General features: G+C 70.4%; 40 protein-coding genes. 26 read left to right on the plus strand and 14 right to left on the minus strand.

Going from position 1 to position 45370, the window contains the following annotated elements; translation table 11 throughout:
* The coding region (locus VFZ70_01615; GenBank protein HEX6254484.1) for a SulP family inorganic anion transporter at positions 1 to 372 on the minus strand (372 nt) is incomplete at its 3' end.
* Between the two features lie 42 nt (positions 373 to 414).
* Between VFZ70_01615 and VFZ70_01620 the strand changes: the two genes are divergently transcribed.
* Positions 415 to 2199, plus strand: coding sequence for a SulP family inorganic anion transporter (locus tag VFZ70_01620; GenBank protein HEX6254485.1), 1785 nt, complete (start codon positions 415 to 417; stop codon positions 2197 to 2199).
* A gap of 37 nt (positions 2200 to 2236) precedes the next feature.
* Here the strand turns inward: VFZ70_01620 and VFZ70_01625 are convergent, their stop codons facing one another.
* Positions 2237 to 3286 carry a S66 peptidase family protein gene (locus tag VFZ70_01625; GenBank protein HEX6254486.1) on the minus strand — a complete coding sequence of 350 codons (1050 nt, stop codon included), beginning with the start codon at positions 3284 to 3286 and terminating at the stop codon, positions 2237 to 2239.
* 175 nt (positions 3287 to 3461) lie between these two features.
* Between VFZ70_01625 and VFZ70_01630 the strand changes: the two genes are divergently transcribed.
* Positions 3462 to 4997 carry a sialidase family protein gene (locus VFZ70_01630; protein HEX6254487.1) on the plus strand — a complete coding sequence of 512 codons (1536 nt, stop codon included), beginning with the start codon at positions 3462 to 3464 and terminating at the stop codon, positions 4995 to 4997.
* A 71-nt stretch (positions 4998 to 5068) separates the two neighbouring features.
* Here VFZ70_01630 and VFZ70_01635 read toward each other — a convergent pair whose 3' ends face one another.
* The 3 genes from VFZ70_01635 to VFZ70_01645 form a co-directional block, all read right to left on the minus strand.
* Complete coding sequence (locus VFZ70_01635; protein HEX6254488.1) at positions 5069 to 5470, minus strand: VOC family protein; 402 nt, start codon at positions 5468 to 5470, stop codon at positions 5069 to 5071.
* Complete coding sequence (locus VFZ70_01640) at positions 5467 to 6234, minus strand: ArsR family transcriptional regulator (GenBank protein ID HEX6254489.1); 768 nt, start codon at positions 6232 to 6234, stop codon at positions 5467 to 5469. The genes VFZ70_01635 and VFZ70_01640 overlap by 4 nt, the downstream gene beginning before the upstream one ends.
* Positions 6235 to 6425: 191 nt before the next feature.
* Positions 6426 to 8609, minus strand: a complete 2184-nt coding sequence (locus tag VFZ70_01645) for an Ig-like domain-containing protein (protein HEX6254490.1) — start codon at positions 8607 to 8609, stop codon at positions 6426 to 6428.
* Between the two features lie 149 nt (positions 8610 to 8758).
* Between VFZ70_01645 and VFZ70_01650 the strand changes: the two genes are divergently transcribed.
* Positions 8759 to 9223, plus strand: a complete 465-nt coding sequence (locus tag VFZ70_01650) for a GNAT family N-acetyltransferase (protein ID HEX6254491.1) — start codon at positions 8759 to 8761, stop codon at positions 9221 to 9223.
* A 95-nt stretch (positions 9224 to 9318) separates the two neighbouring features.
* Here the strand turns inward: VFZ70_01650 and VFZ70_01655 are convergent, their stop codons facing one another.
* From VFZ70_01655 to VFZ70_01675, 5 genes are all read right to left on the minus strand, one after another.
* Positions 9319 to 9687 (minus strand): TfoX/Sxy family protein, encoded by a 369-nt coding sequence (locus tag VFZ70_01655; protein ID HEX6254492.1) that lies wholly within the window; start codon positions 9685 to 9687, stop codon positions 9319 to 9321.
* A 275-nt stretch (positions 9688 to 9962) separates the two neighbouring features.
* Positions 9963 to 10781: a hypothetical protein gene (locus VFZ70_01660; GenBank protein HEX6254493.1), complete on the minus strand. Its 819-nt coding sequence runs from the start codon at positions 10779 to 10781 to the stop codon at positions 9963 to 9965.
* A complete protein-coding gene (locus tag VFZ70_01665; protein ID HEX6254494.1) occupies positions 10778 to 11155 on the minus strand; it encodes an STAS domain-containing protein in 378 nt (125 codons plus the stop codon). The genes VFZ70_01660 and VFZ70_01665 overlap by 4 nt, the downstream gene beginning before the upstream one ends.
* A complete protein-coding gene (locus VFZ70_01670) occupies positions 11152 to 11577 on the minus strand; it encodes an STAS domain-containing protein (protein HEX6254495.1) in 426 nt (141 codons plus the stop codon). The genes VFZ70_01665 and VFZ70_01670 overlap by 4 nt, the downstream gene beginning before the upstream one ends.
* The gene (locus tag VFZ70_01675) at positions 11561 to 13183 is read right to left on the minus strand and encodes a SpoIIE family protein phosphatase (GenBank protein HEX6254496.1); all 1623 of its coding nucleotides are present in this window, start codon (positions 13181 to 13183) and stop codon (positions 11561 to 11563) included. Before VFZ70_01675 ends, VFZ70_01670 begins: the two co-directional genes overlap by 17 nt.
* 188 nt (positions 13184 to 13371) lie before the next feature.
* Here VFZ70_01675 and VFZ70_01680 point away from each other — a divergent pair, with 188 nt between their 5' ends.
* From VFZ70_01680 to VFZ70_01730, 11 genes are all read left to right on the plus strand, one after another.
* On the plus strand, positions 13372 to 14652 hold the full coding sequence (locus tag VFZ70_01680) for a hypothetical protein (protein HEX6254497.1): 1281 nt from the start codon (positions 13372 to 13374) through the stop codon (positions 14650 to 14652).
* Between the two features lie 157 nt (positions 14653 to 14809).
* Positions 14810 to 17689: an AAA family ATPase gene (locus VFZ70_01685; GenBank protein HEX6254498.1), complete on the plus strand. Its 2880-nt coding sequence runs from the start codon at positions 14810 to 14812 to the stop codon at positions 17687 to 17689.
* 307 nt (positions 17690 to 17996) lie between these two features.
* Positions 17997 to 18332, plus strand: coding sequence for a GNAT family N-acetyltransferase (locus tag VFZ70_01690; protein HEX6254499.1), 336 nt, complete (start codon positions 17997 to 17999; stop codon positions 18330 to 18332).
* Positions 18320 to 18583: a GNAT family N-acetyltransferase gene (locus VFZ70_01695; protein ID HEX6254500.1), complete on the plus strand. Its 264-nt coding sequence runs from the start codon at positions 18320 to 18322 to the stop codon at positions 18581 to 18583. Before VFZ70_01690 ends, VFZ70_01695 begins: the two co-directional genes overlap by 13 nt.
* 175 nt (positions 18584 to 18758) lie before the next feature.
* Complete coding sequence (locus VFZ70_01700) at positions 18759 to 19718, plus strand: hypothetical protein (protein HEX6254501.1); 960 nt, start codon at positions 18759 to 18761, stop codon at positions 19716 to 19718.
* Between the two features lie 259 nt (positions 19719 to 19977).
* Entirely contained in the window at positions 19978 to 21579 is a 1602-nt protein-coding gene (locus VFZ70_01705) for a hypothetical protein (GenBank protein HEX6254502.1), read from the plus strand.
* Between the two features lie 107 nt (positions 21580 to 21686).
* Positions 21687 to 22790, plus strand: a complete 1104-nt coding sequence (locus VFZ70_01710) for a hypothetical protein (GenBank protein HEX6254503.1) — start codon at positions 21687 to 21689, stop codon at positions 22788 to 22790.
* Between the two features lie 64 nt (positions 22791 to 22854).
* Positions 22855 to 23877 (plus strand): hypothetical protein, encoded by a 1023-nt coding sequence (locus VFZ70_01715; protein HEX6254504.1) that lies wholly within the window; start codon positions 22855 to 22857, stop codon positions 23875 to 23877.
* Positions 23878 to 24181: 304 nt separating this feature from the next.
* The gene (locus tag VFZ70_01720; protein HEX6254505.1) at positions 24182 to 28369 is read left to right on the plus strand and encodes a hypothetical protein; all 4188 of its coding nucleotides are present in this window, start codon (positions 24182 to 24184) and stop codon (positions 28367 to 28369) included.
* A 132-nt stretch (positions 28370 to 28501) separates the two neighbouring features.
* Positions 28502 to 29977 carry a serine/threonine-protein kinase gene (locus VFZ70_01725; GenBank protein ID HEX6254506.1) on the plus strand — a complete coding sequence of 492 codons (1476 nt, stop codon included), beginning with the start codon at positions 28502 to 28504 and terminating at the stop codon, positions 29975 to 29977.
* Between the two features lie 201 nt (positions 29978 to 30178).
* The gene (locus VFZ70_01730) at positions 30179 to 32170 is read left to right on the plus strand and encodes a LuxR C-terminal-related transcriptional regulator (GenBank protein HEX6254507.1); all 1992 of its coding nucleotides are present in this window, start codon (positions 30179 to 30181) and stop codon (positions 32168 to 32170) included.
* Between the two features lie 14 nt (positions 32171 to 32184).
* On the opposite strand, the gene VFZ70_01735 is transcribed toward VFZ70_01730, so the two are convergent.
* Complete coding sequence (locus VFZ70_01735) at positions 32185 to 32904, minus strand: hypothetical protein (protein HEX6254508.1); 720 nt, start codon at positions 32902 to 32904, stop codon at positions 32185 to 32187.
* 270 nt (positions 32905 to 33174) lie between these two features.
* On the opposite strand from VFZ70_01735, the gene VFZ70_01740 reads away from it, so the two are divergent.
* From VFZ70_01740 to VFZ70_01760, 5 genes are all read left to right on the plus strand, one after another.
* Complete coding sequence (locus VFZ70_01740; protein ID HEX6254509.1) at positions 33175 to 33477, plus strand: hypothetical protein; 303 nt, start codon at positions 33175 to 33177, stop codon at positions 33475 to 33477.
* 216 nt (positions 33478 to 33693) lie between these two features.
* On the plus strand, positions 33694 to 33906 hold the full coding sequence (locus VFZ70_01745) for a DUF1918 domain-containing protein (protein HEX6254510.1): 213 nt from the start codon (positions 33694 to 33696) through the stop codon (positions 33904 to 33906).
* A 140-nt stretch (positions 33907 to 34046) separates the two neighbouring features.
* Entirely contained in the window at positions 34047 to 35027 is a 981-nt protein-coding gene (locus VFZ70_01750) for a universal stress protein (protein ID HEX6254511.1), read from the plus strand.
* Positions 35028 to 35241: 214 nt separating this feature from the next.
* Positions 35242 to 36327, plus strand: coding sequence for a winged helix DNA-binding domain-containing protein (locus tag VFZ70_01755; protein ID HEX6254512.1), 1086 nt, complete (start codon positions 35242 to 35244; stop codon positions 36325 to 36327).
* Complete coding sequence (locus tag VFZ70_01760; GenBank protein ID HEX6254513.1) at positions 36324 to 36527, plus strand: hypothetical protein; 204 nt, start codon at positions 36324 to 36326, stop codon at positions 36525 to 36527. Before VFZ70_01755 ends, VFZ70_01760 begins: the two co-directional genes overlap by 4 nt.
* A gap of 147 nt (positions 36528 to 36674) precedes the next feature.
* On the opposite strand, the gene VFZ70_01765 is transcribed toward VFZ70_01760, so the two are convergent.
* Both VFZ70_01765 and VFZ70_01770 read right to left on the minus strand, forming a co-directional pair.
* Positions 36675 to 37022 carry a type II toxin-antitoxin system PemK/MazF family toxin gene (locus VFZ70_01765; GenBank protein HEX6254514.1) on the minus strand — a complete coding sequence of 116 codons (348 nt, stop codon included), beginning with the start codon at positions 37020 to 37022 and terminating at the stop codon, positions 36675 to 36677.
* A complete protein-coding gene (locus VFZ70_01770) occupies positions 37022 to 37246 on the minus strand; it encodes a ribbon-helix-helix domain-containing protein (protein ID HEX6254515.1) in 225 nt (74 codons plus the stop codon). The genes VFZ70_01765 and VFZ70_01770 overlap by 1 nt, the downstream gene beginning before the upstream one ends.
* Before the next feature lie 146 nt (positions 37247 to 37392).
* On the opposite strand from VFZ70_01770, the gene VFZ70_01775 reads away from it, so the two are divergent.
* The 5 genes from VFZ70_01775 (at position 37393) to VFZ70_01795 (ending at position 40719) form a co-directional block, all read left to right on the plus strand.
* Positions 37393 to 38259 carry an alpha/beta hydrolase gene (locus VFZ70_01775; protein ID HEX6254516.1) on the plus strand — a complete coding sequence of 289 codons (867 nt, stop codon included), beginning with the start codon at positions 37393 to 37395 and terminating at the stop codon, positions 38257 to 38259.
* Positions 38260 to 38433: 174 nt separating this feature from the next.
* The gene (locus tag VFZ70_01780; protein ID HEX6254517.1) at positions 38434 to 38823 is read left to right on the plus strand and encodes a DUF3224 domain-containing protein; all 390 of its coding nucleotides are present in this window, start codon (positions 38434 to 38436) and stop codon (positions 38821 to 38823) included.
* Positions 38807 to 39343 carry a MarR family transcriptional regulator gene (locus VFZ70_01785; protein ID HEX6254518.1) on the plus strand — a complete coding sequence of 179 codons (537 nt, stop codon included), beginning with the start codon at positions 38807 to 38809 and terminating at the stop codon, positions 39341 to 39343. Before VFZ70_01780 ends, VFZ70_01785 begins: the two co-directional genes overlap by 17 nt.
* Before the next feature lie 169 nt (positions 39344 to 39512).
* Positions 39513 to 40493 carry a zinc-binding dehydrogenase gene (locus VFZ70_01790; GenBank protein ID HEX6254519.1) on the plus strand — a complete coding sequence of 327 codons (981 nt, stop codon included), beginning with the start codon at positions 39513 to 39515 and terminating at the stop codon, positions 40491 to 40493.
* Between the two features lie 97 nt (positions 40494 to 40590).
* Entirely contained in the window at positions 40591 to 40719 is a 129-nt protein-coding gene (locus tag VFZ70_01795) for a hypothetical protein (GenBank protein ID HEX6254520.1), read from the plus strand.
* A gap of 15 nt (positions 40720 to 40734) precedes the next feature.
* Here VFZ70_01795 and VFZ70_01800 read toward each other — a convergent pair whose 3' ends face one another.
* Complete coding sequence (locus tag VFZ70_01800) at positions 40735 to 42081, minus strand: wax ester/triacylglycerol synthase domain-containing protein (protein ID HEX6254521.1); 1347 nt, start codon at positions 42079 to 42081, stop codon at positions 40735 to 40737.
* Positions 42082 to 42256: 175 nt separating this feature from the next.
* Between VFZ70_01800 and VFZ70_01805 the strand changes: the two genes are divergently transcribed.
* A complete protein-coding gene (locus VFZ70_01805; protein ID HEX6254522.1) occupies positions 42257 to 43792 on the plus strand; it encodes a serine hydrolase domain-containing protein in 1536 nt (511 codons plus the stop codon).
* Complete coding sequence (locus VFZ70_01810) at positions 43789 to 45198, plus strand: amidase (GenBank protein ID HEX6254523.1); 1410 nt, start codon at positions 43789 to 43791, stop codon at positions 45196 to 45198. Before VFZ70_01805 ends, VFZ70_01810 begins: the two co-directional genes overlap by 4 nt.
* Positions 45199 to 45370 lie beyond the last annotated feature (172 nt).

Raw genomic sequence — 45370 nt, forward strand, 5'->3', positions numbered from 1 at the left:
GAAGATCGTCCACTGCAGCGGGATGAACAACGCCGTCCCGAACGTCGTCAGCATCACCACGAGCGACCCGGTCGAGGTGTGTTCGGTGAGCCGTGCCACGGCCAGGCGGTCGATGATCAGCTCGGCACCGATGACGAACAGCAGGCCGGCGATCACCGACAGCGGGACGGCCTCGGCCAGGTCGCCGAGGAGCAGTACGAGCAGTGCCAGCCACACCGCGGCGAACACCCTGCCCCAGCGGCCGTCCGCACCTCCGCCGACCGAGATCCCCGTCCGCGTCAGCGAGCCCCCGGTCGGCATCGAGGTCGTGCAGCCGCCGGACCCCGACTTCCCGATCCTCACACCCGCCGACCCGTCTTGACGGCCGCCCATCGCACCTGGACGATCTCCGAACGACCGTGCAAGGTCCCGACCGTGAGCGGTGACACGGGGCGGGATCGCGTTCGACGGTGCTGGGCGCAGGTCCGCCCGCCACCCGGCGCACTGGGTCCTGCCTCCACGGCCGGCATCACCGGTGCCATCGGCGGCGTTCCGGATGGCATGGCCGCGGCCACGCTGGTCGGGGTCAACCCGATCCACGGGCTGTTCGCGACCGCGGTGGGCCGCATCGCGGGCGGGCTGACCGCCAGCTCGCAGCTCATGGTGGTCACCACCACCAGCGCTGCGGCGCTGGCGGCCGGTTCTGCGCTCGCGCCAGTCGCAGGCGAGGACCGGGTGCCCGCGCTCTTCCTGCTGACGATGGTGGCCGGCGCCGCGATGGTCGTGGCCGGCGTGTTGGGATTCGGTCGGCTGACCGGATTCGTCTCACACTCGGTGATGATCGGGTTCCTGACCGGCGTGGCGCTCAACATCATCTTCGACCAGATCCCGAAGATCGCCGGCGTCGACGCCACCGCCCCGAACGCGATCGGGCGGGCGGCCCAGGTCCTGGCCGATCCCAGGCAGGCGCAGCTCGCCTCGGTGGTCGTGGCGGCGACGGCCGCGGCGATCGTCATCGGCCTCGGCCGCACGCGCTACGCCGGCCTCGCCGCGCTCGCCGCCCTGGTCGTCACCGCCGCCGGTGTCTGGGCGGCCGACGGCGCGGACGTCCAACTGGTCAGCGACATCGGCGACATCCCGCGTGGCCTGCCTCCGCCGGCCCTGCCCCGGCTGGGTCTGCTGTCGTTCGACCTGCTCGCGGACGCTGCGGCGGTCGCGGTGATCGTGCTGGTGCAGGGCGCTGGGGTGGCCGAGTCGGCACCGAACCCCGATGGCAGGCGCGCGGACGCCGACGCCAACTTCGCCGCACAGGGCATCGCGAACCTCGCCGCTGGGCTCTTCCGTGGCATGCCCGTGGGAGGATCCGTCGGCCAGACGGCCATCAACGTCGGCGCCGGCGCACGCGACCGCTGGGCGACGATCGCATCCGGAGTGTGGGTGCTCGTCGTCCTGGTGGCGTTGTCACCGGCGGTCGGGCTGGTGCCGATGCCGACGCTCGCCACGCTGCTGGTCGTCGCGTCGGCCGCGGCGATCCGTCGACGTCAGATCGCGACCATCTGGCGCGCGGGCCGGCAGTCCCAGATCGCGATGATCACGACGTTCGCCAGCACCCTGCTGCTGCCGGTCGCCGCAGCCGTCGGGATCGGCGTGGCCATCTCGCTGCTGCTGCAGGCCAACCGCGAGTCGATCGACCTGCGGGTCGTCGAACTCGTCGGCCTACCGGACGGCCGCTTCCGAGAGCAGGCGCCGCCCGCCACCCTCCCCGACGACGCCGCGACGGTGCTGGACGTGCACGGCAGCCTGTTCTACGCCGGCGCGCGCGCACTGGAAGCCTCGCTGCCGGACACCGCCGGTGTACACGCCCCCGTCGTCGTCCTGCGAATGCGGGGGCGAGCGACCCTCGGCGCCACCGCGTTCACGGTGCTGGCCGGCTACGCCGCACGGCTGGACGTGCAGGGCGGACGGCTGTACGTCAGCGGCGTCGATCCGCGACTGGTCGCCAGGTTCCACCACGTCGTCGACGCCGACGTCCAGCGGCGCATGGACGTCTACGAGGCGGAATCGGTACTGGGCGACTCCACGCGCCGTGCTCTCCACGACGCCGAGGCCTGGCTGCTCAGGGCGAGCCCCGACGCAGCCGACGAGGGCGACACACCGCCGCGCGCCGCGCCGCTGACCCGCGCATGGCGCTGGGTCCGGGACCGGTCGCTCCGGCGGTGATCCGCGACCGCCACAGCTTCGGCGGCCGCAGACGGCCTCAGTAGGTCACCGTGATGCGTTGCTGCTGCGGATCCACAACGACCCGCCCGCCGTGCGGCATGACGAACTGCGGATCCGTGTGACCGATGTCGACGTCGGTCACGACGACCGCGTCGGGGTTGTACTCCTCGACCGCGCGGAGCACTGCCTCGCGCTGCTGCCGGGCGTACTCGGCCTTCCGCGCCGGTGGGTTCGGCTGCTCGAACGACCACGCCTTGGCACGCCCCCACAGGATCGCCGGGAACATCTGGAGCAGGCCGCGCTCACCCATGGTCATCAGCACGCGGTAGACGTACGTCGCGTCCGGTAGCTCCTCGGATGTCTCCAGGAACAGTACGGATCCTTCGTACTGCCACACGTCCCGCAGGTAGCGCCCGACGCGCAACTGGAAGTCGACGATCTCCAGGCAGCCGCCCCACGCGGGGCCATCCACCGAAGATTCCGATCCGTGCCACGACCAGGGCGAAGCCACCTGTGCCGGCGGCTCCTTCTCGAGGGTGGTGGGGTCGGCCCAGTCGCGGTCCTCGTCGGTGTACGTGGCTGGTGTAGACAGCTCGAAGTCGCCGTGGGTGAACAGCGCACGGCGCAGCGATTCGCTGGTGTCCGGGTGCATCGCGCCCGCCCGACCCCACTGCACCATCACCGCCCCGCCGTGGTAGCCCACGATCCCGATGTCCCAGAGCAGGTGGAGCACGTTGGTGTTGTCGCTGAAGCCGAAGAACGGCTTGGGGTTGTCGCGCAGCACCGCGCGGTCCAGATGACTCAGCAGCTTGATCTCGTCGTCGCCGCCGATGCTGGTGATCACCGCGGCGATGTCCGGATCGGCGAAGGCCGCATGCACGTCGGCCGCGCGGGCCTCCAGCGAGGCGCCCATCTGGCGGGTCGTCGGATACTCCACGGGCTCGAGGCGGAAGTCGTCGCGCATCCGCTGCAGACCGAGGTCGAACGGTGCCGGGAACATGCCGGGCAGCCCTGAGGAGGGTGAGAGGACCGCGACGCGGTCACCCGGGGACGGCTTGGACGGATGGATGAATTCACGGCCGGCCACGCCACTGCCCTCCCAGCGTCCAAACTCGACGTCGATGGATCATAGAGCCGCCACACGGACGTCAGCGCACCGACCAGCGGCACATGGGCGAGGGCCAGCCACCAAGCCCTCGACAGCGACGCCGTCCGGTGCAAGCATGAGCGCACCATCGGGGTCGGTTTCGGGAGGTCGTCCCATGTCGCGCTTCCGTCTGTGGATCCGTTCGGCTCTGCTCGCCGCTGCTGTCACGCTGCTCATGGCCATCGGCGCCGTCGCCGGCGCCGCCGATCCGATCAGTGGTCTGAGCCCCTATCCCGACGGCGGTGAACCCACCGACCCCCAGGCCGTCACGGCGTGCAACGGCGCACCCCAGACCGGCGTGCTGTACCGGAACAGCGAGACCGAGCCGTACATCGCGGTCAACCCGACCGACCCGCTGAACATGATCGCCGCGTGGCATCAGGACCGGTGGAGCAACGGCTCCGCCCAAGGCGTCGGAGCCGCGTACACAACCGACGGCGGCACGACCTGGACCTTCGTCAACATCCCGTTCACCCGCTGCTCGGGCGGCCAGCCGGGATCGGCCGGTGACTTCGAGCGCGCGTCGGATCCGTGGGTCAGCTTCGGACCGGACGGCACCGCCCACTACATGGCGCTTGTGTCCAACAACTCCAACAACGAGAACGGGATGGCGGTCGCCCGCTCGACCAACGGTGGCATGACGTGGACAGCACCGCAGATCATCAAGAAGAACCCTGCGCAGGACCCGGTGGGTGCATCGCTGTTCCACGACAAGAACACCATCACCGCGGACCCACACGACCCCGATCTGGTCTACGCCACATGGACGCTGTTCCGGGGAGGATCGTGGTCACTGGTCGTGGCGCGTTCGACTGACGGCGGCGAGACGTGGGGCCCCGCGCGCCCGGTCAGCACGATCGAGCCCATCGACCCGTCGCAGGTGGCGTTCTTCCGCCAGGGCGCCCAGATCGTGGTCCTGCCCGACGGCACCCTGATCAACGCGTTCTTCCGCATCCTGCTCGACCAGAAGAACGTCATGATCGACTTCGAACAGGCGATCTTCCGGTCATTCGACCAGGGACGGCACTGGGAGCGGATGGACACCGTCGTGAGCGACTTCGTTCCGGCATCCGCGTTCGACCCTGAGTTCGAGATTCCGGTGCGCGACGCCGGCGAGCTCCCCGACATCACGGTCAACCGGGAGTCGGGTGACCTGTATGCGACGTGGCAGACCCAGAGCAGCGAGGGTCTCGTCAATGTCGTCGTGGCACGTTCGACCGATGGCGGCAGCACCTGGTCAGCGCCGGTGCCCGTCAGCATCGACCCGAACGTGCAGGCCTTCCTGCCAGCGGTGTCGGTCAACGACGACGGCACCGTTGGCGTGCTGTTCTACGACTTCCGACGCGACACGCTCGGCGATGACGTGCTCAGCACCGACGTCCACCTGGCGCTGTTCAACGCCGACCTGTCGACACGGGACGAGCAAACGTTGACGTCGATGTCGTTCGACATGCGCCAGATGCTGCTGACCGGTGACCGCGGGTACTTCCCCGGCGACTACGTGGGCCTGGACACGGCGGACGGCGACTTCGTCGCGGCGTTCACGGTGGCCAACAACCTCGGGTTGCCGGTCGACTTCCCGCAGCCGGCCGGGCTGTTCGTCGACATCAACAACCGTCAGGACATCGTGTTCACGCGCGTGACGCCGTGACCTGAACGGGCGATCCTCACCGACGATCGGTGTGGTGGTCGCGACCCGGGTCGCGGCCACCATCCCGGTGGTCAGCGTGAGCTGTGCGGCGCGCGGTCGGCCGGCTGGAACAGCTCGACCAGGTTGCCATCGGGGTCGGTCAGCAGGATCTGGCGACCACCGGGGCCCTCGACCGTCTCGCCGCGGAAGGTCAGGCCCGCGTCGCGCAACCGGCCGATCTCGGCGTCCAAGTCGTCGATGACGAGGTGGATGCGGTTGCGGCCCGCGGTCGCGGCGTCATCGGGCGTGGCGCGGGCGCCGGAGCTCGCGGGACCGGACAGCAGCAGTCGCAATCGGCCGCGGAGCACGTCGGCGAACGCGGGTGCGACGTTGGTGTTGACGCGGAAGCCGAGGTGGGTGGTGTAGAAGTCGACGGCGCGCTGTACGTCGTCGACGACGTACCGAACGCTCGCGTACTGATCTGACGTGGTCATGGTGCAGGCTCCTGACGGTCGTGTGCGGCCATCGCCGCGAGCAGGTATCTGATGCGGGCATCGATGTCTGCTGCGATGCGCTGGAAAGCGGGGTACCCGCCGTCGTCGATCCGCGCCGGGTCGGGGATGCTCCAGTGGGCGCGGCGTGGGCGGTGGGGGAACACCGGACAGACCTCGCGAGCCCTGTCGCACAGGGTGATCACGCGGTCGAACTCGCGATCGGTCAGTGCGTCCAGGCTTCTGGGCCGCTGGCCGGTGATGTCGATGCCGAACGCCTCGCGCAGCACGCGGATGGCGTCGACGTGCAGGCGGTGCCCGGGCCGGCTGCCAGCGCTCGCCGCCCTCACCCGGCCGGCTGTGCGATGGCGCAGCAGCGCCTCGGCGATCGGTGAGCGGGCGGTGTTGCCCGTGCACACGAACAGCACGGTCGTGTCCCGGACCGCGGTGTGGGCGACCGGAGGCGTCGGTGGCGTAGCGATCGGGCCCAGCGCCGGGTGCAGCGCACGACCGCTGTCATTGAGCGCGCCCGCACACCGGTCGAGATCGAGACGGTAGTAGCTCTCCCGACCGTCGAAGCTGCTGCGCGTGGCGGTGACGAGGCCACCGTCACGCAGCAGCCGCAGATGGTAGGACACCAGGTTCTGCGGCTCGTCGATCCGCGCAGCGAGCTCACGGACCCGGTAATCGCTCTCGCCGAGCTCGGCCAGCAGTGACCAGCGCAGCGGGTGCGCCGCCAGCTGGATGAACGCCGGCGGCGTTGACACTCGAGGCGAACGACCCATGTGTCGGACGATACATCAAACGAGACTGATGTATCAACTCTAATTGATGGAATGTCGAGGAACGACCATCGTCCGCAACCCGCTGGGACGAAACTCGCGTCACGCGCGGCATGGGATGCTCGACGAACGCGGCTGACCCGGCGTGCGGGGTGCGGGGTGCGGGGGTGCAGCGCTCACGGTGTGCGGAACTCGACGTGTAGCACGGGAGCTGCCGCCGCGAGTCCGTCGGACGACACGGCGACGCGTTCGCCGGTCCCCTCCACGATGAGCGCCAGCGGGTTGCCGGACGACCATCCGGGGCGCGCCACGACCTCTTCGACGACGGGCGCCAGCTGAGCGGTGCGCTGTGCCAACGTGCGGCTGCCCTTGGTCCACGGCGGTGGTTGCCACGCGACGGACGCGTTCGTCCTCGGTCGCGCCGTGATCGAGTACTTGACCGTCGTGAACTCAGGTGCGTCGTCCGCTGCATCGCCGGTTATCGTCAGGGCCGTCGCCACCGACGTCGTCTTGTCCGCCTGGAACTGCACGTAGGCATCGAGGATCGTCGCGCCCGGAGGAATCGTCACCCCGGCGAAGCGCAGACCGACAGCCCGTTGATCGTCACTACCGGTGGACGTGACGTCTGTCATGAGATCGAGGTTCGACTGCGAGGTCCAGATCCGACCGTTGGACCGTTCCTCGACGTCGCCCATGGATGTGTCGATCGGAATGTCCAGCGTCTGCGGGATCACGGGGTCCGGCGCGTTGTCGACCCCGACGTTCACCGGTGTCGACGTCACGCTCGTGCCGGCAGCGTTCGTCGCGACCGCAGTCAACGTGTGCTCGCCGTTGACCACCGTCCGCGTGTTCCAGTCCACCGACCAGCCGTCGCCGGCGTCCGTGTCCGTTCCGATGCTCGACTGGCCGGCGAGGAACTCGACGCTGACGACGTTCGCTGCCGTGGCGGTCACGGGAACCGTCCCCGCCAGCGTGCTCCCGCCAGCAGGGCCGGAGATCGACACCGTGGGCGCGGCTGGCGGGGGCGGCGCCGAGGCCGCTCGCACGACCTGACGCCACATCCGCTGTGCGACACCGCGGTCGTCGACCATCAGCAGCAGGTCCGCCGCGGCGGAGACGGGATCGCGTGGCAGTGGAAGCCTGGTGTCGTAGATGTCCTCGGCCACCGGATCGCTGACCTGGAACACGCGTAGCTTCGACCACCTCTCGTCGCGGTCCGTCAGCGCATCGATGGGCGCATACCACAGCTCGGCGTGGGTGCGCGCCGTCGTACCGGCCGTCACGACGAGGAGTCGGGAGGCCGCATCGACAGTGATGACGGGCCGCTTCTGGTCGTTCGCTGTCGTGGAGTACCGCTGGATCACGTGCTTGAGCCACCCACCCTGCGCCCGGCGTTCATAGACGATCAGCTGCGGGCGCGCCTTGGACCGGGCGTCGCCGAGAGGTTCGGTCTCGATGACGACGAACACGCGGTTCTCGAAGACGACCGCGGACAGTTCGTCGTCAGCGCGCTCGCCGCCCTCCCACGCCGGGAGGATCCCCGTCTCATCCGTCCAACTCGCCGGCGCGCTCCAGTTGGGTTGGTTCTGGTCCATGTGGAGGAAGTGGACGCGGGCCTGGCCACCGGGCGCCGTGCCGTTCTCCGTCGCGGCGAACCCCACGTGGGTCGCGCCCCCGACGGTGAACAGCACCCAGTGCCCCTCGCCGGCGGCGGCTGTCGTCTTCAGCGCCACGGGGTCGGGCCACGAGTCGCCCCCGTCCGTGGAGCGCGAGACGAGCAACTTGTTGTCGTAGTTGACGCCGGCCCACAGGTGGCCGTTCGGCGACTTGACGATGGTGACGCGTGCGCCGCCACGTAGCATGGTCGGGGCGGCGACCCCGCCCTTGCGGCTGGTCTCCACGTACCGGTCGGTGGCGGCATCGTACGAGAAGCGGCGGAATCGCGATGTTCCGGAGTTGCCACGCGAGAAAAAGGCGTACAGCGTCTTCGATCCGTCGTCCCAGTAGGCGTCCGGCGACGACGCCTTCGAGGTCTCGGCGAGCGCCACTGACTTCGGTGAGCCGCCGAGGTCGTGCCACAGCCACCACTCCGACGAGCTCGCCGCTGGCGGCGACGCGGTCGGCATGAAGCCGTCCCAGCGTCGCCGTGCGGCATTCCACCAGTAGTTGCGCTGGTTGTTGTTCGCGTAATGGCCACCCAGCCCCGCGATATCGGTTCCGACGACCGGTTCGTTGAGGCCGAACGCGTTTTCGAGTGTGGGCTCAGCTGACTGGGCGCGCGCGTTCGGCGGCGCCGAGACGGCGACCGCGAACGGAACGACGAGCAGGAGCGCGACGACAGCGCGCATGGATCGCTGCATGGGAGGTCCCCTTGACGAGCAGCGCGCCCGCCTGCGCGTTGCATTACCGGAACCTATCGGTCGGGCCGTAGCCGCGCCTACCGGAAATCAGTGAACTATTGCCGCCGACGGATGCGCGGACGTCGTCGCCGACCAGAGGAGGATGACCCATGATCCGTCCGTACGTAGCGGCGGACCTCGAGTCACTGCTCGACGTCTGGTACCAGGCGTCACTCATCGCGCACGCGTTCCTGCCTGAGGAGTTCCTCGCCGCCGAACGGGAGGACATCGCGGACGTCTGGATGCCGGTCGCCGAGACGATCGTGTACGAGGACGACGGACAGGTCGTCGGCTTCCTCTCGCTCGTGGGCAACGAGGTCGGAGCTATCTTCGTGCACCCCGAGCATCAGGGCAGGGGCGTCGGTCGGGCGCTGATGGTCCGGGCGCGCGCAGCGCGCCCGGACCTGGAACTCGACGTGTTCGAGGCCAACGCCATCGGCCGACGCTTCTATGACGCCTACGGGTTCACATTCGTCCGCCGCCACGTCCACGATGAGACGGGACGCATGCAACTGCGGCTGAGACTCGGCGGCGAGCGCCCGCCGGGGGCGGCTCCGGTCAGCGAAGACGGTTGACGCTCGACGTGCACCACGCACCGAGGGCGCCTCGTTCCCACAGACCGGCATGCCGAGCTCGCCGCTGGCCACGACGTCGCTCGGGGTCGCGCCCTCTACCGCCGCTTCGTCCTCGGCTTCTTCGGCTTCTTCGGCGGGAACGCGGCGACGTGCTCCAGCGCACGACGCACCCACGGAGCCGCCTGCGCGGGATCGGAGACCGCGGCCAGCGGCAGTGCCACGTAGCCGCCCATCGGCCGCTCCACCGGCCCGAACGGTCCGGCGCCGTCGACCGACAGCAACTCCTCGCGGGCGTCATCCGGCAGCTTGACACCGACGTCCGCCCCGAACAGACCCATGAACATGTTGCCATTCACGAATGCGCCGAGGTTGCCGAACATCGGCTTCGTCTCCACCCGCGGATCGTCGGGCACCAGCGCACGGAACCGGGCCTTGTCGGCCTCGGTCGGCTTCGGCACCTGCATCACACGACCTCCTCGTCGCTGCGGCCCGGACAGTGGACGTCATCGCCGCGAAGCCGGCTCCCTGCGCTGTCCACGGTCCCACGAGGGCTCGTCGGACAGCGCGTCATCGCGATCGTCACCTTGCGCCACCGTGCCCGATCGAGACGGAGCAGCGCGTGATGGCGCCGATGAAGCGCTTCGGTCGTCCGCTGCTCATCCAGAACGTCGCGCCCGGCTGACGCGTGGAACGGTCCTGACAGGCAGTGGACGGACGGCCAGGATGCCGGCGTCGTGCGTCATGTGGACCGCTCCAAGTCGCGTGCACCGTCGGGTCCGTGCGAGTCGTCGCTCGTCGAGGCTCCGACCGGTCCGGTCGCATCCCGTCGGCGGCGACGCGGGTGCGTCAGCGAGTACAGAGTCGTCCTGACCATCGAGTTGGCGCGCAGGTTGCGCCAGTAGCGCCACTGCCTGCTGTGGTCCACGCAGATGCGGGTCATGGTCGGACGCGCTCCACCCGCGCCGACCCTGGCGGCCAGGTTGCGCAGCACCGTCCGCCACTGCCAGTCCTCGCCCCGGTGACCGCCGAGCGGCATGAGCAACTCATAGAAGGGATCGCTCGTCCGGATGAGTACGTCGATCGTCGCCGTTGGCGCATCACCCGCGCCGTCGCGGTCGACACTGAAGGTGATCCAGCCTGCGAAGCTGTGTCGTTCGGGTGTCATGAACGTGAAGCTGCGGTCGTCCTCGTACAGGACCACCACGCCGGTCGACCACAGCACGAGGGGTCCGATCCCGATGTTGATCAGCATCGAGTCGCCGACGGTCACGACCTCCTCGCCGCCGTAGATGTGCGCGGTGCGTGGCCAGAACGTGGCGAACTCCGCCTTCCAGATCGCGACGACCTGCTCCGGTGTGAGCGCCGCACCGTCGAGCGGCACCTGGTAGGTCTTGCGCCACAACTTTCCGAAGCCCTGGATCGGTGACGTGAGGTCGAGGTCCGCGACGTTGCGGACAAGTGCTCCCTCGGGGCGCCCGGAGAAAGAGATCCTCGATGAAGGCGACCACCGCCCCGCCTTCGGGCGACCCGCTCTGTCGGTGGGCGGCGTCGTGCTCATCGCCGCGACCCCGTCGCGGCGAGCGCGGCGGTCTCGTCGTCGTACAGCTCGATCGCCTCGTCCAGTCTCGTCAGCGCGAATATCTGGCGATAGTGCCTGTCCAAGCCGAAGGCGACGAGCCGCTGCCGTTGGCGGTTGGCGCGCACGAGCAGGGTGACCAGCAGTCCGATGCCACCGCTGTTCATGTAGTCCAGGCCCGTGAAGTCCAGCCCGACGGTGTCGATGTCCCCGTCGCTGGCACGCTCGAACGCGGCGGTCATCGCTGCCTCGGACCGTGACGTCACCTCAGGCGGCATCGCGATCACCAGTAGGCCGCGCGTCGGACGGCGGGTGTCCACCGGCGTCGGTGATGATGGGACGGTCGTGTCGGTCATGGTGCGCCTCCTGCCTGCGCATCGCCTGATGCATTCGGATCCGGTTGTCGTTCTGCGTCCGCGCCGGCGGACGAACCGCCCAGCCCGTGTAGTGCCTGCTGCTCGTCGTCGAACACTTCGATGTAGTCGGCCAGGCGTGTCACGGCGAAGACCTCGCGGTAGTGGGGGGTGAGGCCGCATGCGGCCATGCGTCGGCCCTTCCGCCGTGCTCGCGCGAGCAGGCTCACCAGCACCGCGATGCCGGTGGAGTTGATGTACTCGACCTCGGCGAAATCGAGCAGCAGGGCGTCGGGGCCCATGGCGACCGCGATGTCATACGCCTCGGTCAGGTCATGGGTCGCCTGTCCGGTCACGTCGCCTGACAGCGTCAGCACCGCCACCGACCACAGGTGACGCACACTGACGTCAACGGTCTTGAGCATTGCGTCCTCCTCGACGTGTGGTGGCCACAGTCAGCTCGACCGTGTGCTGGTGATTGCCGTCGATGACATGTACGTCGTCGACCATGTTCCGGATGAGGAACAACCCCCAGCCACGCGCGTGCTGGAGGCCCGCCAGCTTGGCGTCGAGGTCCGGCTCCTCGAGCGCGACGCCGTCGGTGCCCTGGCCGTGGTCGGTGACGCGCACGATGACGCTGTCGTCGTCGGCGCACACCTCGACGCGCACGGACAGGTGCGGATCGTTGCCGTTGCCGTGCTCGATCGCGTTCATCGTCGCCTCGCCAACAGCCGTGGCGAGACGCTCGAGCACGATCCCGTCGAGATCGCGCCCACGCAGTGCATCAGTGACTCCAGCGATGGCCCGGCGCTCGTTGCCGGGCGCGCTCGGGAGCGTGAAGTCCGCCAAGCGGATCGGCGCGCGCGCCTCGGGGACGGCTCTCCCGGACCGGGCGACCGTGACGAGCGTGATGTCGTCCTCCTGCTCGGCGCCGTCGGGAACGAACACGGCGAGCGCCTGGAGCACCGTGTCGATGAGTCGGCTGGGGTCGGCGTCGGACCCGACCAGCTCCGCCAGACGATCGAAGCCGAACATCGACCGGCCCGGGCCGTGTGCCTCGGCCACGCCGTCGCTGTGGAGCAGGACCTGGTCGCCTGGTGCGAGCACGGTCTCGGCCTCGTCGTACCGCATGTCGGGCAGCAGGCCCAGTGGCATGCCGCGGGCCCTGAGCTCGCGCACGGTGCCGTCGGTCGCACGCACGTACGGGACGGGGTGCCCGGCGTTGGCGAATCGAAGCACACCGGTCGCCGGATCCAACACGGCGTACATGCAGGTGACGAACATGTTGGCGGGCATCTCGGAGACCAGGAGCTCGTTGGCGCGCGCGAGCACGTCTCCGGGTGCGGGCAGCCTTGGTGCGTCACCGCGCAGGATCGAGTGCGTCTTGGCCATGATCAGGGCCGCGGGGACACCCTTGTCGGTGACGTCGCCGACGACGATGCCGAGCCGTCCGTCGGGGAGTTCGATGAAGTCGTAGAAGTCGCCGCCGACCTCACGCGCCGGGCGGTAGAACGCCTCGACGTGCCAGCCGTCGAGTCGGGGAAGCTCGCGGGGCAGGAACTGCTGCTGGATGAGTGTGGCGACCCGCAGCTCCTGCTCGATCCGCGACCGCTCCCGCACCTGGTCGTCATGCTGGCGCACCAGTTGGGCGATGCGCACCGCGGGTGCGGCGTGGCCAGCCAGCTCCTCCAGCAGCCGGCGGTCCTCCGACGAGTAGCTCTGCTCGGAGCGCCGTGGCCCGAGGTTGAGCAGACCGAGCAGCTCACCCTGCGTGACCAGTGGGACGACCAGCACCACACCTGCGTCGCGCAGCGCGCGGACGGCTGGGGTGTCGAGCTGGAGCTGCTGCAGGTCGACCGGCCCGCCCGCACGTGCCATGTAGGCCAGCAACGGATCATCGTCTGCGATGTCGACCGCGTTGGCCGGCGCGGGCTCGTCGAGGACCGTCGCGGGCTCGGTCACGCTCGCCGACCGGGCATCATCGGCCCGGACGCGTCGCCCCCACCAGCGAAGTCTCATCGCCGCACTCATGCTCGCTCGGTCCCTCCTCGGCCTCGCCCGGCAGGGGCGACGACGTGGGACGAGCATGCGGCCACATCGCAACGAGAACGTGACGGGCCGCGACAGTGCGCCGATTCCTGTGCGAACGGCGACGCTGCGACCGTCGCGGCCGCGGCGCCGTAACGACTCCGGAACGCCCGCCGACCATCATCGGCTCCATGACCTCCACCACGAGCGCTGCCGCCCCAGACCCCGTCGATCGCACGCTGTCGCGCCTGTCCTGGGTGGCGCTCGCCGTGATCGTGGCGGTCACATTCTCCGCCGGCTCCGTGAGCCTGTGGCTGGCAGGCGGCGTGGATCCGTTCATGTTCGTCATGCTCGTGTTCCCGGCCGTGGGGGGTCTGGTGGCGGCACGTCGACCGCGCAACACCATCGGTTGGATCCTGCTGCTGATCGGGGGCGTGCTCGCGGTGGGCGCGCTGCTCGACGTGTACAGCCTCGTCAGCGTGACGACGGGTGCGGACCTGCCGTGGGCCGACGTGGCGGCGAGCCTCGCGCAGCACCTGTGGATCCCGGGCATCGGGCTGATCGGTACGTTCCTTCTGCTGCTGTTCCCCGACGGTCACCCGCCGTCGCCGCGTTGGCGGCCGGTCGCGTGGGGCGCGGCCACCGGGCTCACGTTGAGCTACGTGGGCCTCACGGTGTCGCCGGGCCTGCTGGACATCGCACCCGGTGTGCGCGTGCCCAATCCGCTCGCCGTCGGCCTTCCCCCCGTCGAGCCGCTACTTGCTGGCCTCATCGCGCTCGTCCCACTCTCGATCGCCGCGTGCACGGCCGGGCTCGTCGTGCGGTTCCGGCGGGCACAGGGTCAAGAACGGCTGCAACTGCAATGGCTGACCACCGCCGCCGCCCTCACGGGGTCGGTCTACGTGACGCTGGTCGTGGCCAACCTGCCGTACATGTTCTCCGACAACGCCGTCCCACGCTGGATGGAGGCCGTCGGTGAGGTCAGCGTGTTCGCGTTCGTGCTGATCCCGGTGGCGATCGGCGTCGCGATCCTCCGCCACGACCTGTATGACATCGACGTGGTCATCAACCGCACGCTCGTGTACGGTCTGCTCACGGCGGCGTTGACGAGCACGTACGTCGTGATGGTGACCGCGCTGCAGCGGGTGCTCGAGCCACTCACGGGGCGGTCCGACCTCGCCGTCGCCGGTTCGACGCTCGCCGTGGCCGGGCTGTTCCAACCGGTCCGCGTGCGGGTGCAGGCGCTGATCGACGGCGTGTTCTACCGTCGCCGCTACGACGCCAGACGCACGGTACGCGCATTTGCGGCACGCGTGCGCGACGACGTCGATCTCGATGTGGTCACCGACGACCTCGTCGCCGTGGTCCGCGACGTCATCCAGCCCGTTGCCGCGACGCTGTGGCTGCGTGGTGGCACCGAGCGAGCAGGGCGCGACCCGGGATCGGCACATGAGACTACCTCGCCAGCATGATCCCCCCGATCGGGTTGCACGTTACCGCCGCGCAATGACACGACGCCGGCGGCAGTCATCGGGCGTACGCTGCACACGGATGCGCTGGAGGTGATCCCGGACGATCGGCCACATGCTGCACGAGCCGCGCTCCGCCCCATCGGTGGAGGCGCGCGTCATGCGGCTGTCCGTCCTCGGCCCGCCCGTCGTCGAACGCGACGGAGCCGTGGTGGCCTTCGACACGCGCAAGGCCATCGCACTGCTGGCCTACCTCGCCGTGACCGGCCGCCCATGCCGGCGCGAGACCCTCGCCGGCGTCGGTTGGCCGGACGCGGCTCCGGACCGGGCTAACGCGTCGCTTCGACGCACGCTGTCGACGATCCGCCGCGTCGCCGGGGCGGATGTGCTCACGGCCGACGGCGGCACGATCGGACTCGACCGGTCGGCGATCTGGGTCGATGTGGACGCGGCACGCGACGCGGTCGCGGTAGCATCCGCGCATCCGCACGGTGCGGGCGTGGCGTGCACGGCCTGCGTGCCGCCGCTCACCGCGGCAGCAGTGCTCCATCGCGGGCCGTTCCTCGAGGGGTTCGGCCTTCGCGACAGTCCCGAGTTCGACGAATGGGCCCTGCGCACGGCCGACGCGTTGCAGCGTGAGCTGGCCGATCTGCTGGCGCTGCTCGTGGATGCCCACGTCCTCAACGGCGACCTGTCTGCGGCAGCCCAGCTCGCGCAACGTCATCTCGCACTGGACGCGCTGCACGAGCCGGCCCACCGCACACTGATGCGGCTGTACACATGGCAGGGCCGCCGGGGCGCCGCCCTGCGGCAGTACCGCGAGTGCGTGCGGGTCCTCGAACAGGAGCTCGGCGTGCCGCCGGTCGACGAGACGACGCGGCTGTACGACGACATCGTCGCCGACCGGCTCCCCCCATCCACGCGCTCCGCTGCACCAGGTCACGCCGCTGCCGCACCTGTACCGACGCCCGTGCAGCAGCCCGCCGGCTCATCACGCGCCGCGCCCTTCGTGGGGCGCGACGACGAACTGGCGACGCTGGCCGAAGCGATCGAACAGCCCGGCGCGCTGATCGTCGTCGAGGGCGAGGCGGGGATCGGCAAGACGCGATTGCTGGATCAGGTCTGTGGCACCGTCGGTGAGCCACAGCCGGTGCGGATCACGTGTAGGCAGGACGAATCGACGCTCGCCTTCGGAGCCGTCGTCGAGGCGCTGCGCAGACCAGGGGTCCGCCCACGCCTGCGGGCGCTCGCCGAGCACACGCGACGCGAGCTCGCCCGCGTCCTTCCCGAACTGGCGGACCGCGCCAACCCACCGCCACCGGCCGACGGGCCGGGTGCCACGTGGCGGCTGCACGATGCATTGTCCGAAGCCTTGGTCGCCGCGGTCAATCAGCAGGGCGGAGCCCGCCCAGGCGTGCTGATCGTCGACGACGCCCACTGGCTGGACGAGTCCTCGCTCGACGTCATCGCGCACCTCGGCCGCCGGCTCCGGGACCGGCCGGTGTCGATGGTGCTGGCGTGGCGGATCGAGCTCGTTCGCGCGGACCATCGACTCCGACGTCTGCTCACCGACGCGACCCGTCAGGCTGCCGCATGCGCCATCGTGCTGGACCGCTTGGACGAGGTCGCCGTGCGCACACTGGTCGCGGACCGTGCCGGCGATGGGGCACCGGACCTCGACGCGCTGACCGACCGGATGATGGCCACGACCGAGGGCGTACCGCTGCTGGTCGTCGAGTACATGGCGGCGCTGGAGCGCGACGCGCGCGCATTCGAGGGGCCTACGCCACCGGGCGCCAGGGATCTGTTCGCGGCTCGACTCGGGTCGGTCAGTGACGTCGCGCGTCAGGTCCTGACCACGGCAGCGGCGATCGGCGGGCCGTTTGATCCGGACCTCGTGCGACGCGCGAGCGGGCGGACCGAACAGGAGACCACCGATGCGCTGGAGGAGCTCGCCTCGGCGAAGCTGATCGGCGAACACGACGACGGACCACTCGCGTACGACTTCGCGCACAGCCGCATGCGGGCGATCACGTACGAGTCGGCGGGCCCCGCCCGCCGGCGCCTGCTGCACCGCAGGATCGCAGCCGCGCTCGAGCGCCGGGACAGCACCGTCAACGCCGAACGATCCCTTGCGCTCGCCGTCATGATCGCGGGCCACCACCGGGCAGCGGGCGATGACGCACGGGCTGCCGACTGGTCGCACCGAGCAGCCCGCGGCGCACGCGATCTGCTCGCGGTACCCGACGCCGTCGCGCAGTACGAGGCTGCGCTGATGCTGGGCCACCCCGACACCGCCGACATCCACGCTGCACTGGGCGAGTTGCACACGCTCACCGGCCGTTACGACGAGGCGCTGCGACACCTCGAGGCGGCCGTCGCCCTGGCAGGCGACGAACAGTTCGCAGATCTGGAGCACCAGATCGCTGCCGTCCACGTGCGATGGGGCAAGTGGGTGCTGGCCGACCAGCACCTGGGGATCGCGCTCGACGCGCTCGACGATGGCGGAGGTGCGGCCGACGGCGCGCTCCGTGCGCGGCTGCTGACCGATCGAGGTCTCGTCGCGCACCACCTCGGCCAACATGGTTCCGCGAAGGCACTCGCCACCGACGCGTTGGCTGCGGCCGAGGCCTCCGGCGATCTGGGTGCGCTCGCCGAGGCGCACAACCTGCTCGGCGTCGTGCACAAACGCGACCTCTCGGTGGCGCGTCTCCACCTGGAGCACGCGCTCGCACTGGCACGCCGCACGCACGACGTGGCAACCGAGGTCGCGGCGGCCAACAACCTCGCCCAGGCACATGCCTGGGCGGGGGCGGTCGACCTGGCGCTGCCGCTCGCGGAGTCGGCGCTGCAGCGGGCGGCACGACTGGGCGATCGCCACCGGCAGGCCGCCCTGCACAACAACCTGGCAGACCTGCTCCACACCCTCGGTCGTCATGACGACGCGAGGACGCACCTCACCCGCGCCGTCGAGCTCTTCGCCGACATCGGAAGGTCGGACGTACCCGAGCCAGAGGTTTGGAAGCTGGCTGAGTGGTGACACGTCGCGCACACCCCACGGGCCGGCCCACGCTCCGCCACCGGAGGCTGCGCGACGCAGGCTTACCGGGTGCGCCGACGTGCGTCGTAACAATGCCGAGACGCGCGCCGCGGACACGGCCCACACGAACGGACCACGGAGCAACGGCTGGGTGACGGCGCCGCAGCGCGTGCGTCCCGGCGGGTCATGGCGTGTGGCCCCCCGGAGCGCGTGAGGCCAGCGTGACGGTCGGCCAGCAGTACAGTTCCGGCATGGCGTTGCCGGCGGAGTACGAGGTCCGAGGACCGACCTGGCATGACCTCAACGCGTGGCCGCCGTGCTCGTCGCCGACGACATGGATGACGTCGGGCTCGCCATCCTGGACTCCGACTTCCTCCTTGCGCAATGGAACCGGGCTGGCTTCGAGCTCACGACCGATGCGTGGGTCGTCTGCCGTGGTGCGGACGGAATCATCGGGTACGGCCAGGCCCACGCCGCGCAGCCGGGGATCGTCGAGTCCTGGGGCGTCGTCCACCCCGGAGACCGCGACCGCGGCGTCGGCTCGGCCCTCCTCGACCTCATCGAGGAGCGGGCGCGCAGTCCGGCGCTCGACGCGACCCTGTGGCTGCGGCGAAGGATGGGCGCGAGCCCGTGGGTGCGTTGACTGCCAACGTGTGGAGCGACCGGGGCTGGCTGGATGAACTCGGCGTCGTGGGCACGCACCGCGGTCGCGGGATCGGGACCGCCCTGCCGCGTCGCTCCTTCGCCGTGTTCGCGCATCGCGGCCTGGCGCGCGTGATGCTGAACGTCGACGCGGCGAACCCCACCGGCGCGCCCGCTCTCTATGAGCGCGCGGGCATGCATGTCGTCCGGCGCTGGGAGGTGTGGGAGCGCTCGTGGGGTCGTCCCACGTGATCGCGACCCCGGCTCGCTCGTTCGGTTCCGACAGCGCCCCTCGCCCGCAGCCTCCCGCTCCGGCCGCGCGCCGGCGAACGTGCCGTATGTCCCGCGATCGAGCACACGCCTTCTCATGGGGCCTGCGCTGGACTATCGTCCGCGCAGGGACTCTTCGGCGGGCGGAAGGTGGACCATGCCACACGTGACGTTCATCCATGGGATCGGGAACAAGACCTCGGCGGACGAGTTGTTGGACGGCTGGCGGGGCTCGCTCGCGGGCCACGGCCTGGATCTGACGGCTGTCGGGGCGACGTCGTCGATGATCTACTGGGCGGACCTGCTGTACCCCTCGCCCGGCCGGGCCGAGGTCGCGTACGAGTCCGCAGGCAGGACCGAGGATCCGTCCGTTCCGGACATCGGCATGCGCTGGGCCGTCGAGGCCGAGGGCGAGGAAGCGCGGTTCATCGAAGGCCTCGCGTCGGCGATCGGCTTCGCTGAGTTCGCGACGGACGAGCCGCTGGAAGTGGCCCCACCGGTCGAGCGCGGCGCAGCGCCCGTGGACGCCACCGGCTTCGAGCGGATCCCGCTACCAGGATGGCTCAAGCGCCGGCTGATGAAGATCCTGCTGCGCGACGTACATCACTACCTGTTCGACGCCGAGTTCAGCCCTCGCCCCGGCGAGACGTACCGGATCCAGCGAACCATCCGCAAGCGGGTCGTCGACGCACTGGAAGCCGGTGCGCAGGCCGACGGGCCGCACGTGGTCGTCAGCCACAGCATGGGCACGGTCATCATCTACGACTGCCTCAAACGCGTCGACGGCTGCCCACCGGTCGATGGGTTGATGACGATCGGCAGCCCGCTGGGGCTCGACGACATCCAGGACGGGCTGAAACCGGAATGGACCCGGTCAGACGGCTTCCCGCCGAAGTGCGGCGGCCACTGGGTCAACGTGTTCGACCGACTGGACCCGGTCGCGGCGCTCGATGCCGGTCTGGCCAACGACTACCAGCGGCGGGGATCTCCCGTGATCGATGATCTCCACGAGAGCAACTGGGGCACCTGGCGCCACGACATCGCCAAGTACTTCGCCGGCACGAACCTGCGAGCGCGCCTCGAGTCGCTGCTCACAGCATCCGCCGACGGCCCATGACTGGAGTCCCCGCACGTCGCCCGCACATCTGGTCACAGCGCAGCGATGAGCTCCTCGAGCGCCCGTTGGACATCAGGGTCCTCATCTCCGAGGGGGCTCGCTGAACATCACACGTGTCCGGTCGCCCACGTCGGACGTCGGGCGCCGACATGTATCAGTGTCGCGCCATCACCGTCTGGTTCCATGCGGGGCTGCCCGCCCTCGACGGTGTGACGGTCTCGGCCATGATCCTGACACGGCAGCAGACGAAGGCTCCGCAATGACCGGTGTCACCGCGCTCAACGGCGCCGTCCTCGGCCTGTTGATGATCGCAGCGATCATGTCGTGGCCGTTGACCTGGTGGTTGTTGCGCCGCTACAGAAGGACCGTCGTCCGCGCGATGCAGCGGAGGTCGGCACACGCGACGTCCGACTGGGTGCCCGCCATCAACGACGTGGGATTCACCCGCGTCCCGTCAGATGCCGACGGAACGGTGACCGCAGCCGACGAGCCATCCCAGCTCACGCGACGGGCGGCACAAGCCTCGGTCGACGACGCTCGTCTGCTGCGGCGGGATGTCTGGCGTCGGTACGCGCTGGCGGGCTGCATAGCGGCGACCGTCCTGACCGTGGCGACCTTCCTGTCGGCGGGGATCGAGTTCCTCCCGTGGCGGACAGCGATCGTATGGGTCGTGTACGCCTGGCCGCTCGTGCTGACCGCAGTGATCCTCTCCGGCTTCAACCGCGGGACCGTGGTGCGTGCGGTCATGGTCCACTTCGCGATCCTCCTCGCGCTCGCCGCCGCGGCCGGCAACACCATGGGAGGTGTCCTCCTCTGGCTGCTCATGGCCGGACCCCCGACCGCCGTGGTCGCGCCGTACCTCCATCGGTCAGTTCGGGCCGTGGGGGTCATCGTCGTGCTCTTCGTACTGGTCGGACTGCTCGGCGCGGACGCGCTCGTGTCCTTCGTGGGCGGGTCCGATGAGCGCATCATGTCCGTGGCGACCATCGCCTCGGGGCTGGGTGTCGGCGGTGTTGCGGCGTTCGTCGCGTTGATCGCGATCGGCTTCCTCGTCACTTCCGTGCTCGCATGGTTCGGGCTCGACCGGCTCGGGCACGCGTATCGCGAAGGCCTGCCCGACCAACTGGTACTGATCGGCGCCGTCTGGGGGGTCTTCGCGGCCGCCCAGGGCATCCCGCTGGCACACGAGTCCCTCGCATGGGCGGCGACGACCCCTGTCGCCTTCATCGCCTTCTGGCTGGTCGCGTCACGACCACTGGGCAGGCACCGGATGACAGCCGCGCCCCGACTGCTGGTCCTGCGCATCTTCTCGCTCGGCAGGCAGAGCGAGGATCTCTTCCGCCGCGTCGTCACGGACTGGCAGTACGTCGGACCCGTACGCCTGATCGGTGGCCCGGATCTGGCACGGACGACGGTCGAACCCGACGAGTTCCTCACGTTTGCCGCCGGCAAGCTGGAACAACTGTTCATCGCCACGCCGGAGCAGTTCGAGCAGCAGCGCACCACGACCGACGCGACCCGCGACCGTCACGGCCGCTACCGGGTCCAGGAGTTCCTGTGCTTCGACAACACCTGGCGACACGTCGTACGTGGCCTGATGCGCGACTCCGACCTCGTGCTCATGGACGTTCGAGGGTTCGCCGCCGGAAACGATGGCGCCCGGCACGAACTGACGATGCTGGCGCGGGCCGGGATGCTGGAGCGCACGACGCTCGTCATCGACGGCAACACCGACCGGGAACTGATCGCCGCCGCGATCGTCCAAGGTGGCGGTGCGGTCGCACAGGCGACCCTCATCACGCCGCCGGGCGACGACGGGGTCTCAGGCACCGACCTCGTCGGCGCCCTGCCCGCCGCATAGCGTCACGCCACGCAACTCGCGCAAGTTCCGTGTATCTGCGGCGCAGCCTCGCCCTCTCACTCCCACCACGACCGCACGAAACCCTGCGATCGCCGGGGTGAGCCACGATGACGGAGACCATCACCACATTTGCTGAGCGGCTGACGCACTTCGCGCTGTCGGTCGACATCGTCACAGACGACACGTTCGACCGGGTGCGCGACCTCGTCGTCGACAACATGCGAAACGAGCTCGAGACGGCCTACTTCGGCCTGATGGAGTTCACGAGCGTGGATGGCCAACCTGGCCTGCGCACCATCTGGAGCAGTGCCGGGATGGATGGCTCGACGACCATCGGCGACGACGACGACAACTACAAGCAACAGGTGTGCCTCGCTTTCGACAGGGGCATCGCGCTGTGGGTCGTCGAGAAGGGCGGCGGGGTGCTCGAGCCCGACGCCGAGTACGTCGACATGTGGTCCTCCTGCGACTCGCTGCCGCCCTATCAGCCACCACTGCGGGGCAAGGAGATGCGGACGTCGATCATGGTGCCGCTCGAGCGCGGCAGGACGAAGCTCGGCGTCATGTACCTCGAGTCCACGGCATACGTCGAAGCGACTGACATCGCCCGTCGCGAGATGGAGCAACTTGCCACCGCGATCTCGACGCTGATCGAACTGCGCAGCGTCAATCGCCTGCAGGCCCAGAGCACCAAGAAGGCCGTCGCCCAGCTGAGCAAGTTCGTCGGCGATGCACAGTTCCCTCGCCTGACGAAGCCGAACCTGTTCGTGGCGTCGTCGAGCAAGGCCGACGGCGACGTGATGGAGATCATCCGCGAGGTGCTCGGTGACTATGACAAGAAGGTGAACGTGATCGACTGGACGAGGATCGAGGAGTCCGGTGCGATCACGGTCCAGATCGCCAACAAGATCGTGCGGTCCCGATTCGGCATCTGCTACTTCTCCGAGGCGACGACCGACGGGGACTTCGCGTATGCCGACAACCCGAACGTGATCTTCGAAGCCGGCATGCTCCACGCACTGATCAACTCGCCGGATGCTCCCCCGTCCGGGTGGATCCCCGTCCGGGAGAAGAACGCACCACCAGCGCCGTTCGACTTCGCCAACGAACGGATCGAACCGGTGCCGCGCGACGATCGGGGCAAGCTCGAACAAGACCAGTTCCGCCGAAGGATCCGGCGCCGCATCGAAGACCTGCTGAGCGCGGCATGACCACACGTATCTGCACGGGTCGCCAGGACTCTCTCCATCAACGGTGCGACGCACGAGGTGCATCATGAGCAGCACGCCGAGGCAGACGGTGGCCGGCGCCGATGGGGACACTGGTCGCAAGGGGAAACGGTCGCGCAGCAGGTACCGCAGGGTCGTGTGGCTGGCCACGCTGTGGACGCTGACGGTCCTCGCCTTCACCGCCTGGGGCCTGTACGACGTCATCCGGGCGCGGAGCACAGCGGGCGCGCATGCTGTCGATCACGGCAGTGACTACCGCTACGACGCGACCGCCCCCGAGGTACCGGCACAGCTGACGCCACGCGGCGATCCCGAGAACCTCTCGGCCGTGTTGTTCCATCGTGACCTGTCACAACGGATCCGCGAGATCGAGTACGAGGCCAGCGTCCCGCAGGAAGCTGGTCAGTCGCGCTTCAGCCTGGTCATCCCGGACGGTCCACTCGAGACGCGCATCGGGCAGTTCGCAGACGCGTCCGTCAGCCGAGAGTTGGACAAGGACTACATCACCGCCGACGCCGAAGTGCGGCAGAATCGTGTGCTCCTGCGTGTCGCGTTCGATCGGCGCAGCGCAGCGTTGGGAAGTCCCGGCTCCTACCTCGGCACGATCAGCGTCGTCGATCCCCGGGTTGAACGGGTCGACATCCCCTTCACGGTGTCGCTCGCGTACCCGTGGTGGCAGTTCGTGTGCGTGCTGCTGCTCCTGATGCTCCTGCCCGCGACGTTGTACCTGTGGTTCCTGCGCGGCAGCTTCTCACAGGAAGGCAATCTGTCGCTCGCGGGCCTCCAGAACTGGTTGTTCAGCCGCAACGCGCTGATGTCGATCGGTACGGGCATCGCGGCCGCCGTCAGCGTCTGGATGGCGACGTACTTCAGCAGTGATTCGTGGGGCGTCAGCGTCACGGCCGCGACGGCGATGTTCGGAGCGACGTTCAGTTCCTTCATCGCGGCCGCGAGCGCCGTGACCGCCGCCGGCGCCGAGGAGCCCACCACAGCGCAGGGTGGCGAGGACCTCGCCGTCGATGGCGTGCCAGCCAACACGCAGGCGGCGCCAGACCCCGTCCCGGCGTAGAAGGCGATCCAACGATCTCGCTGGAAGATGCTCGTGTGGGCAGTGGCGCACAACCGAAGAAGGACCATCTCGCGCACTGGCTGGTGAATCGACGCGCGCACCGACAGTGCCCCGGATGCATCACATGTCACCGTCCGAGCACTCACGCCGGACGGCTTGACATGAACGAACCGGTGGCGGACAGTCGGACCACGTCACCATGCGCGGGGCATCGTGATCCCGTCCACCTGCGGAGCAACTCGCCCGTGAACGGGCGACGATCCGCACGCGGCCGTGTCGCCAATCGCTCGAGGAAGGTGGCGCCATGCCAACGCCAGAGGATGCCAACAACGTTCCGGAGCGGATCGAGCCACTCGAAGGACCCAACGAGCGCGACCGGGCGTTCCTCGAGGAACGCATGGCGCGCATGGTCGACAAGGCCGACGTCACGGCGGACGAGGACGAAGGTGACGACGGGGATGAGGACGAAGGTGACGACGGTGGCGAGGGTCGCGGTGGTGAGCCCCACGGCCCCGTGACGCCCTCGACTCCCGGTGGCTCCCGGGAGGCGATCCCTGCGTCCGACGGTGTCGCCGAACGGCGGCGTGAGGCCTTGAACGAGGCGCACGCGCGTCGTCGCGCCCAGCTCACGCCACCTCCCGCCGAGCGCCGCGATGCTCCGCGTCCCGACCAGCCACGCGAGCAACCGCCTGCGCCACCGGCCAACTCCTGGGTACCCATCGGGCCGGCCGTGCTCCGCAGGGGACAGGGTGCGACGCTGCCGGCGACGAGCGGGCGGGTGGCAGGGTTGGCGCCGCTGGCCGGGGGTGACCGGATCTACGTCGGCTCGGCGAACGGCGGGGTGTGGCGTTCCGAGGATGGCGGGTCGACCTGGCACTCGTTGATGGACGCGTTCGACCTCAACCCGACGACGGCGGCGTCGGACTCACTCGCGGTGGGCGCGCTCGAAGTGGTTCCGGGCGCGACAGCCGCACAGGACACGGTCTACGTCGGCACCGGCGAGGGTGCGAGTTCGGCGTACTTCGGCGTCGGGCCCGTCGTGTCGACCGACGGGGGGACCAACTGGGTCACCGAGCCCGTGTCACCGGGCAGCAGCAGTCTCAGCGGCAGTGCGTTCTACGCGCTCGCGGTAGACCCGGGCGACAGCCAGCGTGTCGTGGCAGCCACGCAGCGGGGCCTGTACCGCCGCGAGCCGGACGGTGCGGGCGGGTTCCACTGGGACAGCAAGGTGCTGCCCGGCGCGGTGTTCGCCTTCGTCACCAGCGTCGTCGCCTGCCGCCAGGGCGGCACGACGACCTTCTACGCGGCTGAGTGGGGCGGCCGCATCTACGCGTCGACGGATGGCGCGACGTGGACCACCGTCGGCACCGGGTTCCCGACCAACCGCATGGGCCGGATCAGCCTGACCGCCCGACCCGGTGACCCATCCGTGGTCTATGCACTCGCGGCGTTGTGGGATCCCGCCGGATCTCCCGCACCACCGCCGGGTACCGCGCTGAGCGGCAACCTGCACGGGCTGTACCGCCTCGACACCGCCGACGGGACGTGGCGCCTCGTCACGGGAGTCCCCGCCACCCTGTTCGGTACGAACCCCACGGTGCGGCGGGGGCAGGGATCGTACGACAACGCCGTCGAGGTGGATCCCAACGATGCGAACCGCGTGTTCGTCGGCGGCTCGACGGCGGCGAGCTCCGGGGAGTGGTCGGGGTCGATGTATCGGTGTGCCATCACCGTGAGCGGCACCGTTCCCTCAGCGACCGCGACGTACATCGGCGCATCGATCCACGCCGACGTGCACCGGGCCCGGTTCACACCGGGGGACGCGACGAGTCTGTGGGTCGGCTGCGACGGCGGCGTGTTCCACTCCGCCAATCCGGCGGGCAGCGGCAACATCTTCCGGTCGCGGAACACCGGCCTGGTCACGTTGACACTCAACAGCTTCAACCAGCATCCCACCGAACCGGCCGTCGTGTTCTCCGGCAGCCAGGACAACGGCGGGATCCGCTACACCGGCGAGGAGGCGTGGCTGTACTCCTCGCACGGCGACGGCGGGGCGCAGGTGATCGACTGGAACAACCCCTATCGCGTCCTGAGCATCTGGACCTCCGGCGTTGTCCGGCGGTCGACGAACGGCGGCCTTCGCGACAGCTACAACGACGTGTCACCGCCGCTGGCCATGAACGAAGGCGTGCTCTTCTACAACCCGATGGTCGGCACGCCGTTCAACCCGGCGTCGCCCGCGCAGGCCAACCGTGTCGCGCTCGGCTCGACCAGGGTGTGGGTGACGAACGACTTCGGGACGAGCTGGGCTTCGATCCCCGGCAACACCACCGGCGACAACCTCGGCACGGACCCGGGCTTTCGCATCCGCAGCCTTCTGTTCACCCGCACGAGCCGGCTGTTCGCCGGGACGATGAACGGCCGGGTGTACCGCTACGACGAAGGTGCCGGCGGATGGGGCGCTCCGACCCGCATCGACAACCTTGGAACAACCCAGCTACCGTTCGCGGCGCCGGTCACCGACATCGCGGAGGATCCCGCGGACCCGACCGGCGGGTCCATCTTCGTGACCTACGGCGGTACCGGTGACTACCGCCACGTGTGGCACTGGAACGGCACGACGTGGCAGCAGCGGTCCGGACCGCCCGGCGCCGCCGCGGCACAGCTGCTGGACGTCAACCACACGGCCATCGTGGTCGACCCGGCCGATCCCTCGATCGTCTACGCCGGGGCGGACATCGGGGTGTGGCGGTCAACCGATGCGGGCCAGAACTGGGCTGCCTTCTCGGCCGGCCTGCCCGACGCGGGCGTGATGGACCTGAAGATCCACGCCGGTCGGCGCCTGCTGCGGTGCAGCACGTTCGGCCGCGGCATGTACGAGGTCGAGCTCGACCGAACCCACAAGCAGGGCATCGAGCTGTACGTGCGGGACACCCAGCTCGACCAGGGTCGGTACACGACGGTCAACGGGCTCGACGACCCCACCCGGCAGGGCCAGACGGTCGCGCACTGGCGGGGCCCCGGCATCAAGCTGGACACGCCCGACGTGAGCGGCGACTACGAGTTCCCCCTCGTCGGTGGCATCGACTTCCTCGACTTCACCGACGGGTTGACCGACGACGCGCGCGGGGTCGCGACGCACGCGACGGCGACGATCACGACGAAGGTGTACGTGCAGGTGCACAACCGCGGGACCGGGCCGGCAGACAACGTGCGCGTGATGCTGCTGCTGGCCAACGCGTCGACCGGCCTGCCCCCGCTGCCGGCCACCCTGGCAGCCGATGTGCAGGCGGGAACCCCGATCACGACAATGGATTGGCGGACGGTGGGGATCACGACGCTGCACGATGTCAGGCCCGACGCCCCGAAGATCGCGGATTTCGACCTGACGTCCGATCTTCTTCCGCCGCCGGCGAACCTCGCGGGCAACAACCACCACTGCGTCCTCGCGTTGCTGCACCATGCCAACGACCCGTTCACCTCGACGGTCGTGAACACCGACCAGATGAGCAGAGGCGAGCGCAAGGCTGCGCACAAGAACCTCACCGTTGTGCAGTTCACCGGTACGGTCCCCACGCCGGCACCGGTCGCCGTGCCGCTCCGGCTGCACAACCCCGGGCGGGGCGGGCCGGAGCTGTTCGACCTCGAGATCGACGTACGTCGCTACCGCGGGCACGTCCGCCTGTACCTGCCGCCGGTGGAGACCGACGGTGACCTCACCGACCTGGCGGAGGGCCTCAAGCGCGGGACGGACTTCCTTCCGTTCAGGGAGTGGGCACGTGACTTTCGGAGTCGTGTGCGCCGGGACCACGACGCGGGCAACACGTGGGACGCGGCGTGGACCGACGAGGCGCTCGGGAACATCGACGCTGTCCTCAGCAGCGGCGCGATGTTCGACGCCACCGCAGACGTCCACGCCGCCCTGCGACGACTGGTGCTGGAGCCCGCCCAGTCGTTGACCGCGTACCTCCTGTTCGATCGCCCGCCGGACGCCGGCGTCGGCGACACGTTTCCTGTTCGCGTCCGGCAGTTCGAGTCCGAGCGCGAAGAACTGGTCGGTGGACTGGACATCCGGTTGGAGGTCCAGCCGGAGCCCCTGATCGACGACGATGACGACCGTCCGCAGCGGTGTGACTGGATCGACGGCGTGGCCTTCCGAGGCACGGTGCGCCCACGTTCGCGGCAGAGGTGGACGTCGGCCGGATGGCCCGCGGATGCCGACGTTCACTGGGCGGTCATCGTCCGGGAAGCCGCACTCCGAGACCCAACGGTCGCATGGATGGTGGTTCCGAGTCGCGGGCACGACGGGGACATCACCTACGACATCACCGTGTCGAACCTTGGACGTCGGGACGTGGAGGTGGAATGCCGGTTCGCGGTGGATGCGACCGAGGCGGACCCTGCCGCGGTCGAGCGGAGCATCATGCTCGAGTCGCTGCCGTCCACCGCCCTTCCCGCCAATGGACCACCTGACGAGCTGACCGGTCGCTGACGCGCGCACCGCGCCGGTGACGCGCGGCCACCGCCTGCCGATCGGTCCGACACCGTGCGCTCCCGCGCGATGCGGACCACCGCTAGGCTGCGAGCCGGAGGACGACCCGCATCCACGAAGGAACGACGCGCGGTGCCAGTTGGGCCCGGTGATGTGATCGGTCATCGCTACCGGGTCGACGCACGACTCGGGCGCGGCGGCATGGCCTCCGTGTACGCGGCCACGGATCTGACGTTGGACCGGTCGGTCGCGCTCAAGATCTCCTCGTGGCATGCGGACGACGAGCCGCGCGCCGCCGAGCGGTTCCGCCGGGAGGCGCGGGCCGCTGCCGCGCTGCACCACCCCAACATCGTCACGGTGTTCGACGTCGCCGAGCACGACGGCGTGACGGTGCTGGTCATGCAGCGCGTGGACGGCCCGACGCTGGCGTCGCGGATCGGCGAACGTGGGCCACTGCCCGTCCCGGAGGCGGCCGATGTCGCGGCGCAGATCTGTGACGCGCTGGCCGCCGCCCACGCCGCGGGGATCGTGCATCGCGACGTCAAACCGTCCAACGTGCTCTTCGCAGCCGACGGGGTCGTCAAGCTGAGCGACTTCGGGATCGCGCGCGCGACCGAGGCGTCGCTGACGATGACATCCGTGCACGGATCGGTCGGATACATCGCACCCGAGCAGGCGCGCGGGGAACGTCCCGATCCGCGCAGCGACCTGTATGCCCTTGGATGCACGCTGTTCGAGATGCTCACGGGCCACCGGCCGTTCACCGGCGACACGATCGCCGCGGTGCTGTCCCAGCACCTCCACGAGCCGGCGCCTGAGGTGCACAGCGTGCGTCCCGAGATCCCCGACGCGCTGGACGCACTCGTCACGCGGTTGCTCGCGAAGGATCCCGGGGAACGACCGCCGAACGCCGAGGATGTCAGCACCCGACTCCGTCAGATCGCCGACGGCGGCACGGCGTGGGCGATGGCCGGCGGCACTCGTGCGTTCGTTCCCACACGGACCGAGCCGGTTGCCGCCGTCACGCCACCCGACGGGGCGTCGTCACGGCGCGCCGCGCAGCGGTCGCCGCGACGGCGGCCTGCCGTGCTGATCGCCGCCGCCGTCGCGCTCGCGGCGCTGCTGTGGCTGCGCGGCGCCTGGGGGCCGACGCCGACGGCCGACGCCGGGTCGTCGCCGGAGACGGTCGCCGCAGGCGGCGGTGGCGACGACGGCGGCAACGGTGCCGACGATGACGCTGGCGCGGGCGCCCCTGGGGATGCCGCCGGGGACGACACAGCGGGCGCATCCAGCGGCGGCACCGACGACACTGGCACCGGTGACCGGTCCACGGGCCCTGCGTCACCCGTGACGCGGGTGCGACGCCTCGTCGTCCAGGCGCGAACCGACGGTCGCATCAGCGCCCGCGGCGTCGAGGAGATCGAGAAGCGCATCGCCGAGGTCGTCAAGCAGGGCCGCGAGGACAAGCCCGACAAGGCACGCGAGCAGGTGGGCAAGCTCCGCGAGAAGCTCGACCAGCTCGTCGAGGACGGCGACGTCGACCCTGACCTCGCACAGCAACTGCGGGTACGTCTCGTCGCCCTCGCGCGCGGGTCCGGCTCGACCTGACCGCGACCGTCGTCACTGCGGGGCCGCGGCACCGGGCGACGGACGGACCGGGGCACGCACGTGCCTGTCGTCACGCGGGCGCGTCGTCGTCTCCTGGGACCACCCTTGGGGCGGGGCGGGGCATCCCGTAGGGTTGACGACGGCCCGTCGTCGGGGGACGGCGGCCGTGGGGTCCGCCAGCACCGCCGGGAGGCGATGACGATGGTCGACATGCTGGAGCGTGGACGCGAGGCGTTCCGGCGACGCGAATGGGAGGTCGCCTACGCGCAGCTGTCGGCCGTCGATGCCGAGGACGCCCTGGCGCCGGGGGATCTCGACCGGTTGGCACGCGCGGCTTACCTGACCGGTCGGGACGCCGAGTGCGAGGACGCCTGGGCACGAGCCCACCAGGGGTTCGTCGACCGGAACGAGGTGGAGCAGGCGGTCCGCTGCGCGTACTGGCTCGGGCTGGTGTTGTTCAACCGCGGCGAGGAGGCCCGCGGCGGCGGCTGGATCGGCCGTGCCGGCCGCCTGGTCGCCGAGATCGGACGGGACTGCGTCGAGCAGGGCTACCTGCTGCTCCCGGCGGGCCTGGGACGCCTGGGCGCCGGCGAGCCGGCGGAGGCCGTCGCGTTGTTCGACCGCGCGCTGGACGCCGCCGACCGGTTCGACGAGCCGGACCTCAGGGCGCTCGGGCGGCTCGGGGCCGCACAGGCGCTGATCGCGCTGGACGAGCCCGACCGCGCCGTCCGGTCACTGGACGAGGCGATGGTCGCCGTGGAGACCGGCGAGGTCGAGCGTGCCGCGCGCTGCGCGTTCCGGTTGGGGTTCATGCTGATCAACCGCGGGGAGGAGGTCCGCGGCGGCGGCTGGATCGCCCGCGCGGACCGGCTGGTCGCCGACGGAGCACGCGACTGCGTCGAGCAGGGCTACCTGCTGCTCCCGGCGGCGCTGGCGCGCCTGGGCGCGGGTGACGCCACGGCGGCGTACGAGCTCTTCGGTCGCGCCCTCGACGTCGCCGAGCGATTCGACGAGCCGGACCTGCGCGCGCTCGGTCGCCTCGGATCGGGACAGGCGCTGATCGGGATGCACCAGCCCGATCGGGCCGTCCGGTCCCTCGACGAGGCGATGGTCGCCGTGGAGACCGGCGAGGTGTCGACGGTGGTCGCGGGGATCGTCTACTGCGGCGTGATCCTGCAATGTCAGCGGCTCCTCGATGTGCGTCGGGCGCAGCAGTGGACGAAGGCGCTGAGCGCCTGGTGCGACGCGCAACCCGATCTCGTGCCCTACCGCGGCCAGTGCCTGGTCCACCGGTCGGAGCTGGCGCAGATGCGCGGCGACTGGGCCACGGCGATCGCCCAGGCGCAACGCGCGTGCGCGCGACTGGCCGACCCGCCGGGGCAGCCGGCGATCGGGATGGCCTACTACCAGCGGGCGGAGCTGCACCGTCTGCGCGGCGAGTTCGCCGACGCCGAGCGCACGTACCGCCTGGCCAGCCGGGCGGGTCGCGGCCCCCATCCCGGGCTGGCGCTCCTACGCCTGGCGCAGGGACGGCTCGACGACGCGAGCGGCGCGATCCGCCGCGTCGTCGAGGAGGCGCAGGAACTCGGCCAACGCGCGAAGGTGCTCGCCGCGTGCGTGGACATCATGCTCGCGACCGGCGACGTCGACGCGGCCCGAACTGCCGTCGACGAGCTGTCACAGATCGCCGCCGAGCTCGACAAGCCGCTGTTGTGGGCCATGTCGGCGCAGGCGGACGGCGCCGTGCGTCTGGCCGAGGACGAGCCGCGGACCGCGGTCGCCGCACTGCATAGCGCGCAGTCGTTCTGGCACGAGCTGCGGGCACCCTACGAGGTGGCCCGCGTGCGGGTGCTGTTGGCGGCGGCGTGCCGTCAGCTCGGCGACGACGACACCGCACGCATGGAGGAGGAGGCGGCGCGGGAGGTCCTCACGGAGGTCGGCGCCCGCCCCGACCTCGCACGGCTCGGCGAGCGCACCGGCGGCGGTTGGGCCGAGGGGGCCGCTGGGCTGACCGCGCGCGAGGTGGAGGTGATCCGGCTGGTCGCCGCAGGGCTGACCAACCGGGAGATCGCCGATGAGCTCGTCATCAGCGAGAAGACCGTTGCCCGGCACCTGAACAACATGTTCACCAAGCTCGGCCTGTCGAACCGCGCCGCCGCGACCGCCTACGCCTACAAGCACGAGCTGGTGTAGCCACGGCCGCGTCCCTACTGCTGCGGTTGGTTGTCCTCGGCGAACGCGGCCTCGCACGCGGACGCGACGGCCGTCAGGGACGCAGTCGCGCCGTCGATGTCGCCTTCGCCGAGTTGCCCGACCGCGGTCATCGCCCCGGATGCGCACGTCCGGGCGGTCTCGGCCAGCGCAACCGCCTGGTCGCGTTCCGCCACCGCCGTCTCCAGGTCGCCCCGGGCATCGGCCAGCGCGTCGTTCGCGGCCTGGAGCGCGGCGGTGCTGTCGGCGACCTGCTGGTCGCCGATCTGTCGTTCGTCGGCGAGGATTTCGAGCGCCGCCACCGCCTGATCGATGGCCTGCTGGGCCTCCTGCGACAGCTGCTGCGATTGCCGCTGCAGGCCGGCGTTCTCGTCCTCGAGCGCCGCATTGTCCTCCTCGACCGCGGCGATCTCGTCCCGCAGCGCGGCATTGTCCTGCGCGAGGGTCGCATTCTCGTCCTCGAGCGCGGAGACCTGCTCGGTGAGGCCTTCGACCTCGGTCTGCAGCGAGATGATCTCCGACGTGGCGATGTCCTCGTCGGACCGCGCATCGTTGTAGAGCGTGAAGACCCAGATCGCGAGCGCGACCGCGGCGATGGCGAAGACCGCGGTCAGGACCTGCCAGACGGTGGTGGTCCGTCGTGCCGACGAGGGCGGTGAGGCCCTGGTGGGCCGGTCGGGCGGAGGTCGCGGCCTCGACGTGCCCCGGTCGGTCACGCGCGTCTCCTTTGCGAGTGGCGCCGCCGTCACGAAAGAGCGTAGATGATCGTCATCCGTTGGGTTCAGGGTCGTACCGACACCTCACGGTGCCCGCCTGCCGCGGCTCCAGGTCGGTGGTCCTGGAGCTGCGGGGTCCCTCGGCGTGCGAGCCGTGACGGACCAGATGTCCCGAGGTTTCCGGTCGCATGGACGTATCGTGCCGGGTGCGCCCGCGCGATGATGTGACTGGGTGCTGTCCGTGCCCGGCAGTCCGAACGAGTCCGAGGGATGCCGATGTGTCGACGCTGGGTGATCGCGCTGCTGCTGCTCATGCTCGTGGCCGGCTGTGCGCCGGGGGTGAACCCGGAGGTCGGCACACCTGACGCCGAACGGGTGATCGCCGGCTTCTGGCTCGGGCTGTGGCACGGCGTCATCGCGCCCGTGACGTTCCTGATCTCGCTGTTCATCGAGGACATCAACATCTACGAGGTGCACAACAGCGGCAACTGGTACGACTTCGGGTTCATGCTCGGCATCGGCGCGCTGGCCGGCGGTGGATCCTCAGGCTCCCGGTACGGACGACGCCGCTAGACCTCGACGTCGCACTGCCTCGCGACGCCAGTCACTCTGCCAGGCGTGGCGTGGCGGCGAAAGGCGAACCGGCAAGGCGTGGCCGGGACATAGGCCCTTGCCCCAACCGCGGGGAGCGACGAGGCTGTGCAACACACGATCCCACTCGTCGAGGGATGCCAACGGCAGCATCTCGGCCACCGTCGACGCCGCGACCACCGGCACGGGAGCACCACCATGAAGACGCTACACGCACGACCGGGCGACCGGCTTGTTGTCAGACGACACCGGGTCGGCGAACCCGACCGCGACGCCGAGATCCTCGAGGTGCGGGGGCCGGACGGCACACCCCCGTACGTCGTCCGCTGGGCGGACGACGGTCGCGTCGGCTACCTGATCCCCGGCTCCGACGCCTTCGTGGAGCGACTCGGAGATCCTGACAACGCCTGAGCCTCGGCCCACGCCGCGCCACCTTCGTCCAGCACGGATCACCTGCCGACGCGCGGTGGGACCTTCGTCCCTGCGCCGGTCGCCACGTGGCGGCATGCTGCTGCAGTGGGCCCGTCGTGACCGCGGACGAGGTGAGCGTGATGGGTGAAGTGGTCGTCGGGGTCGACGGATCGGATGGCGCGAACACCGCGCTGTCGTGGGCGGTCGACGAGGCTCGGCGGACGGGCGACGAGCTCACCGTCGTGACCGTCCGGCAGTTCTCGGGCATGCTGACGGCGGGGGCAGCTCTGCGGGACGCCTACGGGGAACGCCTCCAGACCGTCGCGACGGAACGCGCCGAGGCGATCCTCAGGGACGCACTCGCCTCGTGTGCCGACGCCGGCGTGCCCACGACGTCGGAGGTCCTTCGGGACGGGGCGCCCGCGTGGCCACTGGTCCGCAGGACGGCGAACGCGACGATGCTCGTCGTCGGGTCGCGCGGTCTGGGCAACGTGCGCGGCCTGCTGCTCGGCTCGGTCAGTCATCAGGTGGCTGTGCACGCTGAGACGACCGTCGTCGTCGTCCCCGAGCCGACAGATCCCGACCGCCGCGACGACAAGGTCGTCGTCGGCGTCGACGGCTCGTCGCATGCGCGCGCGGCACTACGTCGAGCTGCGTACGAGGCGACGCTGCGGCACTGCGAACTTGAAGCCATCCTCGTGCCCCCGCCACCACCCACGATGGCCCCACGCTCTCGGAGCCAGTCCACGGTGGACGCCGCCGTGTGGACCGGGGTGCTGTGGCCCGAAGGACGCCATGGCATCGAGGAACGTCAGCGTGCGTACGACGAGGCCCTCGCGCACTGGCGTCACGCCGCCGAGTCCCACCTCGCGGACGAGCTCGCGCTGATCGGCCACGACCAGCTGCCCGACAAGGTGACGCCAACCGTGTTCAGCGCACGGCATCCGGCCCGCGCACTGCTCGACGCCGCCGCATGGGCGCGGCTGCTCGTGGTCGGGCGCCGTGGCCGCGGGGGCTTCAGCGGGATGCTCCTCGGTTCGGTCAGCCAGCACTGCGTCCGCCACGCGACCGCGCCGGTGATGGTCGTTCCGCCCGACGCCGGGGCGGCCAGCGCCGACTGAGAACGGCGGTCGTGGTCAGGACAACCCGTCGTCTCGGCGTGTGCCCACGAACGCGATCGACAGCCTCGCCGAGTCGCGGATCGGGCACACCTGCTGACAGCAGGAATGCCGCTGCCGACGGGCTCGACGATCACCTCGTGTGACAGGGCCGCCTGGCGGAACTCCTCCTCATCCAACAGCACCGGTGGAATCCGCGAGACTGGTGCGAACAGCGATGGACGACCTGACGATCGCGCGTTGGCGCATGCACACGCTCCGCCTGGCCGGTGAGCCGTTCGCGTCACCGACGGCGGCGGTCGGCGGGCTGCTCGGCGTCCAGGCGGAGAACCACCCGCAGGCCTCGTGGGCGGTCGCCGCGCGGACACGCGGCGCCACCGAGGACGAGTTCCAGCGCCTGTTCGACGCCGGGCAGATCCTGCGCACCCACGTCCTGCGGCCGACGTGGCACTTCGTCCTGCCGGCGGACATCCGCTGGCTGGTCGAGCTGACCGGCCCCCGGATCCGCCCACAGCTGCGGCAGGTCCAGCGGTCGGCCGGGATCGACGACGCGATGCTGGAACACTCCGCCGCGGTCATCGTCGACGTCCTGTCCGGCGGGACGCACCTGACCCGCGACGAGCTCGCTGCCCGGCTGCGGGACGCCGGCATCACGACCGACAACGGTCGTCTGGGTGTGCACGTCTACCACGCGGAGACGGCGGCGCTGATCTGCAGCGGCGCGATGAAGGGCACCGACCACACCTACGCGCTGCTCGACGAGCGGGCCCCGGCCGCCCCCCGCCTCGACCGTGACGAGGCCGTCGCGGAGTTGGTCCGCCGCTACTTCACCGGGCACGGTCCGGCGACCGAACGCGACCTGTCGTACTGGGCGTCGATGACGCTGACCGACATCCGCGCCGGCCTCGCCGCGGCCGGTGACCAGCTCGACCGCGTGGAGCACGACGGCCGCACGTTCTGGTTCGCCGACCCGCCGCTCAGCACCGATCCGGCGCTGAACCCGCGCGCCCATCTGCTGCAGATCCTCGACGAGTACCACAACGGCTACCAGGACTCGCGCGGCGTGCTCGACATCGCGGGCATCGTGCCGCCCGGGCGTCCCGCCAACCTCGGCATGGCACTGGTCGACGCTCAGATGGTCGGGGGCATGCGGCGCACGCTGCGGACCGGTCACGTCAGCTTCGACATCAACCTGTTCCGCGATCTGGATCCCGACGAACATGCCGCGTTGCAGGCCGCCGCCGCACGGTACGCCGACTTCCTGGGCCGCGACACGACACTGACCGATGTTGAACGGACATGAGAGCGGTCATCCGCACCGAGTACGGGCCCGACGTTCTCATGCTGGCGGACGTCCCGCCGGCGTCCGCCGACACGCTTCACGGCCTCGCGGTTGAACCGCTGCTGGCCGCTGCCCGGGACCTCGACATCGCCGGCAGGTCGCGAATGGATCGAGACGACCTGATCGGCACGATCCGTCCGGCGGGCTGGGTCGCGGACTGACCGCGGTCCTTGTGATCCTGGCCCCCGGTCGCCGCACGGTTCGTTGCGCTCGTGGACACTTCGGACTCGCTGGCCACGGACGCGACGGTCGCGGGAACGCGGCGCGCACATCGACCGCCTGTCCGTAACCGCGGATACCGGCGCGCTTCACAGCGCCAGATGCAGTCGAAGTGCGTCGTCGAGGCTGTCCATGAGTGATGGCGGCACCCGCCCGATCGTCGCTCCGACGCGTTCGACCGCGATCGAGCGCACCTGCTCGGCCTGCGCCTTGGAGTCCCGCTGCAAGCCGCTGTCCTGCGCAGGCAAGAGCACTTGGAACGGGTAGACCCGTTTGATGTTCGAGGTGACCGGGACGACGGTGACCACCCCACGCCCGAGCCGCGCCGCGGTGGTGTTCGCGCCGTCGTTGCTGACGATCACCGCCGGTCGCCGCCTGTCCGCCTGTGACCCGCGCACCGGTTCGAGGTCGACGGTGCAGATGTCACCTCGACGCACTACGCATCCGCCGTCAGGCCGTCCCCGGCGGTGGCATCCCACGCCTCCTGGTCGTGCTCAGGCCACTCGTCCCAGGCCGCCGCGTAGTCGGGTCCCAGCTCACTTGCGTGCAGCAGTCGAATCGCTTCACGTATGACTGCGGATCGCGAATTGATCCCTCGGCGCCGGGCGTAGACATCGACGTACTCGACGTCGTCGTCCGTCAGGCTCACACTGATCTTCATACCGGAGATGCTACTGGTATGCTACCTGGTCGCCGGCCCTCGGCCCCGCGGGCAACGGCCCGGAGCTGTTCGACCGCTGCGCCTCATCGGATCGTCTGCTCGCGACCGGCCGATGAGTCCTGACCCGCCCCGACGTCTGTACCGACATGGAGACCCACACACTCACGACCGACGAGGTCGACCTCGTCTACGACGTCCACGGCCCGATGCCACCCACCGAGGACCGGCCGCCGCTGCTGGCGATCGGCCAGCCGATGGACGCCAGCGGCTTCGTCACGCTCGCGTCGCAGTTCCCCGACCGCACCGTGGTCGCCTACGACCCGCGAGGGCTCGGCCGCAGCGTCCGCCGGGACGGCCGAACCGACCACGTGCCCGAGGTCCAGGCAGCTGACGTGCACGCGCTGATCACCGAGCTCGACGCGGGGCCGGTCGAGCTGTTCGCGAGCAGCGGCGGCGCAGTGACGGCGCTCGCCCTCGTCGCGACCTACCCCGACGACGTCACGACACTGGTGGCCCACGAGCCACCGCTGCTGTGCGTGCTGTCCGACGCCGACGCCGCCGAGCGCGCGTGGGCCGGCGTCCGGGACGCATACGACGCGCGCGGGTCGAATGCCGGCATGGCGGCGTTCATCGCGATGACGTCGTGGCAGGGCGAGTTCACCGACGCCTACTTCGCTCAGCCGCCGCCGGACCCCGCCGCGTTCGGGATGCCCGCCCAGGATGACGGTGCCCGCGACGACCCGCTGCTGTCGGACCGGTCGACGGCGATCATCGTCTACCGCCCCGACGTGGCGGCATTGCGGGCCGCGCCGACGCGGATCGTCGTCGCCGTGGGCGAGGAGTCCCTCGGCGCCTTCACCGGCCGCACATCGGTGGCGACCGCCGAACTGCTCGGCCAGGAGGCGACGGTCTTCCCCAGCCACCACGGCGGCTTCCTCGGCGACGAGTCCGGCTACCCCGGCCAGCCGGAGGCCTTCGCGCGCAAGCTCCGCGAAGTCCTCGCGGGTACCTGACGACGCACCGAGTCCTCACCGTCGCCTGGACCCACCTTCAGTGAAGGAGCCACGGACCCAGATCGGCGAGGGCGGGTTCCGCGGTGCGGCATCGGCCCAACTCGCCGTTTCGCGCCTGCTGACTCGGAGATATATGCATGTATCATACACTGATCTGTTTGGGAGGAACTCGACGTGCGAGCTGAAGGAACGTTCGAGATCGCGGCCTGGGACGAGGACGCCTACACGGAGATGGACGGCAACAGGAAGCTGTCCCAGGCAGATGTCACCCAGCACTTCACCGGTGACATCGAGGGCTCGGGAGACGTCCGATGGCAGATGTGCTACCGCCCCGACGGCACCGCCGATTGGATCGGCATGCAACACGTCGACGGCCGCATCGGTGACCGATCCGGCTCCTTCGTGTTGCAGAGCATTGGCACCTTCGACGGCGCCAAGGCCACGGGCGAGTGGACCGTTGTTACTGGATCCGGCACCGGGGCATTCGAGAACCTGGCCGGCAGCGGGCGCATGGAGGCGCCGCTGGGCGGCGCTGCGACCTACGTCCTTGACTACGAGCTCTGAGCCCGTCGCCAACCGGCTCGGCGCGCTGGCGTTGCGGATCACCGACCGCATGCAGGCGGCCATCAGCACGGACGGTCGATCGCTGTCGTCGGCGACGGCGCTGTCAGCACTCGATCGCTTCCTCGACGCTCCGAGCATCGATCAGCTGAGCAGCGTGCTCGGACTGTCGTCCTCGGCGACGGTACGCCTGGTCGACCGCCTGGTCGCCGAGGGCTACGCCACCCGGGCATCGACGTCCGACGGTCGCGTATCGGTCGTCGAGCTCACCCGCGCAGGCCGCGGGGAGGCGACCCGCATCGTGGCCGCACGTGCCGATCTTCTCGAGGACATCGTGGCGCCGCTGTCAACAACCGAACGCGCCGCGCTGGGCGAGCTTGTCGAGACGCTGCTCATCGGGTTGATCCGCGGACCTGCGGCGAAGGCCTGGATGTGCCGGTTGTGCGACACCCAGGCGTGTGGTGCCCGGCCTGGACAACCGTGTCCCGTCACGATTGCGGCTCTCGTGGAACCGCCGTCATGATGTGACGGCGGCAAGGCTGGACGGCCAGTCCCAGGTCGCCCTGCAGGCTGCGGCAACTCAGTCGCTGTGCCGGGTGGAGGCGGCGGCGCACGACGAGGGCGATGGCAAGCATTGCGAGGGCGTTGACGGGTGCAGGCCTGCGGGAGGCGCGGAGATGCCGGTGATGGCGATGAGCGATGATCGTCCGATGCGCGCGGTCGTGATGACGGAGTTCGGCCCACCGAAGGTCCTCGTCGTCACCGAGGTGCCGACGCCGGTCGCCGGCCCTGGTGAGTTGGCGATCGATGTCGAGGTCGCGAACATCACATTCGTCGAAACCCAGCTGCGCGCGGGTCGCCCGCCCTTCCCTGGGATGCTGCCAACGCTCCCGGTCATCCCGGGCAACGGAGTCGGCGGGGTGGTGGCAGCGGTCGGGCCAGGTGTCGACGCGGACATGATCGGCCACCGGGTCGTGTCGGGCCTGCACGGCTCCGGGGGCTACGCCGAGCGCGCCGTGGCCACGGCGACGGACGTGCTGGAAGTGGCCGACGGGGTCGACACGCGCGACGCGGTCGCCGTGCTCGCCGACGGCCGCACCGCGATGCTGCTGCTGCGGCGCGCACGGGTGCGGACGGGCGAGACCGTGCTCGTCGAGGCGGCTGCCGGCGGCGTCGGGTCGTTGCTGGTCCAACTCGCGCGCCGGGAGGGTGCGCGGGTGGTCGCCCTGGCGGGCGGGGAACAGAAGCTGGCCGTCGCCCGTGACCTGGGTGCCGACGTCACCGTCGACTACCGCGTGGTCGACTGGCCCGCAGCGGTGCGCGCGGCCGTCGACGCGGTTGACGTGGTGTTCGACGGCGTCGGCGGCGCGATCGGCGCGGCGGCGTTCGATCTCGTGCGCGACGGTGGGCGGCTGTGTGCGTACGGCGCCGCCAGCGGCGAGTTCTCGTCGGTGTCGTCGGAGCGGGCACGTGCGCGCGGCGTCACCCTCACGCGCGCGTCGGCCGAACGCGACGAGCTGCTCGAGCTGTCGCGGGTCGCCCTGCACGCGGTCGCCGACGGATGGCTGCGGCCGGTGATCGGGCAGACGTTCGCGCTCGCCGACGCTGCCGCTGCCCACACCGCCATCGCCGCCCGCCGGACGGTCGGCAAGACGCTGTTGATCGTCAAATGAGCCCGCCCGACCCTCGCGGTCCTTGCGACCACTCCAGGGGTGCGACGGCTCGCCGGCCGGCGAGGGACGCCGCCGCATGGGGACGTGGACGTCCGGGATGCTGCGAGACGGTCGCATCGTCGTCGGTGTGACCGCTGGCGCGCATCTGGCCGTGCCGCTCGCGGTCGCAGGGCGGTACGGCTATCACCGGGACGAGTTGTACTTCCTCGAGCCATTCTTCCGGTGACACCGCCCGCCAGCGTCAGCGCAGCGCCGTCGCTCGCAGCTCGTCCTCGACGGCCGCAACGAACACGTCGAGGTCGGGGTAGGCGTCGGCGTCGGCGACGACCATGAGGTTGAACTGGCCGGCGTAGGACAGCGCCGCCACGCCGAGGGATACCGTCCCGATGAGGTTCACCAGCGGGAACACCTCGAGGAGCCGGGCGCCGGCGAAGGACAGCGGCGCGGGCGGGCCGGGCAGGTCGGCGGTCACGACGTTGACCCGTTGTCGCGCGACGAGCTTGAGCATCACGCCGGCCAGCGGCCGGCTGCGGAACATGGCTCCGAGGGGCGGCCGCACCATGGCCTTGCGCCTGGCTGTCTCGGCGGCGATGTGCCGCAGCCGCTGGCCGGCGTCGGCGATGTCGAGTGGGAGCGGCACGACCATCTGTGTGATCAGGTTCCCGACCGCCTGACCGGAGTGTTCACGCCGAAGCGAGACCGGTACGTAGACCGGCACGACCACGTCGTCTACCGGCTCGGCGCGGCGCGCCAGCAGCCGTCGGAGCCCGGCGGTGGCCACGGTGAGCAGGACGTCGTTGACGGTCGCGTCCTGTGCCCGCGCCACGTCCCGCACCACGTCGAGGCGGCCGCGGACGAGCGCCAGACGGCGGTGCGGGCCGATCACGCGACCAAGGCTGGTCTGCGGTCCGGGTTCTGCGACGAGCAGCTCATGCGCGGCGGGCCAGGCGCCCCGCAGGCCCCGAAGCACGTCACCAGGGTGCCTCAACCTCGCGACGGCACGCCGTGTTCCGGCGGCGCGTCGCCGGAGGTTGTCGCCCAACAGGGCACGCGACGACGGCCACGCCGCCGGCACCCATGGCTGCGTTGACGCCGCCGTCGCGTCGGCGTCGCCTCCGAGAAGGGCCGCCACGCTCGCGATGCCTGCGAGGCCGTCGGCGACGACGTGGTGCAGCCGGACGAACATGCCGATGCGCCTGGCGGGCAGACCCGGCAGCAACCACATCTCCCACAGCGGTCGGGAGCGGTCCAGACGCCGCCGGCGGATCTGCTCGACCGTCTCCAGCAGCTGCGCGTCACCGCCTGGCGGGACAACCGGGGCGACCCGCACGTGCTCGCGGAGATCGAACGCCGGCGCGTCGACCCACAGGGGGCCGCCGAGGCCTCGCCGGGGCACGTGGAGCACCTGCCGGAAGCGGGGCACGAGGTGGATCCGACGGCCGACCGCGTCCCGTGCGGCATCGATCCGGACGCCGCCGTCCGCGTCGAGGAGGCTGCTGCCTTCCAGGATCGCCAGCGCGCCGACGTCCTGCGGCCAGACCTCGTCGGGCCAGAGGATCAGCCGGTCGTCAGCGGACAACCTGTCCATGTCCCACCTCCCGGTCCGACCAGCATCCGCGTGCAGTCCCCGACCGCCAAGGGTCACCCGGCCTGGGCGCACCGGGCCCGACGCCTCGTGCACGTCCACGCAGGTCGGAGTTGGATCTGTTGTGCCTGTGACAGGCCGTCATCCGACCGAACGCGCCATTGGGGCGGAGAATGCCATGTCCCACGACGTGCTCGACCTCGAGGCCCGGGTCACGGAGATCCTCAACCGACGACCCGCCGTCGGTCTTGCCGTCGGGATCGTCCGCGACGGCGCACTCGCGTCATTCTCAGCGCGCGGGGTCGCCGACATCGCGACGAGCCGGCCCGTCACGCAGACCACCGTGTTCCGCATCGGGTCGATCACCAAGACCTTCACGGCGGTCGCCGTGATGCAGTTGTGTGAGCAGGGGTTGGTCGACCTCGAGGCTCCCGCCAACGACTACCTGCGCGCGTTCAGGCTGGTGCCCGCGAGGGATGGGTGGCGGCCGGCCACGGTGCGGCACCTGCTGACGCACACCGCCGGGGTTCCCAAGCTGGTCCGGCCGTCGCGCGCCGTGTTCAGCGGGTGGCCGGGCGAGAGCGTCCGGCTCGACCATTCCGTGCCCGGTCTCGGCGAGTTCTACGGCGGTCGGTTGCGGCTGATGGCCGAGCCGGGAGCCACGTTCAACTACTCCGACCACTCGCTCGCCGCGGTCGGACAGATCGTCGAGGACGTCAGCGGACAGCCGCTGGACCGCTACCTGCGCGAACACATCTTCGAACCGCTCGGGATGGACGACAGCGACCTGCTCCGTTCGGCGCACGTCACCTCTCAGCTGGCGACCGGCTACAAGCTGGGCGCCCACGGTCCGATCGCGGTGACCGACCGCCACTGGGTCACCGCGGCCGCCTCGTCGATCTACTCCACACCGGCCGACATGGCCCGCTACGTGGCCGCGTTGCTCGACGGCGGCGCAGGCGGGCACGCGTCGATCCTCAGGCCTGAGACGCTGGCCATGATGTTCCGGCCGCACTGGCAGCCCGATCCACGGATCCCAGGCATGGGGTTGGGGTTCTTCCGCGACGTGCTCGGCGACCAGCAGGTGGTCGAGCACCAGGGGATCCTTCCGGGCTTCAACGGACAGCTGTACCTCGCACCCGACGACGGGGTGGGCGTGCTCGGCTTCACCAACGGCGCCCGCAACGCGGTGGTGTGGCTGACCGCCGAGATGGCACGGCTGCTCGGCGACCTCAGCGACGCCCCACGCGACGCCATCCGCACAGACGTCGCGCACCACCCCGAGATCTGGGGCGATCTGTGCGGCTGGTACACGCCGATCGCGCAACGTAACGACACCATGGTGTGGGCCATGGCCGGGGCCGGAGCTCAGGTACGTGTCCGTCGCGGCCGGCTGATGTTGCGGGCCATCAGCCCGCTGCCCGCGGCGTACCGGGGGTTCGAGCTGCACCCCGACGACGAACACGACCCGTACGTCTTCCGCATCGACCTGGGCTCGTACGACCTCGGCACCGCGAAGGTCGTGTTCGACCGCGACGACCAGTCGACCCGCGTGCATCTCGGCGGCTCCGTGCCGCTGTCCGCCGCGAAGCGACCCGCCGCGCCGCGCCGGAGGATGTGGACGACCCGGACAGCCGGCGCACTGGCGGTCGCCGGCGCCGCCGCAGCCGTCCACCGCCGGCGCGCATCGCCAGGCGCCGGGAGGCACCGATGACCGCCACGCCCGGCACGGAGCTGTGGCGCATGAGCGCCACGGAGCTCGCCGGGGCCATCAGGTCGCGGCAGGCGTCGAGTCGCGAAGTCATTGAGGCCCACCTTGGTCGGATCGGGGCGGTGAACCCCGCCATCAATGCCGTCACCGTCGTCCTCGACGAGCGGGCCCTCGAGGCGGCGCGGGCAGCCGACCGCGCGGTCGTCGCGAACCACGAGCCGCCGCCGCTGCACGGCGTGCCGTTCACGGTCAAGGAGAACATCGACCTCGTGGGCACCCCGACAACCATCGGGCTGAAGGCCCTCGCCGAGGCGTACCCCCAGCGGGACGCACCCGTTGTCGAGCGGATGCGCGCCGCCGGCGCGATCCCCATCGGCCGCACCAACTGCCCGGCGTTGGCCGTCCGGTGGCACACCGACAACGAACTGCGCGGCGCGACCGTCAACCCCTGGGACCGCTCGCGGACACCGGGCGCCTCCAGCGGCGGCGAGGCGGCCGCCGTCGCGTCCGGCATGAGCCCGCTGGGACTCGGCAACGACGGGCTCGGCTCGCTGCGCTGGCCCGCCCAGTGCTGCGGCGTCGCCGCGCTCAAGCCGACGCTCGGCCGCATCCCGCACGCGACGAGCGCGCCGGCGGGTGAGCCGATCGGCCCGCAGCTCACCACTGTGCAGGGCCCGATGGCACGCCGCGTCGCGGATCTGCGCACCGCCTTGGAGGTGCTGGCGGGACCGACGTGGCGCGATCCCTGGTCGGTGCCGGCGCCACTGCGTGGACCGGCACCCGCCGCGCCCGCGCGCGTGGCCGTCGTCGTCGACCCCGCCGGCCACGGGACGGCGGCCCAGGTCCGCGCTGGCGTCCGCAAGGCGGCCGACACGCTCGCAGCCGCGGGCTACGGCCTCGACGAGGTCGAGCCACCATCGATCGATCTGGCGGCGAGGACGCTGCTCGACATGCTCAACACCCCGGAGATCCTGGCGGGCTACGACGCGTTCACGACCTCGATGCCGGCCGACACCCAGCGGTTCTTCGCCGCGTTCTACGACGTCGCGGGCCCGTCCGATCCCGTGGCCTCCGTCGCGAGCTTCATCACCAGGCACGAGCTGCTGCGGGCGTGGGGCGAGTTCCAACAGACCCACCCGCTGATCGTCGCGCCGATCTACACCGACATCCCGTTCCTGGCTGGCACGGACCTCGACGACGGCGCCGTCGCCGCCATCCACGGCATGCGCATGGCCATCGCGGTCAACGCGCTCGGCCTACCGGCCGTCGCGGTTCCCGTCGGCATCGATGACGGCCTGCCACAGGTGGTGCAGATCATCGGCCCCCGCTACCGCGAGGACCTGTGCCTGGACGCCGCGGCGGCGATCGAGGAGCGGCTCGGGACGATCACGCCCATCGATCCTACGTAACAACATCGTGCGGGAGGTGTCGCCATGACAGCCACGACGATCGAATACGTCCACGCGTCCAGGTTCGGCAACGGCGCCAAGGTGGCCGACGAGTTCACGCAGCGCATGGCCGCCCGAGGGGTCAGCGTCGCTGTGCATCACATCCGGGACGTCGCTGCGGACCGGCTGCCGC

This window comes from Euzebyales bacterium (assembly GCA_036374135.1).
GTDB lineage: Bacteria > Actinomycetota > Nitriliruptoria > Euzebyales > JAHELV01 > JAHELV01.

Bases quoted from the DNA above. Each gene is read 5' to 3' on its own strand.
- VFZ70_01705 (HEX6254502.1), top strand. From the start codon at position 19,978: ATGACCGGTGTCACCGCGCTCAACGGCGCCGTCCTCGGCCTGTTGATG.
- VFZ70_01700 (HEX6254501.1), top strand. From the start codon at position 18,759: ATGCCACACGTGACGTTCATCCATGGGATCGGGAACAAGACCTCGGCG.
- VFZ70_01660 (HEX6254493.1), bottom strand. From the start codon at position 10,781: ATGAGCACGACGCCGCCCACCGACAGAGCGGGTCGCCCGAAGGCGGGG.
- VFZ70_01710 (HEX6254503.1), top strand. From the start codon at position 21,687: ATGACGGAGACCATCACCACATTTGCTGAGCGGCTGACGCACTTCGCG.
- VFZ70_01670 (HEX6254495.1), bottom strand. From the start codon at position 11,577: ATGCTCAAGACCGTTGACGTCAGTGTGCGTCACCTGTGGTCGGTGGCG.
- VFZ70_01630 (HEX6254487.1), top strand. From the start codon at position 3,462: ATGTCGCGCTTCCGTCTGTGGATCCGTTCGGCTCTGCTCGCCGCTGCT.
- VFZ70_01665 (HEX6254494.1), bottom strand. From the start codon at position 11,155: ATGACCGACACGACCGTCCCATCATCACCGACGCCGGTGGACACCCGC.
- VFZ70_01755 (HEX6254512.1), top strand. From the start codon at position 35,242: ATGGACGACCTGACGATCGCGCGTTGGCGCATGCACACGCTCCGCCTG.
- VFZ70_01750 (HEX6254511.1), top strand. From the start codon at position 34,047: ATGGGTGAAGTGGTCGTCGGGGTCGACGGATCGGATGGCGCGAACACC.
- VFZ70_01645 (HEX6254490.1), bottom strand. From the start codon at position 8,609: ATGCAGCGATCCATGCGCGCTGTCGTCGCGCTCCTGCTCGTCGTTCCG.
- VFZ70_01805 (HEX6254522.1), top strand. From the start codon at position 42,257: ATGTCCCACGACGTGCTCGACCTCGAGGCCCGGGTCACGGAGATCCTC.
- VFZ70_01720 (HEX6254505.1), top strand. From the start codon at position 24,182: ATGCCAACGCCAGAGGATGCCAACAACGTTCCGGAGCGGATCGAGCCA.
- VFZ70_01685 (HEX6254498.1), top strand. From the start codon at position 14,810: ATGCGGCTGTCCGTCCTCGGCCCGCCCGTCGTCGAACGCGACGGAGCC.
- VFZ70_01810 (HEX6254523.1), top strand. From the start codon at position 43,789: ATGACCGCCACGCCCGGCACGGAGCTGTGGCGCATGAGCGCCACGGAG.
- VFZ70_01795 (HEX6254520.1), top strand. From the start codon at position 40,591: ATGCTGCGAGACGGTCGCATCGTCGTCGGTGTGACCGCTGGCGCGCAT.
- VFZ70_01680 (HEX6254497.1), top strand. From the start codon at position 13,372: ATGACCTCCACCACGAGCGCTGCCGCCCCAGACCCCGTCGATCGCACG.
- VFZ70_01650 (HEX6254491.1), top strand. From the start codon at position 8,759: ATGATCCGTCCGTACGTAGCGGCGGACCTCGAGTCACTGCTCGACGTC.
- VFZ70_01760 (HEX6254513.1), top strand. From the start codon at position 36,324: ATGAGAGCGGTCATCCGCACCGAGTACGGGCCCGACGTTCTCATGCTG.
- VFZ70_01740 (HEX6254509.1), top strand. From the start codon at position 33,175: ATGCCGATGTGTCGACGCTGGGTGATCGCGCTGCTGCTGCTCATGCTC.
- VFZ70_01730 (HEX6254507.1), top strand. From the start codon at position 30,179: ATGGTCGACATGCTGGAGCGTGGACGCGAGGCGTTCCGGCGACGCGAA.
- VFZ70_01655 (HEX6254492.1), bottom strand. From the start codon at position 9,687: ATGCAGGTGCCGAAGCCGACCGAGGCCGACAAGGCCCGGTTCCGTGCG.
- VFZ70_01775 (HEX6254516.1), top strand. From the start codon at position 37,393: ATGGAGACCCACACACTCACGACCGACGAGGTCGACCTCGTCTACGAC.
- VFZ70_01715 (HEX6254504.1), top strand. From the start codon at position 22,855: ATGAGCAGCACGCCGAGGCAGACGGTGGCCGGCGCCGATGGGGACACT.
- VFZ70_01745 (HEX6254510.1), top strand. From the start codon at position 33,694: ATGAAGACGCTACACGCACGACCGGGCGACCGGCTTGTTGTCAGACGA.
- VFZ70_01800 (HEX6254521.1), bottom strand. From the start codon at position 42,081: ATGGACAGGTTGTCCGCTGACGACCGGCTGATCCTCTGGCCCGACGAG.
- VFZ70_01770 (HEX6254515.1), bottom strand. From the start codon at position 37,246: ATGAAGATCAGTGTGAGCCTGACGGACGACGACGTCGAGTACGTCGAT.
- VFZ70_01675 (HEX6254496.1), bottom strand. From the start codon at position 13,183: ATGAGTGCGGCGATGAGACTTCGCTGGTGGGGGCGACGCGTCCGGGCC.
- VFZ70_01635 (HEX6254488.1), bottom strand. From the start codon at position 5,470: ATGACCACGTCAGATCAGTACGCGAGCGTTCGGTACGTCGTCGACGAC.
- VFZ70_01790 (HEX6254519.1), top strand. From the start codon at position 39,513: ATGAGCGATGATCGTCCGATGCGCGCGGTCGTGATGACGGAGTTCGGC.